The sequence below is a fragment of the Streptomyces sp. LBL genome (genome assembly GCF_029893585.1).
In the GTDB taxonomy this organism is placed as follows: domain Bacteria; phylum Actinomycetota; class Actinomycetes; order Streptomycetales; family Streptomycetaceae; genus Streptomyces.
The window spans coordinates 1-55,960 of the sequence record NZ_JARXYX010000036.1; the positions used below are offsets into that span (position 1 = coordinate 1).

The 55,960-nt window shown below is 68.7% G+C and carries 55 protein-coding genes and 8 pseudogenes; 40 read left to right on the plus strand and 23 right to left on the minus strand.

Annotated features, from left to right (window positions below; translation table 11 throughout):
• Positions 1-97: 97 nt before the first annotated feature.
• Positions 98-547, plus strand: a pseudogene (locus tag M2271_RS34230) (metallophosphoesterase); the annotation flags it as partial.
• A gap of 213 nt (positions 548-760) precedes the next feature.
• On the opposite strand, the gene M2271_RS34235 reads toward M2271_RS34230, so the two are convergent.
• Entirely contained in the window at positions 761-1,897 is a 1,137-nt protein-coding gene (locus M2271_RS34235) for a site-specific integrase (RefSeq protein ID WP_280891321.1), read from the minus strand.
• 741 nt (positions 1,898-2,638) lie between these two features.
• Between M2271_RS34235 and M2271_RS34240 the strand changes: the two genes are divergently transcribed.
• Positions 2,639-3,085 carry a hypothetical protein gene (locus M2271_RS34240; RefSeq protein ID WP_280891322.1) on the plus strand — a complete coding sequence of 149 codons (447 nt, stop codon included), beginning with the start codon at positions 2,639-2,641 and terminating at the stop codon, positions 3,083-3,085.
• On the opposite strand, the gene M2271_RS34245 is transcribed toward M2271_RS34240, so the two are convergent.
• The gene (locus M2271_RS34245) at positions 3,013-3,312 is read right to left on the minus strand and encodes a hypothetical protein (protein ID WP_348539216.1); all 300 of its coding nucleotides are present in this window, start codon (positions 3,310-3,312) and stop codon (positions 3,013-3,015) included. The two genes, M2271_RS34240 and M2271_RS34245, sit on opposite strands and share 73 nt — an antisense overlap.
• A gap of 417 nt (positions 3,313-3,729) precedes the next feature.
• Positions 3,730-3,969, minus strand: coding sequence for a hypothetical protein (locus M2271_RS34250; protein WP_280891324.1), 240 nt, complete (start codon positions 3,967-3,969; stop codon positions 3,730-3,732).
• A gap of 182 nt (positions 3,970-4,151) precedes the next feature.
• Here M2271_RS34250 and M2271_RS34255 point away from each other — a divergent pair, with 182 nt between their 5' ends.
• Complete coding sequence (locus M2271_RS34255) at positions 4,152-4,625, plus strand: carboxymuconolactone decarboxylase family protein (protein WP_280891325.1); 474 nt, start codon at positions 4,152-4,154, stop codon at positions 4,623-4,625.
• Between the two features lie 162 nt (positions 4,626-4,787).
• The gene (locus M2271_RS34260; protein WP_280891326.1) at positions 4,788-5,273 is read left to right on the plus strand and encodes a MarR family transcriptional regulator; all 486 of its coding nucleotides are present in this window, start codon (positions 4,788-4,790) and stop codon (positions 5,271-5,273) included.
• Positions 5,274-5,514: 241 nt separating this feature from the next.
• Here M2271_RS34260 and M2271_RS34265 read toward each other — a convergent pair whose 3' ends face one another.
• Entirely contained in the window at positions 5,515-6,165 is a 651-nt protein-coding gene (locus tag M2271_RS34265; RefSeq protein ID WP_280891327.1) for an NAD(P)H-dependent oxidoreductase, read from the minus strand.
• 148 nt (positions 6,166-6,313) lie between these two features.
• On the opposite strand from M2271_RS34265, the gene M2271_RS34270 reads away from it, so the two are divergent.
• Positions 6,314-6,982 carry a nitroreductase gene (locus M2271_RS34270; protein WP_280891328.1) on the plus strand — a complete coding sequence of 223 codons (669 nt, stop codon included), beginning with the start codon at positions 6,314-6,316 and terminating at the stop codon, positions 6,980-6,982.
• Positions 6,983-7,511: 529 nt separating this feature from the next.
• On the opposite strand, the gene M2271_RS34275 is transcribed toward M2271_RS34270, so the two are convergent.
• Entirely contained in the window at positions 7,512-7,985 is a 474-nt protein-coding gene (locus M2271_RS34275) for a MarR family transcriptional regulator (protein ID WP_280891329.1), read from the minus strand.
• Between the two features lie 64 nt (positions 7,986-8,049).
• Here M2271_RS34275 and M2271_RS34280 point away from each other — a divergent pair, with 64 nt between their 5' ends.
• The 6 genes from M2271_RS34280 (at position 8,050) to M2271_RS34305 (ending at position 13,225) form a co-directional block, all read left to right on the plus strand.
• The gene (locus tag M2271_RS34280) at positions 8,050-9,147 is read left to right on the plus strand and encodes an ABC transporter permease (protein WP_280891330.1); all 1,098 of its coding nucleotides are present in this window, start codon (positions 8,050-8,052) and stop codon (positions 9,145-9,147) included.
• A 207-nt stretch (positions 9,148-9,354) separates the two neighbouring features.
• Positions 9,355-10,353, plus strand: coding sequence for a patatin-like phospholipase family protein (locus M2271_RS34285; protein ID WP_280891331.1), 999 nt, complete (start codon positions 9,355-9,357; stop codon positions 10,351-10,353).
• Positions 10,350-11,576 (plus strand): macrolide family glycosyltransferase, encoded by a 1,227-nt coding sequence (locus tag M2271_RS34290; RefSeq protein ID WP_280891333.1) that lies wholly within the window; start codon positions 10,350-10,352, stop codon positions 11,574-11,576. Before M2271_RS34285 ends, M2271_RS34290 begins: the two co-directional genes overlap by 4 nt.
• Entirely contained in the window at positions 11,576-12,064 is a 489-nt protein-coding gene (locus M2271_RS34295) for a hypothetical protein (RefSeq protein ID WP_280891335.1), read from the plus strand. The genes M2271_RS34290 and M2271_RS34295 overlap by 1 nt, the downstream gene beginning before the upstream one ends.
• Positions 12,061-12,999, plus strand: a complete 939-nt coding sequence (locus M2271_RS34300; RefSeq protein WP_280891336.1) for a hypothetical protein — start codon at positions 12,061-12,063, stop codon at positions 12,997-12,999. Before M2271_RS34295 ends, M2271_RS34300 begins: the two co-directional genes overlap by 4 nt.
• A 70-nt stretch (positions 13,000-13,069) precedes the next feature.
• Complete coding sequence (locus M2271_RS34305; RefSeq protein ID WP_280891337.1) at positions 13,070-13,225, plus strand: hypothetical protein; 156 nt, start codon at positions 13,070-13,072, stop codon at positions 13,223-13,225.
• Positions 13,226-13,248: 23 nt separating this feature from the next.
• Here the strand turns inward: M2271_RS34305 and M2271_RS34310 are convergent, their stop codons facing one another.
• The gene (locus M2271_RS34310) at positions 13,249-14,178 is read right to left on the minus strand and encodes a sugar phosphate nucleotidyltransferase (RefSeq protein ID WP_280891339.1); all 930 of its coding nucleotides are present in this window, start codon (positions 14,176-14,178) and stop codon (positions 13,249-13,251) included.
• Between the two features lie 143 nt (positions 14,179-14,321).
• Positions 14,322-14,554, minus strand: a pseudogene (locus M2271_RS34315) (cupin); the annotation flags it as partial.
• 175 nt (positions 14,555-14,729) lie between these two features.
• On the opposite strand from M2271_RS34315, the gene M2271_RS34320 reads away from it, so the two are divergent.
• The 5 genes from M2271_RS34320 to M2271_RS34340 all read left to right on the plus strand — a co-directional run bounded on the left by M2271_RS34320 (position 14,730) and on the right by M2271_RS34340 (position 18,737).
• Positions 14,730-15,359, plus strand: a complete 630-nt coding sequence (locus M2271_RS34320) for an NAD-dependent epimerase/dehydratase family protein (RefSeq protein ID WP_280891340.1) — start codon at positions 14,730-14,732, stop codon at positions 15,357-15,359.
• On the plus strand, positions 15,299-16,483 hold the full coding sequence (locus M2271_RS34325; protein ID WP_280891341.1) for a helix-turn-helix transcriptional regulator: 1,185 nt from the start codon (positions 15,299-15,301) through the stop codon (positions 16,481-16,483). The genes M2271_RS34320 and M2271_RS34325 overlap by 61 nt, the downstream gene beginning before the upstream one ends.
• A 609-nt stretch (positions 16,484-17,092) precedes the next feature.
• Positions 17,093-17,506: an Ohr family peroxiredoxin gene (locus M2271_RS34330; protein ID WP_280891408.1), complete on the plus strand. Its 414-nt coding sequence runs from the start codon at positions 17,093-17,095 to the stop codon at positions 17,504-17,506.
• 227 nt (positions 17,507-17,733) lie between these two features.
• Positions 17,734-18,156 (plus strand): OsmC family protein, encoded by a 423-nt coding sequence (locus M2271_RS34335; protein WP_280891342.1) that lies wholly within the window; start codon positions 17,734-17,736, stop codon positions 18,154-18,156.
• Between the two features lie 182 nt (positions 18,157-18,338).
• Entirely contained in the window at positions 18,339-18,737 is a 399-nt protein-coding gene (locus M2271_RS34340) for a hypothetical protein (RefSeq protein ID WP_280891343.1), read from the plus strand.
• Between the two features lie 510 nt (positions 18,738-19,247).
• On the opposite strand, the gene M2271_RS34345 is transcribed toward M2271_RS34340, so the two are convergent.
• The gene (locus M2271_RS34345; RefSeq protein WP_280891344.1) at positions 19,248-20,873 is read right to left on the minus strand and encodes a cytochrome bc complex cytochrome b subunit; all 1,626 of its coding nucleotides are present in this window, start codon (positions 20,871-20,873) and stop codon (positions 19,248-19,250) included.
• A 427-nt stretch (positions 20,874-21,300) separates the two neighbouring features.
• On the opposite strand from M2271_RS34345, the gene M2271_RS34350 reads away from it, so the two are divergent.
• Positions 21,301-22,032, plus strand: a complete 732-nt coding sequence (locus tag M2271_RS34350; protein ID WP_280891345.1) for a methyltransferase domain-containing protein — start codon at positions 21,301-21,303, stop codon at positions 22,030-22,032.
• Between the two features lie 205 nt (positions 22,033-22,237).
• On the opposite strand, the pseudogene M2271_RS34355 reads toward M2271_RS34350, so the two are convergent.
• From M2271_RS34355 to M2271_RS34365, 3 genes and pseudogenes are all read right to left on the minus strand, one after another.
• A pseudogene (locus M2271_RS34355) lies at positions 22,238-22,546 on the minus strand (hypothetical protein); the annotation flags it as partial.
• A pseudogene (locus M2271_RS34360) lies at positions 22,486-22,806 on the minus strand (carbohydrate-binding protein); the annotation flags it as partial. The pseudogenes M2271_RS34355 and M2271_RS34360, both read right to left, overlap by 61 nt.
• Positions 22,807-22,814: 8 nt before the next feature.
• Positions 22,815-23,279, minus strand: a complete 465-nt coding sequence (locus tag M2271_RS34365; RefSeq protein WP_280891346.1) for a hypothetical protein — start codon at positions 23,277-23,279, stop codon at positions 22,815-22,817.
• Between the two features lie 304 nt (positions 23,280-23,583).
• On the opposite strand from M2271_RS34365, the gene M2271_RS34370 reads away from it, so the two are divergent.
• Complete coding sequence (locus M2271_RS34370) at positions 23,584-23,724, plus strand: hypothetical protein (RefSeq protein ID WP_280891348.1); 141 nt, start codon at positions 23,584-23,586, stop codon at positions 23,722-23,724.
• A gap of 24 nt (positions 23,725-23,748) precedes the next feature.
• Positions 23,749-23,877 (plus strand): annotated as a pseudogene (locus tag M2271_RS34375) (RNA-guided endonuclease TnpB family protein); the annotation flags it as partial.
• Positions 23,878-23,908: 31 nt separating this feature from the next.
• On the opposite strand, the gene M2271_RS34380 reads toward M2271_RS34375, so the two are convergent.
• The 4 genes and pseudogenes from M2271_RS34380 to M2271_RS34395 form a co-directional block, all read right to left on the minus strand.
• Positions 23,909-25,228 (minus strand): DMT family transporter, encoded by a 1,320-nt coding sequence (locus tag M2271_RS34380; RefSeq protein ID WP_280891349.1) that lies wholly within the window; start codon positions 25,226-25,228, stop codon positions 23,909-23,911.
• A 1,016-nt stretch (positions 25,229-26,244) separates the two neighbouring features.
• Positions 26,245-26,850, minus strand: a pseudogene (locus M2271_RS34385) (response regulator transcription factor); the annotation flags it as partial.
• Positions 26,851-27,064: 214 nt separating this feature from the next.
• A pseudogene (locus tag M2271_RS42640) lies at positions 27,065-27,550 on the minus strand (histidine kinase dimerization/phosphoacceptor domain-containing protein); the annotation flags it as partial.
• Between the two features lie 174 nt (positions 27,551-27,724).
• Positions 27,725-28,615 (minus strand): alpha/beta hydrolase, encoded by an 891-nt coding sequence (locus M2271_RS34395; protein ID WP_280891350.1) that lies wholly within the window; start codon positions 28,613-28,615, stop codon positions 27,725-27,727.
• A gap of 87 nt (positions 28,616-28,702) precedes the next feature.
• On the opposite strand from M2271_RS34395, the gene M2271_RS34400 reads away from it, so the two are divergent.
• On the plus strand, positions 28,703-29,179 hold the full coding sequence (locus M2271_RS34400) for a MarR family winged helix-turn-helix transcriptional regulator (RefSeq protein WP_033532175.1): 477 nt from the start codon (positions 28,703-28,705) through the stop codon (positions 29,177-29,179).
• A 317-nt stretch (positions 29,180-29,496) separates the two neighbouring features.
• On the opposite strand, the pseudogene M2271_RS34405 reads toward M2271_RS34400, so the two are convergent.
• Positions 29,497-29,784, minus strand: a pseudogene (locus M2271_RS34405) (helix-turn-helix transcriptional regulator); the annotation flags it as partial.
• 108 nt (positions 29,785-29,892) lie between these two features.
• Entirely contained in the window at positions 29,893-30,930 is a 1,038-nt protein-coding gene (locus M2271_RS34410) for a LacI family DNA-binding transcriptional regulator (protein WP_280891351.1), read from the minus strand.
• Positions 30,931-31,201: 271 nt separating this feature from the next.
• Between M2271_RS34410 and M2271_RS34415 the strand changes: the two genes are divergently transcribed.
• The 9 genes from M2271_RS34415 to hydA are packed head-to-tail and all read left to right on the plus strand — an operon-like array spanning position 31,202 to position 39,276.
• Complete coding sequence (locus M2271_RS34415; RefSeq protein WP_280891352.1) at positions 31,202-32,152, plus strand: dihydrodipicolinate synthase family protein; 951 nt, start codon at positions 31,202-31,204, stop codon at positions 32,150-32,152.
• A gap of 7 nt (positions 32,153-32,159) precedes the next feature.
• A complete protein-coding gene (locus M2271_RS34420; RefSeq protein ID WP_280891353.1) occupies positions 32,160-33,032 on the plus strand; it encodes an ABC transporter substrate-binding protein in 873 nt (290 codons plus the stop codon).
• Positions 33,033-33,051: 19 nt separating this feature from the next.
• The gene (locus M2271_RS34425; RefSeq protein WP_280891354.1) at positions 33,052-33,780 is read left to right on the plus strand and encodes an amino acid ABC transporter permease; all 729 of its coding nucleotides are present in this window, start codon (positions 33,052-33,054) and stop codon (positions 33,778-33,780) included.
• Positions 33,777-34,559, plus strand: a complete 783-nt coding sequence (locus tag M2271_RS34430) for an amino acid ABC transporter ATP-binding protein (protein WP_280891355.1) — start codon at positions 33,777-33,779, stop codon at positions 34,557-34,559. Before M2271_RS34425 ends, M2271_RS34430 begins: the two co-directional genes overlap by 4 nt.
• A gap of 35 nt (positions 34,560-34,594) precedes the next feature.
• On the plus strand, positions 34,595-34,888 hold the full coding sequence (locus tag M2271_RS34435; RefSeq protein ID WP_280891356.1) for a (2Fe-2S)-binding protein: 294 nt from the start codon (positions 34,595-34,597) through the stop codon (positions 34,886-34,888).
• Positions 34,881-36,275 carry an FAD-dependent oxidoreductase gene (locus M2271_RS34440; protein WP_280891357.1) on the plus strand — a complete coding sequence of 465 codons (1,395 nt, stop codon included), beginning with the start codon at positions 34,881-34,883 and terminating at the stop codon, positions 36,273-36,275. The genes M2271_RS34435 and M2271_RS34440 overlap by 8 nt, the downstream gene beginning before the upstream one ends.
• Complete coding sequence (locus M2271_RS34445; RefSeq protein ID WP_280891358.1) at positions 36,272-37,441, plus strand: FAD-dependent oxidoreductase; 1,170 nt, start codon at positions 36,272-36,274, stop codon at positions 37,439-37,441. Before M2271_RS34440 ends, M2271_RS34445 begins: the two co-directional genes overlap by 4 nt.
• 13 nt (positions 37,442-37,454) lie before the next feature.
• A complete protein-coding gene (locus M2271_RS34450) occupies positions 37,455-37,835 on the plus strand; it encodes a gamma-glutamylcyclotransferase (RefSeq protein WP_280891359.1) in 381 nt (126 codons plus the stop codon).
• 28 nt (positions 37,836-37,863) lie between these two features.
• Complete coding sequence (gene hydA, locus M2271_RS34455; protein ID WP_280891360.1) at positions 37,864-39,276, plus strand: dihydropyrimidinase; 1,413 nt, start codon at positions 37,864-37,866, stop codon at positions 39,274-39,276.
• A gap of 184 nt (positions 39,277-39,460) precedes the next feature.
• On the opposite strand, the gene M2271_RS34460 is transcribed toward hydA, so the two are convergent.
• Complete coding sequence (locus M2271_RS34460) at positions 39,461-41,374, minus strand: CocE/NonD family hydrolase (protein WP_280891361.1); 1,914 nt, start codon at positions 41,372-41,374, stop codon at positions 39,461-39,463.
• A 234-nt stretch (positions 41,375-41,608) separates the two neighbouring features.
• On the opposite strand from M2271_RS34460, the gene M2271_RS34465 reads away from it, so the two are divergent.
• Positions 41,609-43,183 carry an AbgT family transporter gene (locus M2271_RS34465; protein ID WP_280891362.1) on the plus strand — a complete coding sequence of 525 codons (1,575 nt, stop codon included), beginning with the start codon at positions 41,609-41,611 and terminating at the stop codon, positions 43,181-43,183.
• A gap of 21 nt (positions 43,184-43,204) precedes the next feature.
• Positions 43,205-44,335, plus strand: coding sequence for a DUF5937 family protein (locus M2271_RS34470; RefSeq protein WP_280891363.1), 1,131 nt, complete (start codon positions 43,205-43,207; stop codon positions 44,333-44,335).
• 608 nt (positions 44,336-44,943) lie between these two features.
• Here M2271_RS34470 and M2271_RS34475 read toward each other — a convergent pair.
• Positions 44,944-45,213, minus strand: a complete 270-nt coding sequence (locus tag M2271_RS34475; RefSeq protein ID WP_280891409.1) for a WhiB family transcriptional regulator — start codon at positions 45,211-45,213, stop codon at positions 44,944-44,946.
• A gap of 687 nt (positions 45,214-45,900) precedes the next feature.
• The gene (locus M2271_RS34480; protein ID WP_280891364.1) at positions 45,901-46,848 is read right to left on the minus strand and encodes an RNA polymerase sigma-70 factor; all 948 of its coding nucleotides are present in this window, start codon (positions 46,846-46,848) and stop codon (positions 45,901-45,903) included.
• A gap of 855 nt (positions 46,849-47,703) precedes the next feature.
• Here M2271_RS34480 and M2271_RS34485 point away from each other — a divergent pair.
• Positions 47,704-48,312 (plus strand): hypothetical protein, encoded by a 609-nt coding sequence (locus M2271_RS34485; RefSeq protein ID WP_280891365.1) that lies wholly within the window; start codon positions 47,704-47,706, stop codon positions 48,310-48,312.
• 148 nt (positions 48,313-48,460) lie between these two features.
• Here the strand turns inward: M2271_RS34485 and M2271_RS34490 are convergent, their stop codons facing one another.
• The gene (locus tag M2271_RS34490; RefSeq protein ID WP_280891366.1) at positions 48,461-49,102 is read right to left on the minus strand and encodes a sigma-70 family RNA polymerase sigma factor; all 642 of its coding nucleotides are present in this window, start codon (positions 49,100-49,102) and stop codon (positions 48,461-48,463) included.
• Between the two features lie 359 nt (positions 49,103-49,461).
• Complete coding sequence (locus tag M2271_RS34495; protein WP_280891367.1) at positions 49,462-49,701, minus strand: hypothetical protein; 240 nt, start codon at positions 49,699-49,701, stop codon at positions 49,462-49,464.
• 377 nt (positions 49,702-50,078) lie between these two features.
• Between M2271_RS34495 and M2271_RS34500 the strand changes: the two genes are divergently transcribed.
• The 8 genes from M2271_RS34500 to M2271_RS34535 all read left to right on the plus strand — a co-directional run bounded on the left by M2271_RS34500 (position 50,079) and on the right by M2271_RS34535 (position 54,643).
• On the plus strand, positions 50,079-50,453 hold the full coding sequence (locus tag M2271_RS34500) for a cupin domain-containing protein (protein WP_280891368.1): 375 nt from the start codon (positions 50,079-50,081) through the stop codon (positions 50,451-50,453).
• A 68-nt stretch (positions 50,454-50,521) separates the two neighbouring features.
• The gene (locus M2271_RS34505) at positions 50,522-51,016 is read left to right on the plus strand and encodes an ATP-binding protein (protein WP_280891369.1); all 495 of its coding nucleotides are present in this window, start codon (positions 50,522-50,524) and stop codon (positions 51,014-51,016) included.
• Positions 51,017-51,419: 403 nt separating this feature from the next.
• Positions 51,420-51,554 carry a hypothetical protein gene (locus M2271_RS34510; protein ID WP_280891370.1) on the plus strand — a complete coding sequence of 45 codons (135 nt, stop codon included), beginning with the start codon at positions 51,420-51,422 and terminating at the stop codon, positions 51,552-51,554.
• A 76-nt stretch (positions 51,555-51,630) separates the two neighbouring features.
• Positions 51,631-52,032 carry a DUF1003 domain-containing protein gene (locus M2271_RS34515; protein ID WP_280891371.1) on the plus strand — a complete coding sequence of 134 codons (402 nt, stop codon included), beginning with the start codon at positions 51,631-51,633 and terminating at the stop codon, positions 52,030-52,032.
• Positions 52,033-52,104: 72 nt separating this feature from the next.
• Entirely contained in the window at positions 52,105-53,460 is a 1,356-nt protein-coding gene (locus tag M2271_RS34520) for an NAD(P)/FAD-dependent oxidoreductase (protein ID WP_280891372.1), read from the plus strand.
• 306 nt (positions 53,461-53,766) lie between these two features.
• Positions 53,767-54,018 (plus strand): hypothetical protein, encoded by a 252-nt coding sequence (locus M2271_RS34525; protein ID WP_280891373.1) that lies wholly within the window; start codon positions 53,767-53,769, stop codon positions 54,016-54,018.
• A 74-nt stretch (positions 54,019-54,092) separates the two neighbouring features.
• Entirely contained in the window at positions 54,093-54,482 is a 390-nt protein-coding gene (locus M2271_RS42645) for a hypothetical protein (protein WP_348539217.1), read from the plus strand.
• Between the two features lie 29 nt (positions 54,483-54,511).
• Entirely contained in the window at positions 54,512-54,643 is a 132-nt protein-coding gene (locus tag M2271_RS34535; protein WP_280891374.1) for a hypothetical protein, read from the plus strand.
• Positions 54,644-54,666: 23 nt separating this feature from the next.
• Here M2271_RS34535 and M2271_RS34540 read toward each other — a convergent pair whose 3' ends face one another.
• Entirely contained in the window at positions 54,667-55,548 is an 882-nt protein-coding gene (locus M2271_RS34540) for an RNA polymerase subunit sigma (protein ID WP_280891375.1), read from the minus strand.
• Positions 55,549-55,960: the final 412 nt, after the last annotated feature.

Here is a 55,960-nt window from a genome sequence, read left to right on the forward strand (position 1 = left end):
AGCCCGCCAAGCCGTCGGTCAAGTAGACGCCATCGGCGCCCGGGGCTGGGGAATTACGTGAACTCAGCCCCGGGGAAATACGTGAACGTCCACATGAGTCGATCTGGTGGACGAGTTGGGCTGGGAGCCGCTGCGCAACCGCCATCTGCTGGTCGAGCGCGGAGGCGACACCCTCGTGTTCGCCGGCGTGGACGACGTCACCGCCGAGGCTTCCGGACTGGAAGGCCGCTGCGCCCACCTCGCCGGAGCCTTGAACGGCGCCGACCCCGACCTGCCTGTCCTGCTCGTGGCCCACCAGCCCAAGTTCGTCGACCGGGCGGTAGCCGCCGACATCGACCTCCAACTCTCCGGTCAGACCCACGGCGCCAGATCTGGCCCTTCCACCACCTCGTCCGCATCGACCAGCCCGCCCTCGCCAGCCTCAGCCACCGCAGCCCCCACACCCTCCTCTACACCAGCCGCTTCACGGCTTCTGGGGCCCGCCATTCCGCCCCGCGAGATCACCCTGCCCGTGCTCCGCAGCCCGCACATGCCCACCGGGCCGTAGACGGGGCGGGCCAACACATCCGCTTGGAGTCGTCCACGAGCCGAGGGGTGCGGCGTCGACAAATGACCAGGCTCGTCTCGCCGAGGGCAAGATCCGGACCATTCCCGGGCCGGCGGCTCCAACGAACCACACGTGGACACGTTTTACACAGCTCAGCGACGCTTGGCGCCTGCACCACCAGCAGACGAAGAACCTGCTGATCTCAGCACCGAATCAAGCCGCTTCCCACAAGCCTGCATCCAAAATGCGAGCCGCCTTCGCGATGCTCCCAGGCATCAGGTGCCGGTAGGTCCGATACGTCTCCTCAATGGACTTGTGCCCCATCCATTCCGCCACGTCGGTGATCGGTATTCCGTTCCCGAGCGCGTTCGAGGCGAAGTAGTGCCGGAAGCCATACATGCCGACACCGTCCTCCGCGGGGAGGACTTTGAAGAGCTTCTGCACACGGCGGCGTTCCATCGGTTCCGTGTAGTAGCCGCTCGGGCCGCGCAGGAGATAGCCATCCTTCGTTGTGCCGTGCTTCTCCTCAAACCGCTCCATCGCTTCCCGCACCGAGCGCGGAAGGGGAACCTCCCGGAACTCCCCCGCCTTGCGGTGTTTGAGCTTCGCCGGCTTGTGCGTGTTGGAGTGGATCTGCTCGTGCACTCGATAGACGTTGTCCGCCACGACATTGTTGATGTTCACCGCCCGGGCTTCCCCGTTTCGCAAGCCGCAGCCCACCATCATGACGATCTCGAGCGCAAGGATGTGATCCGCAACGGTCAGCGCCGTTTTCACGTAGTCGAGGGGCGGGATGACCGCCTTCTGGCGGACGTACTCCGGTTCCTGAACGCCCTTTACAGGGTCATCCGCCATGGCTCCCTTGCCATAAGCGTCCCGCAGGATGGCCTTGAGGACGCGGAAGATGTTCACCTGGTTTCCGCGGCCCACCCCGTCGGTCTCCAACTCGTCCAAGAAGCGCTCGACCACGATCGGCGTGACCGAGTTCAGCCTTCTCGATCCGAGACGGGGGATGATGTGCACGTTGATGGAGCTGTCGACGTGCCAGCCCGTGGAGTACTCCGTCATCCTCCGCTGCCGCGGCCGCCACTGCTTCGCGTATTTCGCGACCGTCTGCTGACCGAGTTCCCGGCGAGCCTCGGCAACGGACGGCGCCGTCTTCTTTTTCTCCGCGTAGATCTGCGTAAGGCGCTCGATCGCGTCGTCCTGCGTGTCGTAGCCGGCCTCTTCACGCTGCTTGCCGAGAGCGTCCCGGAACCGAATCGTGTACGGGTGCGGGCAACGGGTCGGCCTGGAACAACCGCACTCCTTGAAGAAGGACCCCATCCCACGGGAGAGCTGTCGAGCCACGAATCAAGCCTTCCGAGCAAGGCGCCGGGCGGCGCAGCAAGCCCCTGCCGAGGGAGCAGGTCAGCAAGCCGGACACCTTCCGGCCCGATGCTGACCTTTTGCTGACCCGGAGGCAGCGATCAGGGCTCTGACCTGCGGAAACGCCCAAACGCTAGATCTTGGACTTGAACAGAGTACGCAGCATTTGGGACTCCTGAGAGACGGCTCCCTGCCTGCTTTGTGCAGGTCAAGGGCGGTCTCGACTGTACACCGGGACACGCCGGTCGAGGAAGGTGAGGAACATCGCTCCGCTCGGGCGAGACGGCTTCACGCCTGGGCTTTCGCGCCGCACCGGCGCCTGTTCAGGCAATCCCCCGGGAAAGCCCGGCGACTCGTGCTGACCGGATGCTGACTTACCTGATGAGCCATCAAAGATGCGGGAGACCGCTCTGCACACGGACGACGTGCCTCCACGCACCGACCTGTCGGGCACCGGCATCGCTCTGGTTCGTGGAACACGGTCCCTTTGGCCCTCGGCCGGTCGGCGCTCGACCGCCCCGGAAGCCGGCTCGCTGCCTGCCGCCCGCCCAAGGCCCCTCGGCAGCGTGGAACTCACGAGCGAGGCGGGGCCAAGGCGCCGCCACCGGCCCGCCCGGGCCAAAGTCCAGGTCACGCGCCCCTGCGCACTTGTGTGCGCCGCTCCTCCCTTCCGTACGGTCCAGCCGATGGCGAACCGCCCTCGCACACCGCGAAGGAGAGCTGTTGAAGCCGACCGAGGAAGTGCTCCAGGACCTGACCTGGCCCTCGAACGTCTCCGTCCACTCCGACCACGCGCTCGTCGGGAAGGTGAAGGCCGCCATCGCGGCGGACGACGAGAAGCGCAAGGAGAATGAGGACGAGCCGCTCCGCCGTAAGCCCGCCCTCGTCCCGATCCTGCCGACGGAACTGCCCCGGCAGTTCAAAGTGACCCTCTGGGACGTGCTCCACACCTTCGCCCGGGCCACTGCCCTGTCGTGGCGTGGTGCGGGCCGGGGGCTGGCGGAGCACTGGGGCGCACTCAAGTACGCCCAGGCCCTGACCGGCGGTCGTGACTCCTTCCTCGGCCTCACCGACGAAGGCCACCGCATCGCGGACCACTACAAGTCGCTGCAGTCCGGCGAGCTCGGCATCAGCTCGGGGAAAGCGTCCTCCCAGACCTCGCGGATGTAGGGACTGATCAAGCGCCGCAGCACGGGCCACTGCTCGGTGAGCAGCCGGTGGTGCAGGAAGGCCACCAGGTCCTCACTCAGTCCTTCGGCGAGGACGGTCCGGTAGAGCGTCATGCGGGACTTCGGACGGTCCAGGCTGTAGCTCGTCCGCCCGGACCAGACGATGTGGAGCGGCAGGTCCACGTTGCCCTCGACGGGGCCGGCCAGCTCCTGCAAGCGCTCGGGCATTCGGCTGCGGTAGCGGTCCCGCAGTACCTCGGCGCGGGGGGGGCGGTGATCGTCGTGTCCATGCATCCAGTATCGCTGCTGGGAGGCGGCGGCATGGCGGATACGGGGGTCCCCCCATCGTACGTACACAGGTCGGGCGGCCGCCCGCCCTTCCCTCTGACCTATCACCCAGTGGGTGCTTAGCGCATCATGGCCTACCCGTGCAGCCCCCAGGTGGCGCGGCAACCGGCTGCCCTGCGGAGACGACGACGTCGCCTGGGACGCGGTTGCCTTCCAGCCGCTCAGCGCCAAGCCCAAGCACATCGTCGCCGTCCTCGGCGACTCCTACACCTCTGGAGAAGGAGCGGGCGCCTACTCTCCCGAGAGCAACAAGGACCACGGAACCAGCCAGTGGAACGGCTGCCGCCGCAGCAATCCTTACGACGGCCCCGCAGGGATCACCTCGCCGTCCGAGAGAGGGACGTCCCGGTGGGTCGCCGATGCCACGGTGCGCCCCAGGCGCCGCTGGATCTTCAGTTCGTCGATCGCGTCGTGGATGTTCGGTCGTGGACCCGGGCCGAGTTCCGGGCTCACGACGTCGGCGCGGTCGACCGGCACAACCCGGACGTCTTCCGCCGCGCCGTGGTGATCGGCGATCGCGCGGAGCCGTTCGCTCAACGCGGTGGCGATCTCCAGGCCGGTAAGCCGGCGCCGACCACGACGGTGTAGCGGACCGGTCAACCTGCTCTGGCGGACCGGAATCGAGGCACATGAGACGCACGTGACACCTCACTTCTTGTCACACATCGCCATGACACCCGGTCAGTAGTGCGTATCCGCCACGCAGCAAGGAGATCACCGTGGAATCGCGTCTCAACTACTTCGGCCACCCCCTCGCAGGAAAGGTGATGAAGCACATCAACTCAGCCAGCAAGGTGGTATCGGACTCGACACTGCCGACTGCGACCCAGGAACTGGTGAAGATCCGCGCCAGTCAGATCAACGGCTGTGGTTTCTGCACCGACATGCACACCAAGGACGCCATCGCGGCGGGCGAGACCATGCAGCGCCTCAACCTGGTCGCGGCCTGGCGCGAGGTCAAGGTGTTCACCGAGGCAGAGCGCGCCGCGCTGGAACTGGCGGAACAGGGCACCCGCATCGCCGACGCGGCCGGCGGTGTCACCGACGAGGCCTGGACAAATGCGGCGAAGCACTTCGACGAGGACCAGCTCGTCGCCTTGATTTCCCTCATCGCCGTCATCAACGCCTACAACCGCATCAACGTCATCAACCAGCAGCCCGCCGGCGACTACCAGCCCGGTCAGTTCGGCTGACCGGCACCCGCCCGGCCGTTGGCCGACCACATACAGTCCGTCTCCGCGCCGCCCCGACCTACGGCGGGAGACGGACTACCGCTTCTTCAGCACGGACGGCGGTCGGACATTTAATTTCAAATGATACCGTATCGAACGAACCGATGGCTGTAATGTGGCCTCATGACCGCCGACGTTCCGCACAGAACCATCGCTTCGCGCGCGACCGACCGCCCCGGGGACGCATCGCCTTTCGCTCTCGGCTTGCTGTTGCGCCGGGCGCACTGGCACGCGGCAGCGGTGATGACGGAGGCGCTTCGGCCGCTCGGCATCGAGTTGCGGCATTTTGCCGTGCTGATCGTGCTGATTGACCGCGGGCCCACGGTACAGCGGGACTTGGCGGTGGCGACGGGGTCGGACAAGGCGGGAATCATGCGGGTCGTGGACGACCTGGAGCGTAGGGGGCTGGCCGCACGGAAGGCCGTTTCGGGAGACCGACGGGTGCGGGCAGTGGAGATCACGCCTCAGGGCGTCGAGCTTTTCGACGCAGCACATGCGGCGGCGGAGCCACTGGCTGAGCGTCTGGTTGCCGAACTGGGGCCCGGCGAGCCCGCACAGCTGGTGGATCTGCTGACCCGGTTCACCCATCCCGCAGGCGACGAGACGTAAGCGCGCCCGCGCACCCGGCTTCCTGCCGCGCGGGCGCGCTGCGTCTCGTGCGGCTTTCGCGACAACCCGCCCCTTGGGAGCCGCGGTCATCGTCGCCACGCCGGCCCTGGCTGCGGGTGGCGGCCAGGGCTTCGCCGCCGACGGGGTCCGAGCCGTCCCCACAGCTCGGACCGGGCGCGGGCGACGAGGACACCGTTGACGTCCTGGGGTGAGGCGTCACACGGCGTCCAGGGCCCGGGGGTTACGCGGCGAGGCGCTCCGCGAGTTCCTTGGCCTTGGTGGCCGCATCCTCGAAAGCACGCTCGCGGGAGGCCTCATAGAGGGGGACCAGTTCAGACATGGCCGGATTGCGGGGGGCCATGGTGAGTTCCGGGACGATGAAGTCGAGGTCCAGGCCGAGGGTGCCCTCGAGGACGGCCTCCAGGTAGTTCTGTACGAACTCGTAGCCCTCGCGCGGGGTGCCCGGCGCGTAGGAGCCGCCGCGGCTGGCGACGACAACGACCGGGGTGCCCTGGGCGGAGGGGGTCTCGCCCGCGGTGCGGCCGAGCAGGAGCACGTTGTCCAGCCATGCCTTGAGGGTCGACGGGATCGAGTAGTTGTACATGGGGGCACCGATCAGGACGGCGTCCGCCTGCTCCAGCTCCTCGATGAGCATCACGCGCGCGGCGAACGCGGCTGACTGCTCCGGCGTGCGCTCGGACGGGGCGACGTATCCGGCGGACCAGGCATCGGCGGTGATGTGCGGGACAGGGTTGGCGGCGACATCACGGTAGATCACCGTGCCCCCCGGGTACTGCTCCTCCCATGCCTCACGAAAGGCGGCCGCCACCGAACGCGACGAGGACGCCTCATCGGGGAACGCGGACGAGTCGATGTGCAGCAGCGTGGCCATGGGCTTTCTCCAAAGTGCGGTGCCCGAGGCAGGGAGCCAGGGGCTGACGATTCATGTTCGACGATAGTTAAACACGAGAAGGTATTGAATGATACTGTCATGACCGCAACGAAGGCGAATGCCTCGAGCAGATGGGAGGTAGGCGGTCTTGGACGTCTATGAGGCGGTCACGAGTCGACGGGCGGTGCGCGGATTCACTGACCGGCATGTCCCGAGAGAGGTCCTGAAGCACGTACTGTCCACCGCGGCTTGGTCGCCGTCCGCATCGAACCTCCAGCCGTGGCACGTCTACGCGCTGACCGGCGAGCCGCTGGTCGAACTCAAGAAGCGCGCCGGCGAGCGCCTGGCCGCGGGCGACCCGTGGGACGAGCCGGAGTACGAGATGTACCCGGCCGCACTGAAGTCGCCGTACCGCGAGCGCCGGTCCGCCTTCGGCGAGCAGCGCTACGGCGCACTCGGCATTCCGCGCGAGGACATGGAGGCGCGCCAGAGGGCCGCCTCCGCGAACTGGGACTGTTTCGGAGCGCCCGCCGCCCTGTTCTGCTACATCGACCGCGACCTGGGCCCGGCCCAATGGTCCGACATCGGCATGTATCTGCAGACCGTCATGCTGTTGCTCCGCGCCGAAGGGTTGCACAGTTGCACCCAGATGGCATGGGCGAAGTATCACAAGACCGTCGCGGAGGTCCTGTCGCCCCCGGACGAACTCATCCTCTTCTGTGGCATGTCGATCGGGTTCGAGGACATCGCGGTGGATCACACCCGTACGGGCCGGGCACCCCTCGACGAGACGGTCACGTTCGTCGACGGTCACTGACACCGCCTCCCGACGAAAGGCAGCCGTTGAAGTGCACAGTCGTCGGCAGTGGCGGTCCGATCGGATCGTCGTCAGGAATCTGACGCCGCCGGGCACGAGGCGGTACCGCACACGCGGTCCACCGGAGCCGACGTCACCGGAACTGGACGAGGCGGTGGCGGAGGTCGCCGAGGGCGGCCCCGCTGCGCGGCATTCGCAACATCGCGGCCCCCGAGATCTTCTCCCTGGACGAGCTGGACCGGACCGCCCTGTCCCGCAAGGGCGACAACCGCACGGTCATCACCAACCATGGGCGTGTTCGTCCTCGGGTCAAGGGTGACGTCCCCACCGACAAGGAAGCCCACTCACCCACCCGCCACGCCGACTGCCCCCGACGCGCTCGCGCCTCTTGGCGGCCAGTTCGCCGAGTGCGCGTCCGAGGGCATGATCTGCCGACTCACCGGCCTGGGCTCCATCGTGCCGGCGGCCGTCACCTTGTCATCGCCTGAAGGCCGCTCCTCCACATGCTCCAGCGCTGAGACGTGTCAGCTCATGTCCCGCCGTGCTGATCCCGGTTGTCCGGTCCCAGAGCCGGTGCGTTGAGGGCGCCGAGCATGCGACGGAGGTAAGCGTGTACCTGTTCCCGCTCCTGGGACAAGAACGGTTCCAGGGTCTCCTGCTCGCACGGTTCGAGCGCGGTCTCACCCCGTAGTGCCAGCGCCTCACCCGCGGGTGTAATGCACATTTCGATGATCTTCCCGTGCGTGAGGTGGGAGCGCCGCTCCACGAGTCCACGCTCGACCAGACTCCGCAGTCCCGCGCCCATGGACTGGGCGGTGACGCCGCAGCGGCGGGCGAGTTCGGCACTGGACATTGCGCCGTCCCGGCTCAATCGGACGAGCGCACTGAACTGCGCCTGGGTCAGTCCGAGCGGGCGCAACGCCCGTTCGAGGCGCTGCGCGTACGCCTGTGAGAGCTGCCAGATCAGGTAGCCGATGCGCTCACTGGGATCCTTCACCGCCATCGATGCCCTTCCATGTGTAAGGTGGCTTATATAAGTTACCTTACATGATGAGGATCGAGGACCCATGCCCAGCACTGACACCACAAGTCAACGTCATCTCATTGACCCCGATCCTGGACCAGGCCGGCACCGCCACCATCCAGGAGCGCAGACCGACGCCCCACCCGAACGGCCGGGGCTGACCGGTCCGCAGGCGGTGCTCAAGCCCGTGATCACGGTGCTGACGATTGGTCTCGTCTTCGTCAGCGTTTTCCTCGCGGCTTTCCATACGCCCCAGGCGCACCGACTGCCGGTCGCCGTCGCCGCATCCGACAAGACCGCGGCGCTTTTCGACGTCCGGCTGCAGCGTGTCTCGCCGGACGGCTTTCAGGTCGACCGGTACCCGGACAACGCCTCGGCCCGCCTGGCGGTCGAGCACCGCCAGGCCTATGCCGCGCTGTTGGCCGACGACAGCGATCCCACGATCGTGTATGCGGGTGCCAACGGCCCCGCGGTATCCGCCCTGGTGGCTCCGCTCGCCAGTCCGTGCGCCCCGGGTTGTCAGCCGGCAGACAAGAAATTGCCCGTGGTCGACATCCTTCCGCTCTCGAGCGGGGACAGCCGGGGCCTGTCGGTCTTCTATGCCTCATTCGGGCTGGTGCTCGCAGGGTTCCTCTTCGGCCAGGTGACCTACCAAGTGGCACCGCGCCTCTCGTTCGGGCAGCGCGTGAGCAGTCTGGTGCTGTTCGCGGTCGTCGGCGGGCTGGCGAGCGCACTCATCGCGAGTACGGCCTTTGGAGCCATACCCGGTCCCTTTCTGGGCATCGCGGGGCTTGTGGCGCTGATGGCGGGGGCTGTGGCGGCAGCCACCATCCTCTTGATCCGGATCTTCGGCCCGATCGGAGTTCTGCTGGCGTCGATCTTCATGCTGGTGATGGGGAACGCCAGCAGCGGTGGCGTGCTGCCGCCCGAATTTCTGCCCAGTTGGCTGAAGCCCCTCACCTCGGTCATGCCTCCGGGCGTCGGCGTCCGAGCCCTGGACGGGCTTGCCTACTTCCATCACGACGGGCTGGTCAACGGTGTCGTGGTGATGTCGGTCTGGATCGCTCTGTGCGTCGCGGCACTGTTCCTGCTCGACCGGATCGCCGCGTCTGCCGCGATCCTGCACGCCGCGAGGCCGTGAGGGCGACCAGGGATGAGTCCGCCGGAACTGCTGAGCGGGCCGCCTGTCTCGATCACACCGTGTTTTCGCAAACTCACACTGTTTGCCCGCATGCCCTCAATGACAGCTCTACCTGCCGCGCCTGGGCCGACGGTGTCACACATCGTACGGCTGCCCGGTCAGGTGGGGAGATCAATCCGATTCGGTGCCTGGTGAGAAAGGTGAATCATGAGGGTTTCGCGTCGCCAAAGACCAGCCTCGTCGGCGCACTTCAACCTCAGCGAGGCGGCGTCGAGCAGGCCGCCCGTGGACCCGACGCCGGCCGGATTGAGCGCCCTTCCCCGGCCCGTAGCTGTGGTGATGGGCGCCGGTGGCGTGCTCGGAGCGGCGCATGTCGGTGTCGGATACGCGCTGGAGCAGCGCGGATTCGTCCCGGACCTGATCATCGGAACCTCGGTGGGCGCCCTCAACGGGGCCATCGCGGCCGCCCACCCCGACAGGGCCGCACCGTGGTTGGACCACGTGTGGACCCAGTTGCGTCGCCGTGAGGTGTATCCGCTCGGCTACCTGTCCTCACGGGCCGGCATCTTCACCGATCGCGGCCTGCGTCGGCTGATCGCGCGGGCTGGGCTGCCGTCGCGGATCGAGCAGCTGGCGGTCCCGTTCACCGCTGTGGCCATGGACCTGGCCACCGGGGCTCCGGTGCTGCTCGACCACGGAAACCTCGAGTCCGCGCTGCTGGCCAGCACGGCCATTCCCGGGATGCTGCCTCCCGTGGATCGTGAGGGCCGGACGCTCGTCGACGGCGGGGTGATCGCCTATGTCCCGGTACTGGCCGCCCAGCAGGCCGGGGCGGCCAGCGTGGTGGTGGTCGCGGCCGGGCCGGAGAGCTCGCCGTTGCGCCCCGCCAATCCGCGCCGACGGGCCGGTGCGGTCGCCGCCCGGGCCGGGCTACTGCTGTTGCACCACCAGATCGAGCGTGATCTGCGCGAGGTGTCCCGGCACATCCCGACCGTCGTGCTGCCGACCGGCATCGAGACGTGGCCCGCCCCGTGGGACTTCGGCCATTCCCAGCGGCTGATCAGCACCGCCTGCCGCGCGGCGGGGCGCTTTCTGGACGGGCTGAGCATCAACGGGCCGGGGCTGTATCGAGTCGATGATCCTTCGGCAGCGTCCACCGGCCCGGGCGAGGCGTCAACTTGTTCCACAGTGGGAGTCGACCTGTGAGTACCATCGCGTTCCTCAACATCGGCATGCACGGGCACGTCAACCCGACGCTGCCGGTCGTGGCCGAGCTTGTTCGGCGCGGCCACGCCGTCACCTACCACACCTCGCCCGCGTTCCGTGAGGAGATCGAGGCCACCGGCGCGACCGTGCACCTCTATCCCGGGGGCGATCAGCCGCTCCCCGATCCGCCGACACCGGTCGCGTGGATGGAGGCGCTCGCAAGCACCGCCGTGCGCTTGCTGCCCACTGTGCTCACCGACCTGCGTCACGCCCGACCCGACCTGATCGTCCACGACAGTGCCTGTCTGTGGGGCGCGGTCGCCGCCCGCGAGCTCGGGGTGCCGGCAGTCTCGTCGTTCACCACGTTCGCCCTCAACCGGCATGTCCCCAGCCCCACCCGTGGCTCCTGGGACCTGCTGACCTCCGCGACGGCTCAGCCCCGCAGTGTCCAGGGCTACCTGCGGTCCCGCTGGGCGCTGCACCGTCGCTTCGACGCACGGGGGTTGCCCTTGCTCGACGTGGCGAACATCCGCCGACCGCTCAACCTGGTCTACACCTCACGGGCGTTCCAGCCTGCCGTCGAGGACTTCGACGAGTCGTATCGGTTCGTCGGCCCAAGCATCGGCGCTCGACCGGTCGACCCGTCGTTCCCGGCCGATCGGCTGCAGGACCCGGTCCTGTACGCCTCGCTGGGCACGGTGTTCAACGCCGACCCACAGCTGCTGCGCAGCTTTGCCATCGCGCTCGCCCCGCTGGGCGGAACCGTGATCGTCTCCACCGGGCAGACCGATCCCGACGCACTCGGGCCACTGCCCTCCAACGTGCTCGCCCGCCGCTTCGTGCCGCAGCCGGAGGTGCTGGCCCGCGCGGCGCTGTTCGTCACCCATGGCGGGATGAACAGCGTCAACGAGGCCATGTACGCCGGGGTTCCGCTGCTGGTGGTCCCGCAGGGTGCCGACCAGCCGATGGTGGCCCGGCGCGTCGTCGAGCTCGGCGCCGGTCTGTCGATGCGTACCCAGGACGTCGAAAGGGGCTCGGTGCGTGTCCTCGCCCGGCGCCTCCTTCACGAGCCCCGGTTCCATGCAGCCGCGAGCACCCTGCGGGCCGCCCAGCGCGAGGCGGGTGGATACAGGCGCGCCGCCGACGAACTCGAGCGGTACCTGCAGACGACCGGCCCGGTCGGTCCGTCCGCTCCGTCGCTCCGTCACAGCGAGGCCGGGTGATGTCGCCCGCCGTCGTTGTCCTGCTGCTGTTCGCCGGGGTGTCGGAGACCGCCGGGCGCATCCTGCCTCTGGTAGCGCGCAGGCCTGGTATGTCGCGGACTTTCGTGGCGGGGTTGCTGCTGCCTGCCGGCCTCGTCGAAGGTGTTGTGTTCGCGCTCTGGCCGCTGACCGCGTGGACGCTGGCCGAGCTGGTGCTGTCTTCTCCGCCGCCAGGCACCGGCTTGGTGTGGACACCGAGCTTGGTCGCCCCGCTGGTGCTCGCCGCCGTCCTCGCGTTCCCGTTGCTCGGGCCCTTGCTCCACTTCTTGCTCTTTGTGGGGGTCGGGGCCGGTCTGGTCGGCCCGCTCGCCGCGGCGAGCGGGCTGGACTGGTGGAGCGCCGCTGGTTGCGTTGCCGTCGCTGGGACCGGGCTCGGTCTCGCCGTAGAGGCCGTTCGGCGTCTTGTCGTCAGGATCAGCGCGACCGCAGCGCGGGAGTCGATCGCATGAACGACTTCTTGCTCTGGGGCGGCGTGATCGGGCCTGCTCTGCTGGCTGAAGCTCTACTGGCCCGCTACGAGGTTCTTGCCTACGGCGCCGGCTGGCGGGCCCCTGTCACGGAGCTCCCGGAGGGCGTTCCCTACGCCCGGGGTGCGGCCCCTGGCAGTCCCCCCGATGCCTACCTGGTCTATCTCGACGGCATCGGCAAACGCCGCGTCCGGGACAGCCGCGACGGCGGCCAACTGGTCAACGCCCTGATCGCCGGAGCGCCGGAGCTACGGGTGCTGGGACAGGTGCAGCCCTACTCACCACTGGCCGACCCACTTGCCGACCGGCCGGTGTGGGCGTGGCTGCGCCGCCGCATCGGGCTGCTGCTGTTCCTGCACAACGTCGTGCAGACCTTCGTCGCCGCCGACCACCGCTACCGTCCCCTGTACAATCGGGCCGTCGGCTCCCAGATCGCCACTCAGCTCCGGCTCGCCGGCTACCGGCCCGACAGCGGTACACCCGTGGTGCTGCTCAGCTACAGTGGCGGCGCCCAGGTCGCCACCGGTGCGGTCGACGAACTGCACACCCGGCTGCACTGCCCGCTCCTGCTCATCACGCTCGGTGGCTTCCACAACGGCGCCAACGACCTCACCCATGCCGAGCACGTGCATCGGCTCACCAGCGCGAGCGACCGGATCGAGCGGGTCGGCACCTGGATCTTCCCGCAGCGCTGGCGGCTGTTCCGTCGAAGTGGATGGAACCGGGCCGTTCGCGCCGGGAAGGTCACCGTGCATCGGCTCGACCCGGCCACGCACGTCGGGCCGCGCAGCTACATCAGCCCGACGGCTCAGCTGCCCGACGGCCGCAGCCACCTTGACCGCACCGCCGACACTGTGATCGCGGCCATCCGCGCCCATCTCAGTACGACCGCCGCGCCAGGCAACGCGTTGTCATGAAGGGCCCGGCCAGGGTTCGCAGCGTAGATGGCTGGGGCGGATCGCCCCCGAGGAGACCGAGCGGACACCGGTGTTCACGTCGCTGGTGTCCGCGCAACTCGTCGGCCTCGCCCTGCTCCGCCACGTCGTCGCGGTGGAGCCACTGGCCTCACTCGACTTCGAGGAACTGGTCGAGCGGCTCGCCCCCGCCCGTGAGATCCATCTGGACCGGCTGCGCCGGGAGTAGGCGACGGGGCGGCAACCGGCAGGTCAGGTGTCGGTTTTCGCCTGGAGGGCGGCAGCACGGTCGACGTCGAGTCCGGCGACCAGGCCGCGCAGAACGGGGCCGTACTCCGGGTGGGCGAGGGCGAGCGCCATCTGGGCGACCAGGTAGTCGGCCGGGTTGCCGGTGTCGTACCACCGCCCCTGGATGACCTGCCCGTACACCGCGCGGGTGGAGGCGTAGGCGTTGATGGCGTCGGTCAAGTAGACCTCCCCGGACCTGTGCTCGTACCAGCGGCGGGTCTGCTCGCGCAGTTCGTCGATGATGCCGGGGGTGACGACGTAGCCGCCGATAGCCGCGTACGACGACGGTGCGGCGGCGGGCTCGGGCTTCTCGACCAGGCCGGTGATGCGCAGTTGGCCGTCCCCGAGGTCTTCCTTGAGAATGGGCACCCCGTAGCGCTGGGAGTCGGTGGGATCCATCGGCATGAGGGCCAGCACCGGGCAGCCGGTCTGTTCATACGCGCGGATCAGCTGCTGGGCTCGGGGGACCTCGGCCACGAAGACGTCGTCGGGCCACAGCACGAGCACCGGCTCGTCGCTGAAGGCACGGGCCGCGTTCAGCACGGGTGTGCCGTTGCCGTACGGGCCGTACTGGTCCAGGTACGTGATGTGGCCCTGACGGGCCAGCTCCGCGACCTCCTCCACCGCGTCCGCGTAGGCCGTCTTGCCGTCCTCGCGGAGTTGTTCGACGAGGGCGGGGTTGGGGCGGAAGTGGTCCTGGATGAGGCTCTTGCCGCCGGACACGACGATGGTGATGTCGGTGATCCCGGAGTCCACCAGCTCGCGGACGGTGTGCTCGATGACCGGCTTGTCGCCGACCGGAAGCATTTCCTTGGGGATCGCCTTCGTCAGGGGCAGCAGACGGGAGCCGAGCCCGGCGGCGGGAATCACGGCTCTGCGGATCATCGGGGTCATCACGTCTCTTTCTCCGGTCGGCTGGGCACTGTCATTGAGGGATGAGGAGCATCACGACCGTTCCCAGGTGCGTCGCACCCTGCCGGAAGTGGCCGTAGAGCTCCTTGGTGGAAAGTGGTCTTCCCGCTGTGACGATGCGTTCCGCCCTCGAGTTCGAACCGCACCTCACTCTCGATCACGTAGCCGAAGGCCGGTCCCGAGTGGCGGTGCGAAGGAGTGCCGGGGGCACCGGGCGACCACTCGGCCAGGAGGGTCATGCCCGAGGCGCCCTCGGGCATGTGTGGGACCTGGCGTCCTGCAGCATCGTCGCGGCGGTCGTCCATGTCTCCGTCTGCTGCTGCCCGTTGGTGTCGGTCGTCGAATCCTTGCTCGACACTGTGTTGCGCCTCCGTGGTTGTCTCTCGAAGTGAAGACCGCGTAAGCCATGCCTGTGTGACAGATGTCGTCGCTCCTGTCACGCTCTCCCGCCCGGTGTCACAACCATGGTGTGAGTCCTGTCGTATGGAGGGCACGCACACGGGGTCGCTGACCCCTCGACGGGAGGGACCAGGATGAGAGTCGTTGTCGCAGGGGCCACGGGGCTGATCGGCTCCAGGACGGTTGCCGGACTCCGTGACCATGGTGTGGAAGTCGTGCCCGTCTCGCGCCGCCATGGTGTCGACGTGATCACGGGGAGCGGTCTCGGCGAGGCCTTGCGCGGTGCCGAGGTGGTGGTGGACGTCACCGACGCGCCCACGCGCACCGAGGAAGCTGGTCTGCGATTCTTCCGCATCGCGACGGCGAACCTCCTGACCGCGGCGGCCTCGGCCGGCGTCGAGCATCACGTGGTCCTGTCGGTGGCGGGAGCCGGGCGGCTGCGGTCGGGTTACTTCCTTGCGAAAGAGTTGCAGGAGTACCAGGCAGGGCAGTCTTCGATCCCTCATTCGATCGTGCGTGCCGCGCTCTCCTTCGAGTCCCTCGAGGCCATGGCTCTGGCGGACACACGCCCGGACGGGGTCCACGTCGCGCCTGCGCTGATCCGTCCCGTGGCAACGGACGACGTCGCCGCCGCCGTCGCGCACGTCGCTGTGGGAGGGCCGCACGCGGCGCGCCGACGCAGCAGCTGCCGCGGGTGCCCGACATGCTGCTGGATGCCCTTGCCGTGCGTCTCACCGACGGTTACTCGGCTGCGGCGCCGATGATGGAGCACGTACTCGAAGCGTTCTGCGACGAGGAGATGCCCGTTCAGGAGGCGCTGCGCTGGCTCTGGCTTGCATCGGTTCTTGCTTCGGATCTGTGGGACGACGAGCGCGGGCACGTGGTCGCAACCCGTCACGTGACGATCACCCGCGAAGCCGGCGCGCTCAGCACGCTCCCCGATGTGCTCGAATCCCGCGCACACATGCACCTCCTCGCCGGGGAGCTCACGGCGGCCGCGTCGCTGATCGAGGAGGTGGGAACGGTGTGTGCGGCGACTGGGAGTACCCCGGCGCGGGTCATGCCGCTCGGCCTGGCTGCCTGGCGTGGTCGCGAGCACGAGGCCCGCACGCTGATCGACGCGATAATGACCGAGGCCGTGCCGCGTGGCCAGGGGGCCGCCGTCACCGTCACACACTTGTACCACGCGGTGCTCTGCAACGGCCTCGGCCAATACACGGAAGCACTGGCTGCGGCCCAGGAGGCAGCCGCCCACCAGTGGGAGTTCGCCTCGCCGCGATGGGGCTTGGCCGAGCTGGTCGAGGCGGCCGCACGTAGCGGCTCCCCCAAACTGGCAACCGACGCGCTCGACCAGCTCTCGGAGACGACACAAGCCAGTGGCACTGACTGGGCACTGGGCGTGGAAGCGCGCTCGCGGGCGCTCCTGAGCGAGGGCGACGCCGCGGAGCATCTCTACCGCGAGGCGATCGAGCGGCTCGGCCGCACCCGAATCCGCGTGGAACTCGCCCGCGCACAGCTCTCGTACGGCGAATGGCTGCGCCGCGAGAACCGCCGAGTCGACGCCCGTGCCCCACTGGGCCTCGCACACGAAATGTTCAGCCAGATGGGGGCCGAGGCGTTCGCCGAACGCGCGCGAAGCGAGCTGCAGGCCACGGGAGCGAAGGTCCGCAGACATACCGTCGCGACGCCCACGGCCCTCACGCAACAGGAAGCGCAGATCGCTCGTCTCGCCGCCGAAGGACTCACGAACCCCGAGATCGGTACCCAGTTGTTCCTCAGCCCCCACACTGTCGAATGGCACCTCCGCAAGGTGTTCTCGAAGCTCGGCATCTCCTCCCGCAAGGAGATCCACACCACGCAGCTCGAAGGCGAGGCGACGTCGGCCTAGTCCGCGACCGGGGAAGTGCGTGCATCCGTCAGGCAGCATGCGGCGTTCAGGCACCGATGGACATTCTGGATGTGGCCGGCTTCCCGTACGAAGGTGATCGGGGAGCTGGCGAAGTGTGGGTTTGCCCCGCTGCCCGAGCGGGCCGATCCTTCCGTGCCGGCGGTGCGGCTCAGGAGGCGATGACGGGGCGTCCGAGAGACAGTCGCGACGGGGCGATCAGCTCTCAGCCTTTCCGACCCAGTTGGAAAGCAGCTACGCCGGGCCTCCCGAGCTGTCGCGGTGTCACATCGGGAGTGGCTTGCCGGTCAACCGGCTGTCCCGGAACCCGGGGCGTCGCCCACGACATGAAGGTGGACAAGACATGGCATGTGACCTGGTTGGTTCGAGGTGATGGGGCTCTGCCCATGGCCGGGCGTCTCGCGTGGCGTGTCGGTGTGACATGCCGACGCCGGGAAACAGCGGGCTTCCCGCATCGATGCCGGCTTCGCGCCCGACCGTGTACGGCAGCGCTGAGGGAGCCATACGGTGACCGAGCAGATCCGGCTGCCCGATCTGCCCACCGACAAGGACTTCGACGGGGAGGTCTTCGCCCCCCTCTACACCACGACGGTGATCGTGAGCGGTGGGACAGCGAGTCACGGGCGGGCCTCGGGAAGAGCACGCTCGGCCGACGGAGTCCTGGATCTCAACCTGCGCATGCCCGCCGAACTGGGGGGAGACGGCCAGGGGACGAATCCCGAGCAGCTGTTCGCAGCCGGGTTCGCCGCCTGCTTCCACGGGGCGCTGAGCCTGGTGGCACGACAGGCCGCGCTCGACGCCGCCGCGATCTTTGTGGAGGCAACCGTGGCCTTCGGGCGCGACCCGGGAGACGGCGGCTACTTGTTGTGCGTCGACCTGGTGGTCAGGTGGCCTGGCATCGATCCTGAGATCGCTGCCCCGCTCCTGAGGAAGGCCGATTCGCTGTGCCCGTACGCGAGGATGGCCTGGCAGGGAACGCCGACAACCATCACGCTGGCTTCCTGACCGCCGGCCCGGCTGCCTGCTCACCGTGTGCCGTTCCAGGCTGATTCAGTAGTCGTCGTGTGCCGCAGGCCGGCACACGACGACTCTTGTCGTGGAAAACGTGTCACACGAGCGTGAGCCTTCCTGTCCTAGCAGTGAAGGGACGAGCCACGGCGTCCCGACGTAACTCCGCCCCGCTTGGTGATCACCAGCCGCACGGCGGTCCGCCTCGCCCGAGAGGGAGACTGATGAACGCACGCATCGTGTCCGTAAGTGAGGGCCCGCGCCTCGCCCGTTCCGTTGCGGTCGGCCCTCACACGCTGACCGCGGACGAACCCCAGCCCATCGGCACCGACACGGGGCCCACCCCCGGAGAGCTGCTTCTGGCCGCGCTCGGGGCGTGTACCTCCATGACCGTCCGGGCGTACGCGGACAGGCACGGTTGGCAGCTCGACCAAGTCGATGTGGCGGTGCGGTTCGATCCACAAGGGCAGATCGTCAAGAGCATCCGGTTGACCGGCGATCTGGAGCCTGCCCACATCAGGCAACTGCTGGCAGTTGCCGGGCGCTGTCCTGTGCACCGTCTCCTGACCAGCGGGGCCACGGTCGTCACCGTGCCCACTGTGGTGGGGAGGCCCCGCGCGTCCCACAGCCGGGCTGTGCCGGAATGACCTGGCCCGGTACGGTCCCCCGGCGCCCCCGAGGGTGCAGAAAGAACGGCTTCCGATGTCACAAAGCAGCGTTCCATCCAGTCAAGTATGTCGTACGGCAAATCGCCTCACCCCTCGCCCATCTGGACGGTACGCCGCTCTTCCGACGTGATCGCCCGAGTCGGAACGGAGATGAGAACAGCATGTTGCTCCAGACGGACAGGTACCTCGCACAGGGCGGATCCGCGGTCGGCATACCCACTGCCGAGACGGTTCTGGGGCCCGGCACCTCCGGTTGCAGCCGGCGTGACCCTGCAGTCGGTGAGCGAAACCCGGGCGCCGGCTCCCGCCTCGTGAATGATGGCAAGTGGCTGGTGGGTCTGCATTTCCACACCGCCAACTCCCAGTGCCTGTGGCTGTACTACGTTGTGGACGACGCCTTCGACACGATCCACGCGGCGCGCATGGCCGCCGTCCAGCGCGCCGGAAGTGACCCGGACCGAGTGGCCCGCTGCGGGGACCAGGCCGAGGCCGATCAAGTCGAGGTCCAGTGCATCCTTCGGGATGCCCTCGGCCACTACCGTCTGAGCCGGTGTCTCTGAACCGTTCCGGCGAGGGCCGTCCCGGTGACCGGCCGGCGTGAACGGCACACCGGACAACCCGCTTTCAACCCCTACGGCTCGGCCGCTCCGTCGGTGAACACGCCGGTCGGGCGGCCTGAACGGCGGCAGGCTGCGAAGGCCGCGCCCCGGGCCGCAGAGAATCCTGGCCGGACTGCCTGAGAACCGATTGGTGCGGACGACGAACGGGCGTGCCGGCGCCGTCGCCGCCCCCGGTTGAGTACGCCGGACAGCGGCCCGTCCGCGCCGTCTTCTCGATGATGGCGATGTCGCCAGTCGCCGTGCAGGGCGGTGCTCAGGGGGTGGACGGCCTGCTGCACCACGGCGGTTGCGGCCTGCGTGCTCTGGAGCGGGTTGAGCATCATGAAGCACGGCCGGCTTCTCCAACGGCGCTGCCTGCAGATCGACCAAAACCTTCCGAGCACTCTCCCAACCGAGCTCGCACAGGCACCTCGTCAGTTCCACTTCGCATGCGGCCCGGGTGCGGGGGTGTCAGTGCCGGTGTTCGCCGGTGATCTCCTTGTACTCCTGCGCGGTCGGCTTGGCTGTCTGCGTGCCTTCGCCGTAGAAGCTCCGGCTGAGCCTGGCACGCAGGAGTTGCGCAAGGCGGGATCCTGTACCGGGGCCTCCCCCGTCACCCGCAGGGCCGGGACCGATCGGCTTGTATTGCTCGTGCTGTGTGAGAACGTGCAGTTGTTCTGGGCCGAGTGGCTCGTGCACCTCGATGAACTCGCCGTGCGGCAAACGCTTGATGATGCCGGTCTCGCGTCCGTGCAGCACTCTGTCGCGGTCTTGGCGCTGGAGGCCGAGTGCGCACCGCTTCGTTACGGCATAAGCGGTGACGGGCACGGCGAAGAGGCCGACGCGAACCCCCCACGTCACGGATTCGACCGAGACGTGGAAGCGGATGGCGATGATGTCGTTCGCGGCGCCGATCAGGGCCACCAGATAGAAACTGATCCATGCGACGCCAAATGCCGTTCGCACCGCTCGGTTGCGCGGTCGGTCGAGAAGGTGCTGCTCGCGGTCGTCATCGGTCACCCAGGACTCGATGAACGGGTAAGCGCCCATGGCAAGGAAGAGACCAACGCCGGCCGTGAGCGGGATCAGGTTGTCCAGAGCCAATGTGTGGCCCCAGAAGTCGATTTCCCAGCCGGGCATGACCCGCAGCAGCCCGTCGGCTATGCCCATGTACCAGTCGGGCTGCGATCCGGCGGAAACCTGGTCGGCACGGTAGGGGCCGTACACCCAAACAGGGTTGATCTGTGCGACCGAAGCGATGACGAAGACGACACCGGCGACAAGGAAGAAGAACCCTGCGGACTTTACAGCGCGCACCTTGGGCGGCAGACCCACAACATTCTTGTTGCTCCGCCCCGGACCTGGGTATTGCGTGTGTTTGTGACGAAGAACCAGGACGAGATGGACGACAAGCAGTCCCACCATCAGGGCAGGGATGAGCAGAACGTGGATCGTATTGAAGCGCGCCACCAGATCATTTCCAGGGAACTCACCTCCGAAGAGGAACATGGAGAGGTAGGTGCCGACGATCGGGACGGAGAGGATCGTTCCGTTCACGACCGCGAGTCCGGTTCCGGACAGGAGGTCGTCCGGAAGGTCGTATCCCGTCAGCCCTCCGAACATTCCGAGGACCAGCAGCAGGAAACCGAACACCCAGTTGAGCTCGCGAGGCTTACGGAAGGCGCCTGTGAAAAACACGCGCATCATGTGGACGAGTATGGCGGCGACAAAGACCAGCGCTGCCCAGTGGTGGGCCTGCCGGATCAACAGGCCGCCACGGACATCGAAGGATATGTGCATGGTCGAATTGAATGCCTCCGACACCAACTGCCCCTGCAGCGGCGCGTAGCTGCCCTGATACTCCACTTCCTTCATGGACGGGTGGAAGTAGAACGTCAGATACACACCCGTAACGACGATGATGATGAAGCTGTAGAGGCAGATCTCTCCCAGCATGAACGACCAATGATCCGGAAAGGCTCTTCGCGATTTCGCCCTGCGCGGGGTGTAGACGCCCAGGCGTCCACCGGCCCATTCGGCAACCCGTTCGCCCTTGGTGACCCTGTGCGCTTCGTTTCCCTGGCTGCCGTCGCCCATCCCTTACCACCATTCAAGAATCGTTCACGGGGCCCGTCCCGGACGGCACTTCCCGCGTCGTTCACAGCCCGTCCTGGGCGATGTGCGTAACATCCGGACCGAGTGGTACGGGAACGGCAGGTCGGCCGTCGCCGCCGCAGGCTCATGGACCGCTTCCACCCGTATGACCGCGCACGACGCGCGGCTGTGACACGTCTCGCCGGGAGAAGGCATACGCAGGCAGCACATCCTCGTCACAGCGCTTGCAGTGCGGAGGAAAGGGAAACGGCCGGAATTCCTCCTGATCGGGGCGGGCCGAAGCGGCAAGGCGGGGGTGGTTCTGGTCGGCTTCTGACCAGGGGGCCACCGCCACCCCCTACTTTCGTCGGTGTCCGTCGTCGTCGTGTGGCCGATGGACGGCTGTCCGCCGCTCCCTAGCGTCAGGGTCATGGACCTGACGCACGCTCCCAGCAAACCCGCGACGGATCTCGGACTTCCGTACCGTCCCGGAGGGTTGGCCTTCCTGCGCGAGGCCGCCCGCAGCTTCCGGACCACCGGTGCGGTGGCGCCCAGCAGCGGGCCGCTGGCCGCACGGCTGGCGGCCCCGCTGGCGATGGCCCGCGCCGAGTTCGGCGGCCCGGTGTCGGTGCTGGAGGTCGGCGCGGGCACCGGCCCGGTGACCCGCACCCTCGCAGGCCGCCTCGGACCTGCCGACCGACTCGACGTGGTGGAGATCAACCCCCGGTTCGTGGAGGTCCTGTACGACGCACTGCACACCGACCCGGCCCTCTCGGCCGCGTCCGACCGGATCCGGATCATCGCCGACTCGATCACGGACACCGACCTGGATCGCCGATACGACGTGATCGTCTCCTGTCTGCCGTTCACCAACTTCGAACCGCACACGGTCCGTTCGATCCTGGACCGCTATCTCTCCGTCCTGGAACCCGGCGGCCATCTGACGTACTTCGCGTACGTCGGCACCCAGGCGACCCGCGCCCTGGTCGCCGATCGCGCCGAGGCGGCCCGGCACCGGGCGTCGTCCGCCGTGCTGGACGGGTTCGCCACTCGATACGGAGTGGGCGACAGCCTCGTCCTGCGCAACCTGCCGCCCGCCCGCGTACACCACCTGCGCGCTCCCGGCCCGCTCGGCCGCAGCAGCGAGGCCCCGGCGCGCTGAGCGCGGTGGTGGGGCCGAGCTGGCCGGTGGCGCCGGTGGGACCGGTGGGACCGAGCTGGCCTGTGGGTCCGAGCGGGGCCGAGCGGGACTCGAACCCCCACGGCCGAATCCGCCCGCACCGGGTCGCAGGAGTCGGCCGCCGGAGGCCTGTCGAGCTATAGATGCCGCTGTTGCCCCGGTCCTGCCCGGTGACGTCGTCCGGCAACTTCGGCACCCGGAATTCGGCGTGCAGTCTGAAGTCGCCGAAGGACTGTGTGGTACGGATGTCGCCGCAGCACACCTCGACGGAGTCCTCGGCGGTGTGCGGCCATGCGGCGCTTCGGCCGTCGGTCTGCTGCCAGGCGGTGGCGAGGCTGCCGCCGGAGAACAGGTCGATATACGGCTGCCGGGTCTGCGTACGTCGATCATGTCGAGGTTGACGTTGCCGGTGTCCTCGGGCCGGTAGGTGTACGTGATGGTGTTGCGGCCCTTGCGGAGGGCGAGCCGCTCGGTCCTGGTGGACCAGCGGTCCCAGGTGCCGGTGGAGGGGAGGCTGGTCTGCCGGGCCTGTCCGTCGTTGACGGTGACGCCGATCGTCTTCGTGCCGGTGAAGGGGTCGGGGCCGTTGGTGTAGCGCGGGCCCACGTCGTAGCTGCCCTTCGCGGGTGCGTCGACCTCGAAGGTGGCGGTGGCGCCCTGGGAGTTGAAGCCGTCGACGAAGCCGCCGCCGGTGTAGCCGGCATGCTCGGTGTCGATGTCCGCTCCGTCGGAGATCGTCGCCACGGGCCGCGACATCGAGAAGATCAAGGGTCTGGCCGACCGCGGCGATCCACGACGATCTGGCCACCGTCCTCCGGTACCACCAGCAACCGGTACTTCATATAACTGCCCAACTGCTTGACCACCTTGACGTCCTGCCTGGCGACCTGGCCGATCTCGTCCCAGCAGTACGCCTCCGGCTCCTGGTCGGCAACTTGACGCACGACGCCGTACTCGTACCAGGCGACCCATGTCTTCGGCGGCCTGCGGCGCAGCAGGAACCAGCAGGCCAGCCCCAACGCCAGTGCCGCCAGCGCCAGCATGGGCAGTCCGTGGTACCAGGTGCCGTCCTCGCGCTGGTCAGCGGCAGCGATCCCGACGCCGAAGGCGAGCGCGCCCAGACCGACGAGCGACAGGGGAACGATCGCCGCCCATTCAGGACGCCTGGGGTTGTTCTCCACCAGACCTCCGAAAGCGCCGAGTTCACCATCCTCCGCGGCTACCGTCATGCTTCGCGGCCCCATGGAACGCCCCCTTGCCGAATGGCTCAACGTGGCCCAGATTATGCGCCACGGGCGGTATTTCGGCCACTGGCCAGGATCGCGCGGCAGTCCGCAAGAAGAGGGATGCGCGGTCTGCCGAGGGACGTTCGGGGACGCTTTGCGCGAGAACGTGGCAAGGCGACGACGATGGGGACGGCCGCAGGCTACGGCCAGTACGTGACGTTCGCATGCCCCGCCTACTCCAACGCGGTCTTCGCCCTCGTACCGATGGGCGTCCTCGTGACTCCTCCCCGTCCTGACGCAGAACATCGTGAAGGCACCGGACGGCAGCGTGCTCGTCACCTTCTCCGGGGAGGAAGCCAATCGCGCCCACGCCGACGAGATGGTGCGACGGCATCACGCGGCGCTCAGGCGCGGTTCCGGGAATTCGTCCCAGGGCGACGGCACCTGACGGGACGTCCGGGACCGCTCTTTGTGGACCGCCGACTGGAACGCGGCCCGGAACATCTTGCATCTGTACCGGATCGGCCACGTGGCGATCCCGGCTGCCGGAAGGTGCAGTCGTCAGGCGCGGAAAAGCGCCAAGCCCGCCACCGCAAGGTAGGTGGGAATCTCCCGGCAGCCGGGATAGCAGTTCATCGCCCCAGGCTGTGGTCCGCCAATGCCTCAGGGGGACTGTCGAGGCCCGGTTCCTCTTGCGCGACGTGCGGAATACGCAAGAACAGGGTGTCGAACGCCCCCGCACCGTGATACGTGGTGAGAGTGACCGTTGGGCTCTCGTCCCCGGTGTACCTTGACCAGGCCACTCTGGGGTCCCGTCCGGCGGAGTCCGGGAGCGTCAGGTGCCTCGATGTGGGCGTGGGCCGGGGGGCATGAGGGGCGTAGGGGGTATGAGGGCCGTAGGGGGTATGAGGGCCGTAGGGGGTATGAGGGGCGTAGGGGGTATGAGGGGCGTAGGGGGTATGAGGGGCGTAGGGGGTATGAGGGCCGTAGGCCGGGTACGGGGGTATTCCTGTACCGCGGGGTCTGCCCTGCTGTGCCGTGTCTTGTTGCATGCCGCCGCTCGTCACCACGACCGTGACGCCGATGATGATCAATACGAGCCCGGGGACGGTCGCGGGCTTGATGCCCTGCTCCATGAACCACCAGGCGGCGAGCGCCGCCACGGGGGTCTCCAGCAGGAGCAGGACGCTCATTGTCGTTGCCGATGTCCTGCCAAGGGCGAAGTTCAGTGAGCCGAGCCCCAGGATCTGGGGAAAGATGAGCAGTCCGAGCAGCGACAGCTGCGTGGATCTGTCGAAGCCCGTCAGCGGGATGTGGGCCAGCCAGCAGACAGCGAGGAGCTCCAGACCGCAGACCAGGGAAGTGAACGTCGAGTACAGCGGTGTGCTGACATCCGCGCGGGACCGTTCGCTCAGCGCGGTGTACCCGGCCTGGGCGACAGCCCCTACGAGGGCGAGCAGGTCTCCCAGCAGCGCCGTACCGCCGGACCTGATGTCAAGACCGCCCGCCGCGGCCGCTCCCACGACGGAGAGAGCGAGGCCCGCCCATGTCCGGCGGGACGTGCGGACGCCCTGGCCCGCGGCGATGAGGGCCTGCCAGACGGGCTGAGTGGCGACGAGCGCCGTGGACATGGCGACCGAGGTCAGCCGGGTGCTCGTCATGAAGGCCGCGAAGTGGAGCGCGAGTGCCGTGGCGGCGAGGAAACCGAAGACCAGGGGCCGCCACTGCTCCCGCCGCAGGATGCCGCGCTCGCCCCGTGCGACGCGCGCCACCTCACGACGACGCAGTAGCAGCAGGAGAGGCCCGAGTACGGCGAAGCCCAGGCAGTTGCGCCAGAAGGCCATGGCGAGCGGCGAGGCGGTGGCGGCCGCGGTGAGTGGGGCGGTAGCCGCGACGGAGACCACGGTGACCGCCATCGCCGCCATGGACAGCGGATCGAGCTTGGACTTCACGTGTTCGTACCGCCGTCCACACTCGACCGGGCGACGGCGGATACCGCGGTTGCGATGCCGTCGCGGGTGGAACACGGCCGCGGAACACGGGAGTTCGCGGGGCCGTACTCCGCGTCATTTCTCGCGTCGTCTCTCGCGCCGTGGCCGCGATCGAAGACGCGCGTGCCACGCAGACCCTGCCCTGTTCGGTGGTGTATTCGCATGAACTGCCGCGGGGCCGCGGGTATTGACGTGGTGTCGGTGGTTGAGTCACCGGCGTCCGGCAGGTGCACGGCGTTGCGCGCAAGCGTGGGCAGGTGCACGGGGAGACCGTTTCTGTCGAACAGGACAAATAACACTTCGGCCTTATGTCCAATATTGATCACTGGGTACGCGTTTTCTGTGCTGTGGGGGGAAACCCAGGGCTTAGACAGCGGAGGTGAGACCGGTCGGCGACGCGAGCGCACGCTGCCGCACCACGTTCCACGAGGTCGCGTGACGCGGGCCCGTGGCATCGGCTCGTACCGGATCCGCGCATGCTACGGCAGCCGGTGGGCACAGCGGGCGTCGGCCAACAGGTGGCCGGTACTCGCCAGGGAGGTTCGTCCGACGGTGTCCGGGTTCGCCGGGCACGGAGCTCGGCATGACATCCCGCGGATCCGCCGAACACGCGTGGGCCGGAACGCCGACAGTCCGGTCCAGGGCCCGCCATCGCAGGACGCCGACCCGATGCTCTGGACGGCAGCCGCGCTGAGGTGGGGGCCAGGTCGATGCGCTCACGGACGCTCAGACTGGCACGGCAAAGTGATCGGAATCCAGCCTGGAATATGACCGATCCGTAACAGTCTCGGCTATGTGATCATCGTGCAGCAGCGCTGCGATCGATGGGCGATCGCCGCCGACTCTGAGCGCGTTCCTCGTGTCCTCCTCATCGAAGACCACCCCACTGACCGCGAAGGCGTCTGGCAGGCCTTGTGCCGCCAGGGCACGACGTCGCGGCGGCCAGGGCCGAGGACGGCATGGCAAGTTCCAAGACCTCAGGTGGTGTCCGTGCCCCAGGCTGCTGGGCCGCGGGAGATCAGTCCGTTCTCGTACGCGAAGACGACCGCCTGAGCCCGGCTGTTCAGCATCAGCTTGCTCATGCAGCGATGGACGTGTGTCTTGATGGTCGCCGTGCTGAGCACGAGTCGCTGGGCGATGTCGGAGTTGGACATGCCCGCCCCGACCAGCCCGAGAACTTCTAACTCCCGCGGGGTCAGCGTGTCCAGCCCGAAGTGCGCCTCGGGCGCGGCCGGGCGGAGGGTACAGGTCTCGATGAGTCCTTTGATCACTGGGGCGCTGAACAGCATGTCACCGGCGAGCACGGTGTCGATGGCGACGAGCAGCCGGTCCGGTGGGGTGTCTTTGAGAAGGAAGCCGCAGGCACCGACCTTGAGGGCGCCGTAGACGTACTCGTCGAGGTCGAAGGTGGTCAGGACGAGGATCTTGGGGAGCGGGGACGCAGCCTGGGCAAGGATGCGCTCGATGGCGGTGATCCCGCTGATGCCCGGCATCCGAATGTCCATCAGGATGACGTCCGGTCTGGTCTGCGTGGCGATCTCGATGGCCTCCTCGCCGTCCTGCGCCTCGCCGATGACGTCGACGCACAGGTCGACGCCTGGCGGCAGAGCGAACGGGGCACCCGTGATCCGGACGTCGACGGGGACACCCGCAGCTTCGACGCGCCGGGCCAGCTGGTCCAGCCGCCCGAGACCAGGGGTCGCGTGGTGGTCGCCCGCCCCCCTCCTGTGCGCGTTCGGTCCCTTCCCGGAGCACGACCAGCATGCGGCGCATCTCCGCCATGGCCTCGTGGGCGCTGCCTGCGATGGTGTCCAGCGCCTCGCGGGCCGTCCTCGGATCGGAGGTGAAGACGTATCCGGCCAGGCCGGTCTGGACGGAGATCGCAGACACGTGGTGGGCGACCACGTCGTGCAGTTCACGGGCTATTCCCATGCGCTCGGCGATGACGGCCCGTTGGGCCTTCTCCTCCTGCTCCAGGCGCAGTTGCTCGGTGAGCACCGCGAGCCGCTCGCCGCGCTCCGCGAGCCGACGGGACCGGTCGCCGGTCACCCACAGGACAGCGACCATCACGGTCACGAAGACCACACTGAGCGGGCCGATCCCGGGCTCCGCACCGCCAACAGATGCCAACATTCCCGAGTCCGACATACCAGGATCAACAGCAGTAGTCTCTGTCGGAGCTGCCGCCACGCGGATGGGTACTGTCAGACCCCGGGCTTGGCATCCGCTCGTGAACCTCGACTCCCGCCCACCCGACGGCGTAGCCCTGCCGCCCGGCCGCATGATCACCTCGGAAGAAGCGGACGGCGTATCCGCGGTTGAAACACGCGGTGTCGGCGCGGGAGTTGCCCACCTCGGCAGCACGAATCCGGGAGGCAACGGCGCTGCCCGGCTCGAGGCCGCGTCAGCGGCAGGCCGGAGAGGGCACGGAGGGTGGCGGTGCAGGGACTCGGCCGTTCAGCGGCTCCGGTCGACGCGGTCGACGAAGTCGCCGACCGCGGTGGCGAAGGCGGCGGGCGCCTCCTGCGCGACGAAATGCCCGACGTCCGGGATCGTGACCGCGGTGACGTCGCCGGCGACCTGGCGCATCGTCCGCTCGGTGAAGGGGGCGTTGATGCCGTCGACGGCGAGCACGGGAACGGTCAGCGGCCGCGACTCGGCCAGTGCCCGCATCCGGTCGCCGCCGGTCAGGGAGGAACGGTAGAGCCCCTCGGTGCCGCGCCAGCCGCCCGGCCGCGCGTAGGTGCGGGCGAACTCGTCGAGGTCGGCCTCGGTGACCCCGCCCGGCACCATCGTCATCACCGAGACGGCCCAGTCGAGCATCACTCGCTCGCGGCCGGCCAGGAACAGCTCCGGAATTCCCGGGGCGGCCAGGAATCCCACGTGCCAGGAGCCGCCGTTCCTCACGTCGGCCAGCATCTCCCAGCCGTACCCCGGAAGGGTGGTCTCGACGCCGGTGAAGCTGAGGACGTCGCCGGGGTGCGTGGCCGCGAACGCGAAGACCGGCCCGCCGCTGATGTCCTGACAGGTCACGTGCACGGGCCCGACGCCGAGGTGGGCGACCAGCCGGTGCAGGTCCTCCGCCATGGTGGCCAAGTCGTGGTCGCCGTCGGCGATGCCGGAGTCGCCGAAGCCGCGCAGGTCGACGGCGAACACCCGGTGGGTGGCGGCGAGCAGCGGGATGACGTCGCGGAAGGCCCACCAGGACTCCGGCCACCCGTGCACCAGCAGGATCGGGGGGCCGGTGTCGCCCGCCGAGACGTAGTGCAACGTGGTGCCGTTGACCTCGGCGGTGTGGTGCGTGACGCCCGCCACGGCGGGCGAGGCGGTCACGAAAGAGCTGGTCATGCGGTGACTCCCAAGATAGACAGTCAGGTTGACGTTAGTGTTGGTCAACCTGGTTGTCCATGTCAAGGGAAGATCTAGACTGTGGTCATGTCCTCACGATCCGGCGCCGATCTCGCCCTGCTGCTCCTGGGCAGCTATCGCAATCTGGTGGACGAAGTGGTCCGGGAGCTGGCGACCCGGGGATACCCCGACGCCCGGCCGTCGCACGAGTACGCGATCCGGGCCATCCGAGCCGGCGCCGACAGCGCCTCGGACTTGGCCCGCAGACTCGCCATCACCAAGCAGGCCGCGGCGAAGACGATCGCCGCGCTCGTCGAACGCGGGTACGTCACCACCGAGACCGACCCCGCCGACATCCGCCGCAAGAACATCCGGATCACCGATCACGGGATCGGGCTGATCACCGAGAGCACGGCGATCTTCGACGAGGTGCGGGCCCGCTGGGAAGTGCGTCTGGGCGCCGCCGAACTCGCCGAGCTGGAAACGCAGCTCGCCCAATTCGTCGGCGACTCGCCCATCAACCTCGACGCTCCGGGCTGGGCGGCGGGACAGGAACTGCGCTAGCGGTCAGCCGAGGGTCGTGGTCGGCCGGTCGGCGCCGCTTTCGCGGCCGCCGGAGACATCGGCGGGGCCGAGGAATTCGCGTTTGTACAACCGTTTCACGCCACCGGGATGCCGGCCCACCTGCTCAAGCTCGAGCTGGCCACCCGGACGGTCCCGTCGGGGTAGTCGGGGTAGTCGGGGTAGTCGGGATTCCAGCTTGTTTTGGCTCCACGTGGATGGGCTCGTCGTCGTGTGGGTGGGCGTGGTGTCGTCGTAGGGGCCGCCAGCAAAGCGCTCGTTGTCGGGGGGACGCGTTCGACAGGCGGCCGGCCGACAGCCCTGGATTTTCTTGGTGCACGAGCCAGGGCGTGCAGATGGGCACGCTCGGACTCGTCCAGTCGCAGGGCGCTCGCCACCGCGTCGAGCACCTCGCGCGAGGCGTTGCGTGACTGGCCCTGCTCCAGGCGGGTGTAGTAGGGCGCGCTGATGCCTGCGAGCATCGCGAGTTCCTCCCGCCGCAGCCCAGGCACCCGGCGATGTTCGCCGTAGGTCTCCAACCCGACGTCTTGGGGCTGTAGTTGGCTACGGCGTGCCTGGAGGAATTCGGCGAGGTGACACCTGGGCACCCCCTGATCCTCGACTTCCGGCACACCGCCCCGGCCGCCCTCCTCGTGACATCGCCGCCCGGGCGGTCCCACAAGGGCCGACAGGTCGGCTGACCGAGGAACCGGCCATCACCCCGGCCGGCGCGGGGCCGTGGTCGAACTGCGTACCACCAGCCGGGAGCCGACGCGGATGAGCCGGCCGACGCCCTCCGGTCCGGGGTCGCCGTTGGCGGGGCGGCTGTCGATGCGGCGCAGGAGTTGCTCCGCGGCGAGTTCGCCGAGGTCGCGAGCTCCGTTGTCGACGACGGTGATCGGCGGGTGCCAGTACGGAAACCAGGGTGCCTCCTCGTGGCACACGAGAGAGAGCTGCTCCGGCACCCGGACGCCGAGCTGCACCAGGGCTCCGAGCGCCCCGAACGTCGCTTCGTGGTTGGCGCTGTACAGCGCGGTGGGCGGGTCGTCCGCGGCCATCACCCGCATGACGGCCTCCGCGCCGAACGGCACGGTGTACGGGCCACGAGCGCAGAGCGTGGGTTCGGGTTCGAGCCCGGCGGCGGTCAGGGCGGCGGCGAATCCCCTGTAACGGTCGCGTCCGGAGTCGACGCCCGGCGGACCGCCGATGAAGGCGATCCGCCGGTGTCCGAGGCCGAGCAGGTGCTGGACGGCCAGTTCGGCGCCTTCCCGGTCACCGGCCATCACGGAGTCACCGGGAGCGCCGTCGGGTGTGCGCATCAGGTTGACCACGGGGATGCCGGCCCCGCTCACCTGCCGGACCGTCGCGGTGTTGTCGCCCGTCCCCACGATGATCAGGCCGTCGACGCGGTGGTCCAACAGCATGTCCAGGTAACGGCGTTCGCGCACCGGGTCGGAGTCGGTGACGCACAGCAGCACCTGGTAGCCGCACTCGTCCAGCCGCTGCTGGACCACTCCGGTGATGGTGTGGAAGGAGGCGTTCACCAGGTTGGTGATCACCAGCCCTACGAGGTTGCTGCGCCGCGTACGCAGTCCGCTGGCGATCCGGTTCGGGCGGTAGCCGAGGCGTTCCGCCGCGGACTGCACCGCGCGCTTCGTCCGCTCGCTGACCCGGCTGGAGCCGCTCAGCACCCGCGAGGCCGTGCTCTTGGAGACCCCCGCCGCGTCCGCCACCTGGTCCAAGGTGACCGCCACTGGTCCACCCCCGATCATGAAATCGATCCCATACAACTCTCCACACCCCGAGTCGATGGGCGTCATCATGTCAGACACCTTGAAGTCAGTGGCGTAAAAACTACGTTTCTCAGACAGTTTCAAGCCAACTTGAGGTTGACCTCGCCCCAAGCGGCTGCCACGGTTCTGTGCAATCGATCCCACAAGATGGCCTCCTGATGGCCTCCTGAAGGCGTCCTCAAGGCGTCCTCAAGGCGTCCTGAAGGGGACAGACACTCGATCGGAGCTCACCATGACCCCCACGGGTGCCGTCTCCTGGCACGGCTACTGGCCGGCCGCACCCACGCCGTTCGCCGCCGACGGCTCGCTCGACGAGAGCGCCTGGCGCGCACTGCTGCGGCTGTACGCGGAACACGGCGTGCACGGGGTGCTGGTCAACGGCACGACCGGCGAGTGGTTCTCCCAGACCGCCGAGGAGCGCCGCCGGGTGGCCGAGATCGCGGTCACCGAACTCTCGGGGCAGATACCGGTGGTGATCGGCTGCGGCGCGTACACCGCGGACGAGTCCGCGCGATACGGCGAACACGCCCGCTCGATCGGCGCGGACGGCATCCTCACCACGCCGCCGCCCTACGTCCATCCGAGCCAGGACGAGATCCACGCTTTCTACGCCGCTCTCGCCAGGGCGGTCGACCTGCCGCTCATGGTCTACAACTGGCCGCGCGGCACCGCCGTCGACATCACGGTCGACACCCTGGTCAGGCTGGCCGAACTGGACACCGTGATGGCCGTCAAGGACAGTTCCGGCGACGAGCTGAAGGTCGCGGAGACCTGCGCCGCCCTGGCCGGGAAGGTCCAGGTCTTCGGCCGCTTCATCCACCGCCGGGGCATGGCCGTGATGGCCGAGTTCGGCGGCGCCGGAAACATCGACGGCGGCGGCCTCGGTGCCCTCTTCGCCGTCCCCTTCTACGAGGCCTACTGGGCCGGTGACCTCGACCGGGCCCGGGAATGGTCCGCACGCTACGAACGGCTTGTGAACCTGCTCGTCAACGACGACTACAGCTCACGGTTCGCCTCACCCACCTCGCAGCTCAAAGCCGCCATGCGGCTGCTCGGGCAGCCCGGGGGGCACGTACGCCCCCCGCTGCTCCCCCTGGAGGACCCGTCCGCGCTGCTCGGCCTGTCCGCGGCGCTCGACGAGGCCGGGCTGCACCCCTGTTCCACCAGTACCGGAAAAAGGTGAACCGACCGTGCGCAGACTTCTCATCGCGGCTTCCTCCGCGGCCCTGCTTCTGACCGTGGCGGCCTGCGGCAGCGAGGACACGTCCTCGCTGTCCGCCGCCGCCTCCCCGACCGGCTGCACACCCAAGGTGGCCAAGTCGGACCTGGTCACGGCGGGCACGTTGACGATTTCGACCAACGCGACCCTGCCGCCCATGCAGTACCTGGACTCCTCCAACAAGATCGTCGGCATGCGGGTGGACCTCGGCAACGAGATAGCCAAACTCCTCTGTCTCACCCCGAAGTTCGTCAACATCCCCTTCGACGCGCAGATCCCCGGCGTGCAGGGCGGACGCTGGGACATGATCGACACCGGCATGTTCTACACGCCGGAGCGCGCCGGGACCGTCAAGCTCGTCCCGTACGAGATCCAGGGTGTCTCCGTCTCCGTCGCCAAGGGCAACGCGAAGAAGATCACCTCCGAGGACGACCTGTCCGGCAGGACCATCGCCGTGGAGGCCCCGGGCTACGAGTTCGACACTCTCACCGCGCTCAACAAGGAACTGAAGGCAGCCGGGAAGTCGCAGATCACCATCCGCACCTTCACGACCACCGCCGACGCCTACCAGGCACTGTCCTCGGGCCAGGTCGAGGGCGTGGCCATCGTCGAGTCGGTCACCAGCTACTACCAGAAGGACGGCCGCTTCGAGACGGCGGTCAAGGGCATGAACCCCGCGCCGCTCGCCCTCGGCTTCGGCAAGCAGAAGCCCGCCGACGCGGTCGCGGGCGCGCTCAACACCCTGCGGGACAACGGCTACTTGGCCACGTTGTTCAAGAAGTACGGCGTCACGCCCTACACCGGCGACCTCAAGGTGACCACCGGCGCGATCAGCGCGAAGTAACCAGCGAAGGGCGAGAGCCATGTGGTCCTGGGATGCCTTCTTTTCCTTTCTCAGCAATCCGCAGCTCATTCAGGGAGCTTGGACGACGATCTGGCTGACCACGGTCAGCATGGCGCTCGCCCTTCCGCTCGCCGTGCTCGTGGCGCTGGGCAGAGCGTCCCGCGTCGCACCGGTCCGGGCGGTCACCGGCTTCTACGTGTGGCTGATGCGCGGCACCCCCCTGCTGGTCCAACTGGTCATCATCTACACGGGATTGCCCCAGGCGGGGCTGCGCCTCGGCGTGATCAGCGCGGCCCTGACGGGCCTGGTCCTCAATGAGGCGGCGTACCTCTCGGAGATCGTCCGCGCCGGGGTCCTCTCGGTCCCGCGCGGCCAGTTGGAGGCGGCCCGCGCGCTGGGCATGCCGCCCTGGAAGGTGTTCCGGGTGGTGGTCGTTCCGCAGGCGCTGCGGGTGATGGTCCCGCCGCTCGGCAACAGCTTCAACGGCCTGCTCAAGACGACGACGCTCGTTTCGGTGATCTCCGTCGAAGAACTGCTGCGCCGTACCCAGTTCGCCGTCCAGACCAACTTCCGCGTCCTGGAGGGCCTCACCGCGGCGGCCCTGTACTACCTGGCGATGACCACCCTGTGGGGTCTGGTCCAGCGGTGGCTGGAGATCCGGGTCGGCCGCGGTCACCAGACCGGGCCGAGCCGTGGCCGCCGCATCAAGAGCGCCACCGTACCGGCACTCGAACTGGAGACCCGATGACAGTCGAGAAGAAGGCCGCTCCCGTGGTTGTCGAAGCGCGCCAGGTCCGCAAGTCGTACGGCGGGGTCGAGGTCCTCAAGGGCATCGACCTGACGGTCCGGCAGGGCGAGGTCGTCCTCGTCCTGGGTCCGTCGGGCGGCGGCAAGAGCACGTTCCTGCGCACCCTCAACCACCTGGAGTCCCCCGACTCGGGCACCGTCAGCATCTGCGGCGAACGCATCGGATACGGCGACCGGGCCGGACGCCAGATCCCTCTGCGGGAGCGCCGGATCGCCGTCCAGCGGCGGCGCACCGGCATGGTGTTCCAGCAGTTCAACCTGTTCCCGAACATGACCGCGCTGGACAACGTGGCATCCGGTCCCGTGCACGTGAACAGCGTCCCCAAGACCGAAGCCCGCGCCGCAGCAGGCGAGTTGCTGGCCATGGTGGGCCTCGCCGACAAGACCGGCTCCTACCCCTCCCAGCTCTCCGGCGGCCAGCAGCAGCGGGTGGCCATCGCCCGCGCCCTGGCGATGCGCCCCGAACTGCTGCTCTTCGACGAACCCACGTCGGCGCTCGACCCGGAGATGGTCGGCGAGGTGCTCGACGTCATGATCCGGCTCCGCGATCAGGGCATGACCATGATCGTCGTCAGCCATGAGATGGGCTTCGCCCGCGCGGCGGCCGACCGGGTGGTGTTCATCGCCGACGGCCTGGTGGTGGAGGACAAGTCTCCGGACCTGTTCTTCTCCGCGCCGGAGCACGAACGCACTCGGCAATTCCTGGAGCGGATCCTTTGAACCCCCCACCCCCCTTGAGCCCTGTGAGCACAGCCATGAGCACCAGCCCCCTGCCGGAAACGGTCACCGTGACCATCGACGGCACCCCCAGCCAGGCCTGGGCGGGCCAGTCCGTGACCGCGGTCCTGGTCGCGGCCGGCGTCTGGCCGCTGCGCCGCAACCCGGTCAACGGCCAGTTGCGCGGCCCGTTCTGCGGAATGGGTGTCTGCCTGGAGTGCGAGGTGACCATCGACGGCCGCCCGGGCTGCCGCAGTTGCACCGCGCATGTCGCCGACGGCACCGACATCCGCACCCACACCGAGCCCGTGCCGACGGCCGCACATGGCTGACGACATCGAGGAACCGGAGACGGACGTCGCGGTGGTCGGCGGCGGACCCGCCGGACTGCACGCGGCGCTGGTCCTCGCCCGGGGTGGGCTGCGCGTGGTCCTGCTCGACGAATCCGACACCCTCGGCGGCCAGTACTACAAGCGTCGGGTCGAGCAACTCGCCGCCGTCTTCGGTGACTTCCGCCCACGCGGCACCGAACTGATCCGCCAGGTACGGGCCGCCGGGGTCATCTGCCGTACCGGCACGCTGGTCTGGGGCGCCGAGGACGCCGGCCGCACCCTGTTCACCTGCGACGTGCGCACCGGCGCCCTGGGGCGGGTGCGCGCCCGTGCCACGCTCGCCGCCACCGGCGCGTACGAACGCACCCTGCCCTTCCCCGGGTGGACGCTGCCGGGTGTGGTGACCCCCGGGTTCGCCCTGCATCTGGCCACCATGGACCGGGTCCCCGTGGGCCGACGGGTGGTGCTCGCCGGGACCGGGCCGTTCCTGCTCCCGGTCGCCTGCGCCCTCCTGGAGGCGGGCGCCAGGATCGAGGCGCTGGTCGAGCTGAACCAGCCGTACCGCCCTCGGGCCGCCCTGACCGGCGGCGCGCTGCGGCAGCCGGCGCGGCTCGCGGAGGCCGCCCGCTACCTGCTGACCCTCGCCCGCCACGGCATCCGCGTCGAGCAGGGCTCCCGCGTACTGGCGGCGTACGGCGACACCCAGGTCACCGCCGTGGACATCGGCAGCGCGGACGGCGGCGTCCGCCGGATCGAGACCGACGCGCTGTGCGTGGGCTTCGGCTTCCGCCCCAGCACCGAACTCCCCCGGCTGCTGGGCTGCCGCACCGAGCCGGACCCGGCGGGCACGGAGCGGCTCCCGGTCGTGGACGCGGACGGCGCGACCTCGGTGGACGGGCTGTACGTCGCCGGGGACTGCGCCGGCATCGCGGGCGTGCACGCGGCAGGCGTACGAGGACAGCTCGCCGCCCATGCGATCCTGCGCCGCCTGGCACCCGAACGCGCGCCCGTGCGGGTGGCCGGCCTGCGCCGCCGGGCCCGCGCTCTGGATCGTTTCGCGGCGCTGGCCGACCGTCTCTACCCCCTGCCCGCCGACGCCGTGGCCGACATCGCCGACGCCACCCAGGTCTGCCGCTGCGAGGGGGTCACCGCCGGCGAGATCCGGCGGGCCGCCGCGACCGGCTGGAACGACCTGCACGGCACCAAAGCCGCCACCCGCGCCGGTATGGGCCCCTGCCAGGGACGCGAATGCGGCCACATCGTCGCGGCGCTGACCGCGCGGGCCTGGGGGCCGGACCGGGCACCGGAGTGCTTCGCGGCCCGTATGCCGCTGCGACCGCTGCCCATGGCCACCACCGTCGAAGGGCGGGAGGTGACGGACCAGTGACTGACGCACAGCCGGACGTCGTCGTCATCGGCGCCGGCATCCTCGGCGCCAGTACCGCCTTCCACCTCGCCGAACGCGGTTACCGCGTCGTGGTGTTGGAGCGCGGCGCCCCCAACAGGGAAGGCTCCGGCACCACCGCGGGCAACCTCCACATCCAGGCCATCCACACCCGTCGCCCCGGCCAGAAGGTCCCGGTCGACAGCGCCCGCCTGCTGCCGCTGCAACGCCGGGCGTCGGACCACTGGGCGCAGATCGAGGAGCGTCTCGACGCGGACGTGGAACTGCGGCGCGGGGGCGGCTTCATGGTCGCCGAAACCGCCGCGCAGGAAGAGGAGTTGAGGGAGAAGCACGAGTGGGAACGCCGGGCGGGAATCCCCACCGAGGTGCTCACCGGCGACGAAGCCCGCAAGCAACTGCCCCTGCTCTCGGACCACGTACGCGCCGCCAGTTGGTGCTCGCTCGACGGATACGCCAACCCGCTCCTGATCACCCCCGCCTATCTGACCGCCGCCCGCCGCCTCGGCGCCCACCTGCACGCCTTCACTCCGGTGACCGGCATCCAACGGGTCGGCGACGACTACAAGGTGCGTTCGGGCGACCGCAGTTGGACCGCACCCACGGTCGTCAACGTGGCCGGCCCGTGGATCACCGAGATCTCCGCGCTGGCCGGAATCCACGTCCGGATGTCACCGGTCGCGATCCAGATGCACGTGACCGTACGGGTGCCGCCGGTGATGCACCACCTGGTCCAGCACATCGGCGAGGGCATGTCGGTCAAGCAGGTCAGTGCCGGCAACCTGCTGATCGGCGGCGGCTGGCCCGCCGCCGGACTGGACATGGCGGGCCGCAGCACCGTCAGTCCGGCCAGCATGGCCGGCAACCTCGCCCAGGCCGGGCGGATCCTCCCGTTCCTCGGCGGGCTGCGCCTGCTGCGCATGTGGGCCGGACCACTGGCCGCGACCCCGGACGAGATGCCGGTGATCGGCGAAGTCCCCGGGCACCCGGGGTTCTTCGTCGCGGGCGGTACCTACGCGTTCACCCTGGCCCCGGTGTGGGGCGACACGCTGTGCCGCCAGATCACCGGGGAGCCCCTGGCCGACCCGGTGGACGACCTGGGTCCCGGCCGCCTGCTGTACGACGCCGCCACCACTCCCGTATCCCCCTGAAAGGCACCCACCCATGACCCTGAAGATGTTCGTCAACGGCCAGGCGATGTCCGGAGGCAGCCTCAACCACGCACTGAAGGACGCCCGCCTCCTCGGCCCCGCCCGCACGGCTCCCGCCTACCGCTTCTTCTCCGTTCGCAACGAGTTTCCCGGCCTGCACCCGGTCGCGGAGGGCGGCGCGGCGATCAACGGCGAGGTGTACGAGGTCAGTTACGAGGTGCTGCGCGAGCAGTTGCTCCCCGAGGAGCCCCAGGAACTCGAACTGGGCGTCATCACCCTGGAGGACGGGTCGGGTTCCTTCTCCATGCGTATGCGTGCCTCCGCGCTGACGGCACCCGGTGTCCTCGACATCACCGCGCACGGCGGCTGGCACGCCTACCTCGCCACGCTCTGACCCTCGTCCCCCTCACTGGAGGCTCACCATGTCCCCTTCCGAACCGATCGACCTCGTCGTCCGGGGTGGCACCGTGGTCAACGCCGACTGGCAGGGCGCCGCGGACGTCCTGGTCGGCGGCGGAAAGGTCCTGGGGGTGGTGGAACCGGGCGCGTACCGTTCCGCGCAGCCGCCCGGCATCACCGAGATGGACGCCACCGGACGCCTCGTACTGCCCGGCGGCGTGGACCCGCACTGTCATGTCGGCTTCACCTCGGGGGACTTCACCTCCCTGGACGACTACCGGCAGGCGACGACCGCCGCCGTCTTCGGCGGTACGACCACGATCGTCGACTTCGCGATCCCCCGTCCTGGGCAGAACCCGGCGGATGTCGCGGCGGCCCAGCGCGCCAAGGCGGGACAGGGGTTGTGCGACAGCGCGCTGCACGGCTGTGTGGTCCAGTGGGACGACACCGTGCCGGAGCAACTGCGGTCGCTGACCGCCGACGGCATCGTCACGGTCAAGATGTTCACCACCTACCGCGGCGAGACCATGGCCGACGAGAAGACCATCCTCAACGTGATGACCACACTGCGGGACCTCGGTGGCATGGTGGTCATCCACTGCGAGGCCGATCACATCATCTCCGACGTGCAGGAACGCGGTGAAGCGGCCGACGCGATCAGCGCCTGCCACCACGCCGGCACCAGGCCCGAACTGGCCGAGAACGCCTCCGTCGCCGAGATCCTCGCCATCGCCGAAGCGGTCGCGGCCCCGGTGTACTTCGTGCACCAGTCCACGCCCGAGGCTGTCGACCTGGTGGCGCGCGCCCGCAGCAGAGGGGTACGCGCCTTCACCGAGACCGTCGCCCACCACCTCGTCCTGGACGACACGGCGTACGCGGGCCCGCACCCGGAGCGGTTCGTGTGCTGCCCCCCGTTGCGCGGCGCCGACACGGTCGCCGGGCTGCGCTCCCGGGTGCTGATGGGCCAGGTCGCCACGATCGGCAGCGATCACTGCTGCTACGACACGGCCCAGAAGGAGTCGGTGAGCCACGACGTACGGGCGATGCCCAACGGTCTGCCGGGAGTGGAGACCCGTATGCCGGTGATCTTCAACGAGCTGGTGGTCAGGGGCGGCCTGCCGGCGGGCCGCTTCGTCGAATTGATGTGCGCCAACCCGGCCAGGCTCAACGGCCTGTACCCCCGCAAGGGAGTCATCGCGCCCGGCTCGGACGCGGACCTGGCGATCTGGGACCCCACGGCCACCCGGACGGTTCGCAGCGCAGGCCTGCACATGGCCACGGACTACACGCCGTACGAGGGCATGACGGTCACCGGCTGGCCGGAGACCGTCGTGGTGGGCGGCCGTCCCGTCGTCGAGGCCGGCCGGCTGACGGACGCCGAACCCCGCGGCCGTCATCTGCGCTCGGGCCCGCTGAGCCGGTCCCTGGTCTGCTGAGGATCCGAGGGCCCGTCCCTTCACAGGACAGGCCGCCCTCTGCCGAGGCACCCGGCGCCTGATCGGACGCCGATACACCGCTGGCCGACCCACGCGTCTCAGGTCCGCGGAGAGTCCCGCCGCCGGGCGGGGTTTTCGGGTCTCGCCTGTTTCGTGTCTCCGAGGCGACGTCGCCCTGCCGTCGCTAAGCGAGCGCGTCCGCTCCTCCTTCCAGCCACACGCGCAGGTGGGAGGGGTGTTGGGCATCCATGTGCACGGTGTTCGCGGCTATGGCGGTGCGGCGGGCGGCGGCCTCCGGCTCGTCGGTGTTGGTGTTGACGTCGAAGCGGGGGAAGTTGCTGGAGGAGATGTCGAGCCGGATGCGGTGGCCGGCGGCGAAGCGGTTCGCCGTGTCGGGGGCGGTGACCTCGATCTCGTACACCTCGCCCGGAGTGAGCAGCTCCGGCTTCTCGTAGGAGCGGTGGAAGCGGCAGCGGACGATGCCGTCGGTGAGGTTCATGGCGAAGCCGTGCGGGTAGTCCGGGTTGGGCGGATGGACGTCGATCATCTTGATGGTGAAGTCGGTGTCCGGGGCCGTGGTGGAGATGTGGAGCCGTGCCGACACCGGGCCGGCCAGCACCACGTCCCGCTCGAGCGGCGGCGTGGTCAGACTGATCACGTCCGGGCGGGAGTCCAGGGGCAGGTAAGGCTCACGCGCCCCGTACACCCGGGCGTCCGGGGCGTTCTGGTCGTATGCTCCGCCGGTCATCACCGGCTCGCCGGAGGTGACTTGGCCTCCCATGGTGGGTACCGGGTGGCGCGGGTCGAAGTCGTAGGTCACCGACGCGGCGGCCTCCGCGGGCGGGGCGAGGGTGAGGGCGCCGTCGGTGGTGAGGTACAGGGCGACGGGGGCCGTCGACGCCGGCGGCCACTGGGTGTCGGTGCGCCATGCGCCGCCGTGCCGCATCCGCCCTGCCGCATCCCGTCGGCCGTCACCGCCGCCCATCAGGAAGTACTGGACGGCGGCGAGGTCTCCGCTCTCCGGATTCCCCTCGTCTTCGCGGCCCAGCGCGCGGTCGAACCAGCGGCGGCGGAATTCCAGGTAGGACGGGGCGAGGTTGCCGTCCAGTGTCGCCCGCGGACCGAAGTCCACGTCTGCGGCGTACGTCTCACAGCGGTGCCCGTGCGTCCACGGGCCCATGACCAGGTAGGAGGGTGCCGACTTCAGCTCCCGCAGGGTGGTGAAGTTCTCGATGGTGGAGCGGACGTAGGGGTCGTACCAGCTGCCCATGTGCAGGCTCGGCGCGTCCGGGAAGCGCTCGTAGAAGCCTCGCCCGTAGATCGCCGGGTTGCGGTAGTAGTCTCCGAAGGTGTCCTGCCGCCACTGCTCCAGCAGGAAGTCCTCGTACGCCGACAGGTGCCGCAGCGGTGTACAGCCCGGCCGCCACGGCATCGCGCCGAACCAGCCCGTCACGTCCACCCGCAGCAGTGCCTCGGACAGCACCGGATCCGCCGCGGCCTCCGGGCTCCGCACCGCGTGCCGCAGGGCCCAGGTCACCTGCTTCAGCTCGAAGGCGCCGCCCATCCGCATCCCCGCGTCGTACGCGGAGGAGAAACCGCCCGAGTCCTGGAACATGGCGGCGAGTCCCTTCACCCCCTCGGCGGCCGCGGCCGCCTGGACGTGGGCCGAGTAGGACACCCCCGTCATCACGACCCTGCCGTCACACCACGGCTGGTTCCTGAGCCAGGCAATGGTGTCCGCCCCGTCCAGGCCCTCGCCCAGATACTTCACGAACGTTCCCTCGGAGTCGCCGCGGCCCCGGCAGTCCTGCCGTACGACGTGGTAGCGGGCTTCGGTGAAGTGCCGGGCGATGTCCTCGGGTCGCGGGACCGGCGCGTCGCTGCGGTCCTGGTCCGAACCGCGCTGCTCGCGCCGGCCGTACGGCGTGCGCTCCAGGAGCACGGGAAGCGCGGTCGCCTGCGGCTCGGGGGAGGCGGAGTACAGGTCGGCGGCGAGATGGATGCCGTCCCGCATGGGGATGCGCAGGGATCGACGCCACAGGGCACCGTCCTGGAGGGGTTCGGGCCGACCGGTGCGGGAGGTGTCGTACGAGGTCACTTCCGTGACGCTAGGCAGTCGCCCACGTCATTGCGATCACTTGACGTCATCAGGTCAACTGTTCCGCCGGACGGTGACGGGATCGAACAGGGGACCTACTGTGCAGCGCAACCCAGCAACGCCCCGTGTGCCATCGCGACGGATCGTGCACGGCTCTGGGCCACCGCTTCCCACCCCGCGTCCGCGACGCGGTCGCGTCGTGCCCTCGTTTCACCGTCCCCACAGGAGACCGCCATGCGCACACCCGAAAGCCGCACCCAGGAGGTGCAGGCCGACGAGCCCGACGAGGGGGGCCGTGGCTCCCGGCTCCTCGACCTGGTCGAGCGTGCGGGAAACGCACTGCCGCATCCGTTCTGGCTGTTCTGGATCCTGGGTGGGGTCGTCGCCCTCGTCAGCTGGGTCCTGAACGTCTCCGGCCTGCAGGTCGAGGACCCGTCCTCGGGCGACCTGGTCGGCGTACGCAGCGCCCTGTCGGCCAACGCCGTGCGGGACCTGATCACCGGCGCCGAGGAGTCCTTCGTCACCTTCGGCCCGCTGGGCACCGTACTCATGGTGATGCTCGGCGTCGCGGTCGCCGAGCGGTCGGGACTCTTCGAAGCACTGGCCCGCCGCATGCTGTCGGGCCTGTCTCCGCGCGCGGTCGTCCTGGGTGTGGCCCTGGGCGGCGTACTGGGGAAGTTCCTGTCCGACTCCGCGTACGTGGTCCTCATCCCGCTCGGGGCGGTGGCCTTCCGCGCTGTGGGCCGCTCTCCCATGCTCGGCATGATCGTCGCGTTCGTCTCCATCAACGCCGCGGGTGACGCCAACCCGCTGATCGCCCCCGGTGACGCGCTGTTCGCCTCCGTGGCCACCGAGGCCGCGCAGCTCGTCGACAAGGACGTCGTGGTCCGCGCGACGGACAACATGTACTTCACCACTGTCTCGGCGTTCGTGCTGGCCGGCACCATCGCTCTGGTCGTGGACAAGATCCTCGCCAGGCGTGAGCACCACCTGATCCCCGACGCGGACCTGGAGGCCTCCGCCGCACAGCAGGTCGTCGCCGCCGGCGTCGACGACGCCACCGAGGTACGCGCCCTGAGGATGACCGGGCTGGCCGTGCTCGGCTACGCCGCGCTGATCATGCTCGCGATGCTCCCCTCCTCGTCGCCGCTCCGTGGCGAGGGGGGTGCGATCGTGGAGTCCACCTTCATGAACGCCATCGCCGTCTTCCTCACCGTCTTCTTCCTCCTCATCGGCGCCGTCTACGGGCGGCTCACCGGGCGGATCAGCGGGAGCCGCGCGATACCGGAGTTCATGGCGGAGGGAGTGCGCTCCATCGCGCCGCTCCTGGTGCTCTTCTTCGCCGTGTCCCAGTTCCTCGCCCTGTTCAAGTGGACCAACATCGCCACGGTCGTCGCGGTCGAAGGCGCGGACTTCCTCAAGCAGTTGGGCGCGCCCACTCTGGTGCTGTTCTCCCTGCTGATCGTCGCGGTCGCGCTGATGAACCTCCTCATCACCTCCGGCTCCGCCCTGTGGGCCCTGGTCGCCCCGGCACTGGTACCGATGCTGATGCTGCTCGGCACCAGCCCGGCCACCACCATGGCCCTGTACCGCATCGCCGATTCCTGTACGAACTCCATCACCCCGATGAGCACCTCGTTCATACTCTGTGTCGGATATCTGCAGACCCTCCGTCGTAAGGCCGGCATCGGCACCCTGGTCTCCTTCACCCTGCCCATCGCCATGATCATGCTGGTGGTCTGGGTGCTGCTGTTCTTCGTCTGGTACCTGCTCGGCATCCCGCTCGGCCCGGGCGCGCCGGTGCGCTGAGCTCCGCCGTACGCTGACAGCGTGAGCATCGTCCTCGACCTCGGAGGGCTCGGCCCGGCGGACGTCGCGGTCGGCCCCTCCCCGCTGTCGGAACTGATGGCGAGCCTGCACGTGCTCGCCGAACCCGAACACCACCCGGAGGCCGTCGTCTGGGCGGCCCGCGCCGCCGCGGCGGGACCCGAGCTGGGTGACGAGTTGTCGATGTTCGCTCCTCTGTGGGCCCGCTTCCGCTGCCGCCTGTTCTTTCCTCGTACGGTGCCCCTCGCGGCGAGCCTGGACGAGGAGCTGGCGGCGATCGCGGATCTGCGGGCCGAGGACTTCCTCGAGCTGGTGGCGCCCGGAATCCTCGGCACCACCGCGCAGTCCGTGCCGCCCATTCGCGAACTGCGCGCCGGCACCGCGGCCTCACAGGACTACGAACGCCGCTGTCTGCGCCGCTCCTACGCCCGCGGTGAGCTGGCGCGACAGTTGGTGACAGCACCGCTGGAGCTGCGGGACCGGCTGCTGGCGGTGCTGCGCGCCGCCGACATCGCGTTCTTCGCCGAGGACTGGCGCACCCTGCGGCCGCCTCTGGAGGAGCACGCGCGGGAGGTACGTCGTCGCCTGTCGGCCCTCCCCCAGCGTTCGGCCGGGGGGACCCCCATCTCGCTTCGCTCGCCCGCGGATGTGCTCACCGAGCTGCTGCCGACCGCGGCCCGGGTCGGACCGGGGGAACGGGTACGGCTGGACAAACTACAGATCGACGAGGTGAAGGTGGCCCCGCGCCCACTCGTCCTCGTCCCGTCCGCCCGGGTGTGGCCGCATCTGACCGTCAAGCACGAGCACCCGTCGTGCGTGGTGGTGCAGTACGCGGCGCGCGGCACCACCCCGGCCGGGGAGCTGACCCTGCGGGATCTGCACCACCGGCTGATGGCGCTGACCTCGCCCGCCCGGATGGAGCTGTGCCGCCATCTGCTGGGCGAGCCCATCACCACCTCGGAGCTCGCCGCCCGACTCGGGTCCAGCGAACCGCAGGTCTCCCGCGCTCTGCGGACTCTGCGCGACGCCGGCCTGGTGCGCTCCACCCGGGACGGCAAGCTGGTGCGGCACCGGCTCGCCACGGACGTCATCCAGCGACTGGGCCAGGACGTCCTCGCAACCGTGGCCCGGTGAACGGTCCCCAGACGCTGGGTGACGAGCAGCGCGGGCGTCGGCTGGGCGACGGTGTCACCCACTGCCGGACGGAAGTCCGCGAGCACCCGGGCGGGCCAGATCCAGGGAACTCCCCCACGGTTGGATCGTCAACCAGGGCATCTCCGGCAATCGGCTCCTCACCGACGGCATCGGCCCATGGAGGACGGCAAGCCGCTCGCCGCGATGGACGCCGCGGACATCGGCCGGAGTGTTCTCCCCCTCTTCAAGGACGGCGAGCGATTCATCGGCGAGACCGTCAGCGTGGCCGGCGACCACTTGGAGCGCTCGGTGGTCATACGGACTCGACACTCACATGATCACCAGCATCCATGCCTGTTCTGCGTCAAGGGTCGCTGCCAACAGAAGCTGACAAGACGTCACATCCGGTGCTCAGCAGGCGAACCGCCCACCTCAAGACTTCTCAAGGACCCTGGACGTGGACCCCGGCAGGGTCGTCCTCCTCGCGATGGGCGGCCAGGACGACATCGGTCCCCGTGACGGCTGCGGCTGCGGTGCGGCCGGTTCGGAGAGCCCCACTGTGAAGCTGTTCCGTCGCGGGCCAAGGGGCAGCCGCGGTGCTGGAACCGTCACACCACCGTACTGACCCTGATCCCGGCCGCCAGTCGGGCCTCGAGTCGCCTTATCGCACGACGTTCGCTCTCCGTGGTGCCGCCCCAGATGCCCTCCATCTGCTCCACCCGCACGGCCCAGTTGAGGCACTGCTCCATGACGGGGCAACGACGGCAGATTGCCTTGGCTTCCTCGATCTGTTCAAGATTCGGCCCGCTGTGTCCTATCGGGAAGAACAGATCAGGATCTTCTACGTACAGGCAAGCTGCCCGTTCGCACCAGCGCATGACATGGTCTCCTCGTTCAGCAGCCATGGGAGAACCTCCAAAGTTCGTCATTCGGCATGGAGGCCCCGGAATTCGGTCATGGTCCTTCTCGTCCCGGTGAGGGGGTACCGGGGGCTGTCAGATGAGACCGGGCAACCGGCCCATGTGTGACATACAGCCGCGTTCCGCATAGCACGGCAGCGCCCCTCGTCCTCATGATCACTGGGGCTCATGTCACAAGATCCGCGTGAACACGGTCTAACGGATTGAGCCGAGAAATACGTGAGGTGTTGTGCGCGAGAGCTCAGCCATCGACTATTGACGGCCCCATGCGGGAGCAGGGCATGGAAGGTGGCACCCCACCGGGGCAGAGGGAGGATGCCGTAATGATCACGCTGACGTGGTGCCGATCGCCGAGTTGTTCGAGGAGCGTCGGTATCTGCTGGATGTCGCCTACTGGATGCTGGGCACTCCCGGTGAGGCGGAAGGTGTTGTCGATGAGGCATAGGTCTGGGTCACCCTGAACCCCGACAAACTACGCCCCTGGAACCAACCCCCGCCCTCCGGTGGCGGCCTGGTGGATCGGCTGGTGGACCGGTTGGTGTCCAGCTCTCCGTGCCGGTGAGCCCACACCCACAGGCCAAAGGCTCCGACCGGCGTCCGGTTCGATCCCCGTGGGTGTGAGGCGCTCACTCACCGCACGGGCCCTCACACTGCCGTCGTCGCACACCATCCGATGCGGGGCCAAAAGGCGGCGGAGAAGCGGGAACGTGAAGCAATGAATGCGGCGATCTTGCTGGGGTTGAACACCCACATCACCTGGTGGATGCCCTCCTTGGAGGCGGCGACGTGGAGCAAGGCGATGGGCTCGCCGTCCCGGTAGATCATCGCACCCGTACGGCCGTTGGCATCGACCCACACGACGTCCGCGTCCGGCCACAATCGCCGATAGACCGCCAGTTTGGCCACGCGTGCACGGCCCAGCACCGGTATACGAGCGCAAGCCCGCATGCCGTTGCCGTCGGACAGACTGACGGCATCGGGGGTGAGAAGGGCTTCCAGCGAAGCCACGTTCCCCGTTTGAGCCGCTGAGACGAAGGCGTTCAGAAGGCGTCTGTGCTCCGCGGTGTCCACGCTCTCGCGCTGCTCGTCCGACAGGTGCTTGCGGGCACGGCTTACGATCTTCCGCACGTTGACGAGGCTGAGCCGGAGGATCTCGGCGATCTCGGGATAGGTGTAGTCGAAGGCCTCGCGCAGTACGTATGCGGCCCGCTCTGCGGGGGTCAGCTTCTCCAACACCAGCAGCAGAGCCATTTCCAAGGCTTCTGCGCGCTGCGCGCCCACCTCCGGGTCCGAGCTCGTGTCGACGGGCTCGGGCAGCCATGGCCCGATGTAGGTCTCCCGGCGCACGCGCGCCGATTGTGCGACGTTGATGGCCAAGCGAGTCGTGGCACTCGACAGGAAGGCCACCGGGCTGGCCACTGCGGAGCGGTCGGTCTTCTGCCACCGCAACCACACTTCCTGGACAACGTCCTCCGCCTCGACCGCACTGCCGAGCACGCGGTAGGCGATTCCGAAGAGACGTCTCCGGTGCTGAACGAAGACAGAAACAGCCTCTTCGAGGTCACTTGTCGTAGAGGACGGTTCAACGTGCATGATCTTGGGGTCTCCGTTTTCTCCGGGCGCGGCTGTCCAGGGGCGCAACCACGCAGTTTCCGCGTGGTTGCGGGCGCTCCGACCAGCGGTCCCAGGCCCATCCCCTGAAAGCCGTGGCGCTGCCGGACACAAGGCGCTGCACGGCTTGTTCGGCTACTGCGGCAACTATGGTCACTAAAAGTCACGTCCGCCCCATCGCATCTGCTTCATAGACCGGGCCCGGCCCGCTCCTGTGACAGAACTGGAGCGGAGAAATGTCATGGGCCACCGTCTGAGAGGTCGGCCTCAGGAGACACGGAAGGAGGACCCGCTCCCCAGCAATGACACTAAGTATTGACATGTTGTTGAACCGTTGGGATCACCAACGCGACAGCCGGTCAACACGGCAGCTGACTGGCATCGACGTCACTGACCGGTCCCGCGCGTCGACACCCGAGTCGGGAGCGACAGGGCGTGGGCCTGGCATTCGCTCCCCTATCCGATGACCGCGACACGCACCGACCTTGCCGTCGCCAGTGTGTCCGCGGCAGCCTCCGACGCACTGCGCCTGCTGCACCGCGCATCTGACGCGACCGTGCTGCGATGCGGACTGTCCGCTGGCGGCCGTGTGCCTTCATACCCTTCGCGTCTACCACAGACAGTGGCAACAATCGGTGCCATACCGTTCAGCGCGCGCCGAAGGGACCTCAGCTTCCTCCGGCACCACGGCGACCTGCCCTTTGAGCCATCTGATGCATCCACATTCAGAACGGGTCACTGCATATGATGTCAAGGGAAGCCGTACCCGCGTTCAGACCGAGCGTCACCGCACGTGAGCCGGGGCGCTGCAGCGAGGGTTGAGGATGAGAGGAACACATGGTCTCTGCAGCCCGCACAGCGCACAACATTGAGATCACCGCTGAGAGCCTTCAAGAGGACCTGGCCCGCCTGCAGGTCCAGAAGCAGGCGCTGGAGAGGGAACTGGCCGCGGTCGTGGCGCATCTCGGCTCGGTGCAGCGGGCCCTCAGCGCTCTCGAACCTCTGATGCTCAACCCAGCCGCTGCGTTGACGGGTACGGCCGGTGCTTCAGCCGCGTGGCAGGGCCAGACTTCGGCCACCGCCGAACCGCAGACGGACAGTGCCTCCGCCGAGCCTGCGGACACCACAGCGAAGGCGGCCGCACGGCGGCGGAAACCGCAGGGGGGCAAGGGCACTGCACGTCCTGTCGCCGCCGGCTCCGACACGCACGGGCAGAAGGCATACGGCAAGCTCACTGAGCAGATCATGGCGTACTTCGCCGAAGTCGGCGATGTCGACGTGCGGGCCCGTGATGTCGCCGCGGCTCTCGGCCGTGACACCGACAGCGGAAGCATCAACGGCATCCGCAGCACCCTCGACCGCATGGTCGGCGCCTCCCGTGTCCAGCGGGTCGGCCGGGGCCTCTACCGCGCCAAGCATGAGGGTGGCGCAGTCGGTGTGCGGTGAGTCCCGCTCGGCATCGCTCTGACGCGGGCCGCCACGCGCTGATGAACTGGTAAGAGGTGGCGTGCACACTGACGGTGCTCCGGTCGATACCGCCATCCAGGTCGGGAATGCGGGTTGGACACGACGAGATCCCGCACTCCCAGGCGCATCACACCAGCGTCGACGACGCACTCGCCGCGCGCGACACCGGCCCGCAGGTCGATCGGTGCTCGGCGTCTACGGAAAGGACCCGTTCCAACTGCGCAAGGTCACCGGACTGTGCTGCTACCAAGAACGCCTGGACAAGCCGCCGATGCGCGACCGAATCCACGGGCTGCCTGCGTCGGTTCTGAGCGAGACGCTCCTGGGCACGTGTGACCTGCTGCCTCGTATTGGCGACGCTGAGGCACAGGATCTCGGAAATCCGGCTGTGCGGGTAGCCGAAGCCCTCCCGTAGCACATACGCGGCACGTTGCCTCGGCGTCAGTGCTTCCATCAGCAGGAGAACCGCTCGCTCGACGGCGTCCTGCCGCTCGGCCGCCGCCTCCGGGGTTGTACGGGTGTCCAGCAACTCCGGAAGCCAAGGACTGGCGCAGGATTCTCTTCGTCTCCAGGCGGACTGGACGACGTTGATCGCCAGCCGGACAGTCGTCGTCCTGAGCAGCGCCGGCGGGTTCAAGACGACCGTACGATCTGTACCCTGCCACCGAAGCCATGCCTCTTGGATGACGTCTTCGGCCTCGCTCGCGTTCCCGACGATTCGGTTGGCGATCTTGAGCAGTCCGGGCCTGGCACGGACGAACACCGCCATCGCGTCGTCCAGGTCACCGATCGTCGGGGTGGCCGTCGTACCCGCCATCTCCCGACCTTGCCTTGATTCGACGAGGTGTGCGTCCACGATCGGCTCCTGTGCTCCGTGGGTCAGCGGCTCGATGGCCGCTGACGACAAACGTCGCACCGGGGGGCAGCCGATCGCGCCCTGGAAGGCCGTGGGCGGCTTCGTGGTCGTACCGTGGTCGGTCCGTGGCCCGAGCTTCCAGAGCAACCCTGACCAGCGGCGATACGGGGCATGGCGAGGCCGGTGCGTAGTTCGGCCAGGGCACTGTCCCACGGTCGTCGCGCTCCCATTGACGGTAGGCACCGTTGTGGTACTGAAGCCGGCACGCGCCGTCAGCCGGTGCCGGCGCCCGGCGAGTCGGCCGACGGACGTACGTCGTGGAGTGCGGAGAGCGCGGCGGCGAGCTTGCCGCGGCTGGTGATGCCCAGGCGGGGATAGATGCGGTACAGATGGGCTCCGACACGGCGGCGCGGAGTTGCTCGCGAGCCATCTCGGCCCAGGGCCGCGCCGATCGGCGAGTGGCTGCCGGTCGGCCTCGTCGGCGAGCAGTTCGAGTACGGCGAGCGCGACACGGAAGATGTGGGGTTCGGTCTGGGTGGCGCTGAACGCGTCGACCAGCGCCGTCCGGTGCGGGACGGCAGCTTCCCGATGCCGTCGGCGGCCGGTTGCAGCAGCAGTTGCAGAGCCGCGAACGCGCCGCCGGTCAGAGACTGGCCGCCGGGGATGAGAGCAGTTCGTGAAGGCGGGCGAGGTTGGCCGCGCCGAGGCGAGTTGCTTGAGTCATTCGACTGTGTCCCGGACGTCGTGGGCCCGTCGTGTCACAGATGGGGGCCGTGTCCGGTCTCCTCCTGTGAAGCAAGTTGGATCGACGGAGGTGTGACACGGTGTTGGAGATGGAATCAATGGGCGGGCACGGCGAGCACGGGGACCAGGAAGGACCGGCCCCAGGATGCTTGCGGACGTCAGGCCGCCCTTCGTGCCGGAGGGCGCGTCGGCGATGACCGTGCTGGTCGAGTGGCCTCCGGGGCACTCCGGGACACCACCGCACCGGCACTCGGGGCCGTGTTTCGGCTATGTCACCGAAGGCGCCGTCCGGTGGGAACTCGAAGGCGAGCCCGAGCGTGTGATCAAGGCCGGTGAGACGTTCTGGGAGCCGGGCGGTGAAGTGATCCACTACCAGAACGGCAACGCCCTGTCGGACACGCCGGCCAAGTACGTCGTCGTCATGTTGGGCGCGCCCGGTCGGCCGATGCTCACGCTGGTCGACGAGAAGGAGCTGGAGGAGCGGGCCCACCTGCGCGCCCCGCGGCCTTCCGCCGACTGAACCACGGCCCGGAGACGGAATCCGTCACATCAGTTCTCGAGGGGGCCACGGTGGCCGGTGATGGTTCGGTGCCGCGTAGCACGGTCGATGCACTGGTAGGACGTGACCGGGAGCTGGAGTTGCTCCGGTCGTTCGTCGATCAGGTGCTCGGCCGCGGCGGGGTGCTGCTGCTGTCCGGGGAGCCGGGCGTCGGCAAGTCCGTTCTCCTGGATACCGCGGCGGAGGCGGCGACGGCGGCCGGCGCGCTGGTGCTGCGCTCCGTCGGCGTCGAGTTCCTCGGGGATCTGGGCTTCCCCGGACTGAACCGCCTACTCGAACCGTTGCTGCACGAGTGCGACGGGCTCGACCCGGCGCACCGCGAGGCCCTGACCGTCGCGCTGGGCGCGGGTGACGGTGCCTCAGTGGATCGGCTGGTCGTCCACGGGGCCGTACCGGCGCTGCTCCGGTGGGCCGCGAGCCGACGGGCGACGAAGCCCAGCACCGCCGAACTGGCCCGGTCGAGCCAGGCGAGGTCGTCCACGACGATGAACTGTCGCGCACGGCCCACCACCTCCGGGGGCTGACTTCCATCCGCTTCCGACCGCACCGTGTCACTCGACGGTTCGGGCACGGCCCTGCGTGGTGCCGGTTTGGGACGGTGCTGCGGCCATCGTGAGGGCAGGTGTCCCGCAGGGGTTCGGGGCAGCCGTTCGAATCGCGAGCCGAGTGACATGGGTACTCCGTACGTTGCGCTGTCCTTCCCGCTGCACGGCGGGAAGGCTTGGGCTCACCGTGCACCCGGCCCGCGAGGACGAACACCAGTAACGTGACAGCACGGCGACTCACGGGTCATTTGACTGATGGTGCGAGCCCACGGGGCCTCGCAGAATCGTGATGTCCCTGAATCACACTGGCGGGCGCACGGCGCAACACACCGTGTGCCCTCCGAGCCCCCTTGATCCCACCGGTTTACCGAGCGGTGATGTGATGAGAGAACCCGACCGTTCCACTCTGGTGGTGTGCCGGATGCTGGTGCGCCTGGTCGTCGCCGAAGGAGCGGACCGGCCCGTGATGCTTGATCTGTCCGCAGCCGTCCACCACATCCTGAGGAACCCCAGGTGAGTCGCGTCGACAGAGGTCTTCCGAGCCGAGGTCACAGACCCCGTCCCCGGCGCGCAAGCACCCTGCCTATCTCGCGGTGCAGAAGGAGCGCGCCGAGGACGTTCAGTTGCGGATCGCCGACTGGATCACCCGGTTCGCCGGATCGATGCGGTTCGTCTACATCCACATGGTCCTGTTCGCAGCGTGGATGGTCGGGGTGGAGAAAAGCCCGTGGCAGACGCTCACGCTGATCGTCTCGCTCGAGGCCATCTTCCTGTCCACGTTCGTGATGATCGGCCAGAACCGACAGGCCGAGTTCACCCGCAAGAAGGCCGACCACGACTACGAGGCGCAGGAACTCGAACTGCGTCGCAACACGGAACTGACGGAACTCGTACACACGCTCACCATCGAGATCCACAAGGCCGTGAACGCCGGGGCCATTGGCGAAACGGCCACGGGCGACAACGCGAAGCAGATATCCAAATCCACTGTCTGAGTCGCCCTTGCGTGTCACATCCGCGCGGCCTGCGTGGTCTACGTGGTGACGGACAACAAAGCAGAGGGAATCATGCGAGAGATTCTGATCGTCGGCGGCGGCTACGCGGGCTTCTACACCGCATGGGGCCTGCAGAAGAAGCTGCGTCCGGGCGAGGCGCGAGTCACGGTGGTCGACCCGCGCCCGTACATGACCTATCAGCCCTTCCTGCCGGAGGTCGCGGCCGGTTCGGTGGAGGCGCGTCACGCCGTCGTCTCGCTGCGGCGGCATCTGAGTCGTACCCGGCTGATCGCGGGGACCGTGACCGAGATCCGTGACGCGGACCGTACAGTGACCGTCCGCCCGGTGCGCGGAGACGCCTACGAGCTGCGCTACGACATCCTCGTGGTCACCGCAGGCGCTGTGACCCGCACCTTCCCCATCCCCGGACTGGCGCAGCGGGCCATCGGCCTCAAGCACGTGGAGGAGGCCGTGGCGATCCGTGACCGGCTGATGACCGCGTTCGACCAGGCCGCGTCGCTGCCGCCCGGCCCCGAGCGGCGAAAACTGCTCACCGTCACGTTCGTGGGAGGCGGGTTCTCCGGCGTCGAGGGCTTCGGTGAGCTGCTGTCGCTGGCGACCGCCATGCTCAGGTCATATCCGGAGCTGAGCATCGACGACGTGTCCTTCCACCTGGTCGAGGCCCGGGGCCGCATCCTGCCCGAGGTGAGCGACAAACCGGGCGCCTGGGTGGTGCGCCACCTGGAACGTCGCGGCGCACATGTCCACCTGAACACGCAACTGCTGTCCGCCGAGGACGGCCACGTCGTCCTCTCCGACGGCGAGGAGTACGACTCCACGCTGATCGTCTGGGCCGCCGGAAACGCCTCGAACCCGGTCGTGCACAACCACACGGACCTGCCGGTCGATGAGCGCGGCCTGCTCCTGGTACGCCCCGATCTGCGCGTGGGCACGGACAGCGAGCCGGTGCCGAACGTGTGGGCGGCCGGGGACGACGCATCCATTCCCGACCTGGCCTCGCCGGTGCCGGGCGCACGCACGGTACCGAACGCCCAGCACGCCGTGCGGCAGGGTCGGCGCCTCGCCAAGAACCTTTTGGCCGACCTGCGCGGGAAGCGAGTCCGGAACTACCGCCACAGCAGCCTGGGCGTGGTGGCGACGCTGGGCCTTGGGCGGGGCATCTTCCAGTACAAGGGCATCGTCATCAAGGGATACCCGGCGTGGCTGATGCACCGCGGCTATCACGTGCTGGCGGTGCCCAGCTGGGAGCGCAAGATCCGCGTTCTGGCGGTCTGGCTCACGGCGGCTCTCACAGGCCGGGATCTCGTGTCCCTCGCCTCCGTGCAGCACCCGCGGGATGCCTTCGTCACGAGTGGGCGGACGCAGGGCGCGGGTGCCGGCCGTACGAAGGAAGGCAGCACGGCATGACCATGTGGAGTTCTCGTTTCCCTCGGGGGTACGCCATGGCCGCACGTGACGAGGCCGCCCGCGGCCTGACCGACATCGAGGGCTTCCTGTATCAGGAGGCTCATGTGACTCCTCCCCCTCGTGAACGAGGGGGCTTCTCCCTTGGGATACAAGCCCCGCAGGACGGCCAAGCCCTGACCGCTGCCGAAGCAGATGTGCAGCGTACTACACCGCTTCGCGGGTCCGAGACCAAGGATGCGTTTCCCTCCCCGGCTGAAGCCGGGGGATACCCACGCAAGATCAGAGATGGGAGCGACGCGCCGCCGCGTGGCGGACCTCACCGCGCGCGTGGAGGGGCTCACCTCCGAGCAGAAGCGGGACATCGGGCAGTGGTACGTCGACGAGCAGGAACACGTCGCCCACATGGTGACCGACCACATCGCCGAGCGCGTCGAGGCGATGGAAGCGCAACACCACGTTCGGATCCGGCAATGGCTGCGGGGAACACTTACCGCGATGGCGCTGATCACCCTGGCGATGATCGCGTGCGTCGTGGTGATCGTGGGATCGTCGCGTTGACCGGCGCGCGCCGCCGCACAGGTCCTTGGTCCTAGGAACGCCATGGGCGATACAGGCCACTGCCGGCGCGCTGGATGCGGGAGGAGGCGACGAGGCGACGAGGCGACGAGGCGATCGAATGTGCTGCGGACCGCGTTGATGCTTCCGCTGTCGGCGTCACCGTCGAGCGCCGCCGCGACCTCACGGGCGCGTACGCCGACGTCCTCGACCTTGGAGAAGTGCGCCGTGATCTGCTCGGTGAGCCTGCCGTACTGCTTGTGCGCGTCCTCGTCGTCCGTGCGCGCGGCGGCAGGCGCGGTGCGCTCGTCCACCGGGGCATCGGCGGCCGAGGCGACCAGCACGCCGGCCAGAGCGGCGAGGGCACGCCCGACCGACCCGAGATGAGCCACGACCGCGGCCAACTCCCTTTCCAGCGCCTGCTTCTGGATCTGTGGCCGGGCAAGTTCCTCCTGAAGTCCCTCTAGTCCACCAGGACGGCCGCATCCTCGCTTTCATGACCGCGACCGTCTCGGAGCAAGGCGTTCACCAGGTGCTCCGGGTGTTCACTCCGAGCGAGATCGCCACCTTTCTCGATGCGCGTTCCCCTTTGACGACGTCGTCCGGCGCCGTGCCGCACGGTGTGTGAACGGCGGCGGCGTGACGTCCTCTTCACTGTCCCGGGCTCTCGTCCGGGTCGGCGCCACCGTCGGCACGGGGCTGGTTCCAGGACCACAGTTTGTCGGGGTTGAGCATGACCCAGACCTGGGCGACGCGGTCGTTCGCGACGTCGAGGCTGATGACGGCGGCGACCTGGCGGCCGTAGCGGGCGACGAGGCCGGTCCGGCCGTTGACGGAATGGGTGGCCAGGGTGGTACGCGGGCGGCGGGCCAGGAGCGTCAGCAGACTGCCGGCGACCGGTCGGCTGCCGTGGACCGGTCCGGTCAGAGCCCGTAGCTTGCCGCCACCGTCGAAGAACGCCGTGACGTCCGAGCACAGCAACGACGTGAGCAGCTCGCCGTCCTCGGTGACGCACGCCCGGCGCACGGCGCGGGCGACGGCGTCATGCTGCTGCGGTGTCGTGGAGCGGGTCCGCTGCAGCCCCAGCCACTTCCTGGCCCGGTCGGCGAGCTCGGCGAGCTCCGGCTCCGACCGGCCCACGATGTCGGCGACCGTGCGGGGGGCCATCCCGAAGGCGCGGAACACGAACGCCGCGCGCTCGTCCGTCGACAGCGACTCCAGCGCGTTCAGCACGACCCGGCCGGCCTCCGCCTCCGACGGCCGTGCAGCGTGCCCTTCTGCGTGGCCGACCGCACCCCAGCCGGGCAGTGCGAGTCGGGACAGGCAGATCCCGCCCACCGTCTTCGCCAGCCAGGACCGCGGAACGGTGACCGGTCGGCGCGCCGCATCGGACAGCCCGTACCACCGGTGATATGCCTCGTCGACGACGCTTTCCGCCGCACCCGGGTCGCCCAGCATCCAGCGGGCGACATCGAGCAGGAACCGACGCTCCTCCCACAGCTCGGCGATCGGCACCGCGTCGCCCTGGTCCATACGGCATCCTCCCTCTCGCTCGCACGGCCCCGTACATGGCAGGGGCGTCGGCTTACCCCTCAAGACCGGGAACTCCCGGATCTTGTGACACCGGCTCCTGCGGCCTCGTGTCACACATACGGCGGCTGCCGGGCCGTTTCGTTACCGAAGGTGCCGTTATGTGTCTACGCCGCGACCGAGGGTGACCAATGCCCAAGGATGCGGTATCTGCAACCAGCCCCTAAGCTTCACTCTGCCGCTGGTCAAGCAGGCCATGGTTATTCGGGTGCCGACGGCGCGACAGCAACAAACAGCAACGCCGAACGCAGCCGGCCACCGACCGCACTCACCGACGCACCCGTCACCAGGGCACTGACCGCCCACGAATACGGCCGCAGCGATCCGGAGACGTACGTACGAACGCCGGTCTATC

Bases quoted from the DNA above. Each gene is read 5' to 3' on its own strand.
- M2271_RS34485 (WP_280891365.1), top strand. From the start codon at position 47,704: ATGGTCTCTGCAGCCCGCACAGCGCACAACATTGAGATCACCGCTGAG.
- M2271_RS34490 (WP_280891366.1), bottom strand. From the start codon at position 49,102: ATGGCGGTGTTCGTCCGTGCCAGGCCCGGACTGCTCAAGATCGCCAAC.
- M2271_RS34365 (WP_280891346.1), bottom strand. From the start codon at position 23,279: ATGACGGTAGCCGCGGAGGATGGTGAACTCGGCGCTTTCGGAGGTCTG.
- M2271_RS34435 (WP_280891356.1), top strand. From the start codon at position 34,595: ATGAGCACCAGCCCCCTGCCGGAAACGGTCACCGTGACCATCGACGGC.
- M2271_RS34300 (WP_280891336.1), top strand. From the start codon at position 12,061: ATGAACGACTTCTTGCTCTGGGGCGGCGTGATCGGGCCTGCTCTGCTG.
- M2271_RS34440 (WP_280891357.1), top strand. From the start codon at position 34,881: ATGGCTGACGACATCGAGGAACCGGAGACGGACGTCGCGGTGGTCGGC.
- M2271_RS34280 (WP_280891330.1), top strand. From the start codon at position 8,050: ATGCCCAGCACTGACACCACAAGTCAACGTCATCTCATTGACCCCGAT.
- hydA (WP_280891360.1), top strand. From the start codon at position 37,864: ATGTCCCCTTCCGAACCGATCGACCTCGTCGTCCGGGGTGGCACCGTG.
- M2271_RS34260 (WP_280891326.1), top strand. From the start codon at position 4,788: ATGACCGCCGACGTTCCGCACAGAACCATCGCTTCGCGCGCGACCGAC.
- M2271_RS34245 (WP_348539216.1), bottom strand. From the start codon at position 3,312: ATGCCCGAGCGCTTGCAGGAGCTGGCCGGCCCCGTCGAGGGCAACGTG.
- M2271_RS34345 (WP_280891344.1), bottom strand. From the start codon at position 20,873: ATGGGCGACGGCAGCCAGGGAAACGAAGCGCACAGGGTCACCAAGGGC.
- M2271_RS34265 (WP_280891327.1), bottom strand. From the start codon at position 6,165: ATGGCCACGCTGCTGCACATCGACTCGTCCGCGTTCCCCGATGAGGCG.
- M2271_RS34465 (WP_280891362.1), top strand. From the start codon at position 41,609: ATGCGCACACCCGAAAGCCGCACCCAGGAGGTGCAGGCCGACGAGCCC.
- M2271_RS34520 (WP_280891372.1), top strand. From the start codon at position 52,105: ATGCGAGAGATTCTGATCGTCGGCGGCGGCTACGCGGGCTTCTACACC.
- M2271_RS34310 (WP_280891339.1), bottom strand. From the start codon at position 14,178: ATGACCCCGATGATCCGCAGAGCCGTGATTCCCGCCGCCGGGCTCGGC.
- M2271_RS34415 (WP_280891352.1), top strand. From the start codon at position 31,202: ATGACCCCCACGGGTGCCGTCTCCTGGCACGGCTACTGGCCGGCCGCA.
- M2271_RS34350 (WP_280891345.1), top strand. From the start codon at position 21,301: ATGGACCTGACGCACGCTCCCAGCAAACCCGCGACGGATCTCGGACTT.
- M2271_RS34500 (WP_280891368.1), top strand. From the start codon at position 50,079: ATGCTTGCGGACGTCAGGCCGCCCTTCGTGCCGGAGGGCGCGTCGGCG.
- M2271_RS34400 (WP_033532175.1), top strand. From the start codon at position 28,703: ATGTCCTCACGATCCGGCGCCGATCTCGCCCTGCTGCTCCTGGGCAGC.
- M2271_RS34450 (WP_280891359.1), top strand. From the start codon at position 37,455: ATGACCCTGAAGATGTTCGTCAACGGCCAGGCGATGTCCGGAGGCAGC.
- M2271_RS34395 (WP_280891350.1), bottom strand. From the start codon at position 28,615: ATGACCAGCTCTTTCGTGACCGCCTCGCCCGCCGTGGCGGGCGTCACG.
- M2271_RS34275 (WP_280891329.1), bottom strand. From the start codon at position 7,985: ATGGCGGTGAAGGATCCCAGTGAGCGCATCGGCTACCTGATCTGGCAG.
- M2271_RS34295 (WP_280891335.1), top strand. From the start codon at position 11,576: ATGTCGCCCGCCGTCGTTGTCCTGCTGCTGTTCGCCGGGGTGTCGGAG.
- M2271_RS34475 (WP_280891409.1), bottom strand. From the start codon at position 45,213: ATGCGCTGGTGCGAACGGGCAGCTTGCCTGTACGTAGAAGATCCTGAT.
- M2271_RS42645 (WP_348539217.1), top strand. From the start codon at position 54,093: ATGCGGGAGGAGGCGACGAGGCGACGAGGCGACGAGGCGATCGAATGT.
- M2271_RS34425 (WP_280891354.1), top strand. From the start codon at position 33,052: ATGTGGTCCTGGGATGCCTTCTTTTCCTTTCTCAGCAATCCGCAGCTC.
- M2271_RS34480 (WP_280891364.1), bottom strand. From the start codon at position 46,848: ATGCACGTTGAACCGTCCTCTACGACAAGTGACCTCGAAGAGGCTGTT.
- M2271_RS34430 (WP_280891355.1), top strand. From the start codon at position 33,777: ATGACAGTCGAGAAGAAGGCCGCTCCCGTGGTTGTCGAAGCGCGCCAG.
- M2271_RS34340 (WP_280891343.1), top strand. From the start codon at position 18,339: ATGTTGCTCCAGACGGACAGGTACCTCGCACAGGGCGGATCCGCGGTC.
- M2271_RS34540 (WP_280891375.1), bottom strand. From the start codon at position 55,548: ATGGACCAGGGCGACGCGGTGCCGATCGCCGAGCTGTGGGAGGAGCGT.
- M2271_RS34335 (WP_280891342.1), top strand. From the start codon at position 17,734: ATGAACGCACGCATCGTGTCCGTAAGTGAGGGCCCGCGCCTCGCCCGT.
- M2271_RS34285 (WP_280891331.1), top strand. From the start codon at position 9,355: ATGAGGGTTTCGCGTCGCCAAAGACCAGCCTCGTCGGCGCACTTCAAC.
- M2271_RS34320 (WP_280891340.1), top strand. From the start codon at position 14,730: ATGAGAGTCGTTGTCGCAGGGGCCACGGGGCTGATCGGCTCCAGGACG.
- M2271_RS34535 (WP_280891374.1), top strand. From the start codon at position 54,512: ATGACCGCGACCGTCTCGGAGCAAGGCGTTCACCAGGTGCTCCGGGTG.
- M2271_RS34510 (WP_280891370.1), top strand. From the start codon at position 51,420: ATGAGAGAACCCGACCGTTCCACTCTGGTGGTGTGCCGGATGCTGGTG.
- M2271_RS34325 (WP_280891341.1), top strand. From the start codon at position 15,299: ATGCTGCTGGATGCCCTTGCCGTGCGTCTCACCGACGGTTACTCGGCT.